This is a genomic window from Fulvivirga imtechensis AK7 (genome assembly GCF_000331535.1).
GTDB lineage: Bacteria > Bacteroidota > Bacteroidia > Cytophagales > Cyclobacteriaceae > Fulvivirga > Fulvivirga imtechensis.
The window spans coordinates 1-57,671 of record NZ_AMZN01000029.1 but is presented as its reverse complement, the minus strand read 5'-3'; the positions used below and the strand labels follow the sequence as shown (position 1 = coordinate 57,671).

General features: G+C 41.8%; 52 protein-coding genes (1 of these 52 running past the window's edge). 10 read left to right on the top strand and 42 right to left on the bottom strand.

The annotated features are described in order from the left end of the window. Together C900_RS08975 and hemN are read right to left on the bottom strand one after the other, a co-directional pair. A protein-coding gene (locus tag C900_RS08975) for a 6-pyruvoyl trahydropterin synthase family protein (RefSeq protein ID WP_009579443.1) crosses the window boundary here: on the bottom strand, positions 1 to 308 show its 5' portion. The gene continues 133 nt to the left of window position 1, outside the view; only the first 308 of its 441 coding nucleotides appear in the window; its start codon is at positions 306 to 308; its stop codon lies off the left edge, out of view. A gap of 5 nt (positions 309 to 313) precedes the next feature. Beyond that, the gene (gene hemN, locus C900_RS08970) at positions 314 to 1,678 is read right to left on the bottom strand and encodes an oxygen-independent coproporphyrinogen III oxidase (RefSeq protein WP_009579442.1); all 1,365 of its coding nucleotides are present in this window, start codon (positions 1,676 to 1,678) and stop codon (positions 314 to 316) included. Positions 1,679 to 1,799: 121 nt separating this feature from the next. On the opposite strand from hemN, the gene C900_RS08965 reads away from it, so the two are divergent. Continuing rightward, on the top strand, positions 1,800 to 2,396 hold the full coding sequence (locus C900_RS08965) for a Crp/Fnr family transcriptional regulator (protein ID WP_009579441.1): 597 nt from the start codon (positions 1,800 to 1,802) through the stop codon (positions 2,394 to 2,396). A 146-nt stretch (positions 2,397 to 2,542) separates the two neighbouring features. On the opposite strand, the gene C900_RS08960 is transcribed toward C900_RS08965, so the two are convergent. Together C900_RS08960 and C900_RS08955 are read right to left on the bottom strand one after the other, a co-directional pair. After that, a complete protein-coding gene (locus C900_RS08960; protein ID WP_009579440.1) occupies positions 2,543 to 3,256 on the bottom strand; it encodes a DNA alkylation repair protein in 714 nt (237 codons plus the stop codon). A 22-nt stretch (positions 3,257 to 3,278) separates the two neighbouring features. Then, complete coding sequence (locus tag C900_RS08955) at positions 3,279 to 3,743, bottom strand: universal stress protein (RefSeq protein WP_040496243.1); 465 nt, start codon at positions 3,741 to 3,743, stop codon at positions 3,279 to 3,281. A 148-nt stretch (positions 3,744 to 3,891) separates the two neighbouring features. Here C900_RS08955 and C900_RS08950 point away from each other — a divergent pair, with 148 nt between their 5' ends. Continuing rightward, on the top strand, positions 3,892 to 5,148 hold the full coding sequence (locus C900_RS08950) for a PAS domain-containing sensor histidine kinase (protein WP_009579438.1): 1,257 nt from the start codon (positions 3,892 to 3,894) through the stop codon (positions 5,146 to 5,148). A gap of 45 nt (positions 5,149 to 5,193) precedes the next feature. Next, positions 5,194 to 6,267 carry a response regulator gene (locus C900_RS08945; RefSeq protein WP_009579437.1) on the top strand — a complete coding sequence of 358 codons (1,074 nt, stop codon included), beginning with the start codon at positions 5,194 to 5,196 and terminating at the stop codon, positions 6,265 to 6,267. 254 nt (positions 6,268 to 6,521) lie between these two features. Here C900_RS08945 and C900_RS08940 read toward each other — a convergent pair whose 3' ends face one another. The 7 genes from C900_RS08940 to C900_RS08910 form a co-directional block, all read right to left on the bottom strand. Then, positions 6,522 to 7,808, bottom strand: coding sequence for an acetyl-CoA hydrolase/transferase family protein (locus C900_RS08940; protein WP_009579436.1), 1,287 nt, complete (start codon positions 7,806 to 7,808; stop codon positions 6,522 to 6,524). Between the two features lie 1,145 nt (positions 7,809 to 8,953). Next, positions 8,954 to 10,174, bottom strand: coding sequence for a glycosyltransferase (locus tag C900_RS08935; RefSeq protein ID WP_009579434.1), 1,221 nt, complete (start codon positions 10,172 to 10,174; stop codon positions 8,954 to 8,956). 3 nt (positions 10,175 to 10,177) lie between these two features. Further along, complete coding sequence (locus C900_RS08930; RefSeq protein ID WP_009579433.1) at positions 10,178 to 12,427, bottom strand: exopolysaccharide transport family protein; 2,250 nt, start codon at positions 12,425 to 12,427, stop codon at positions 10,178 to 10,180. 15 nt (positions 12,428 to 12,442) lie between these two features. Next, positions 12,443 to 13,723, bottom strand: coding sequence for a PD40 domain-containing protein (locus C900_RS28280; protein ID WP_157493960.1), 1,281 nt, complete (start codon positions 13,721 to 13,723; stop codon positions 12,443 to 12,445). A gap of 26 nt (positions 13,724 to 13,749) precedes the next feature. After that, positions 13,750 to 14,760, bottom strand: coding sequence for a PorP/SprF family type IX secretion system membrane protein (locus tag C900_RS08920; RefSeq protein ID WP_009579431.1), 1,011 nt, complete (start codon positions 14,758 to 14,760; stop codon positions 13,750 to 13,752). Between the two features lie 8 nt (positions 14,761 to 14,768). Further along, a complete protein-coding gene (locus tag C900_RS08915; protein WP_157493959.1) occupies positions 14,769 to 16,667 on the bottom strand; it encodes an MBG domain-containing protein in 1,899 nt (632 codons plus the stop codon). 208 nt (positions 16,668 to 16,875) lie between these two features. Continuing rightward, positions 16,876 to 21,537, bottom strand: coding sequence for an MBG domain-containing protein (locus C900_RS08910; RefSeq protein ID WP_009579429.1), 4,662 nt, complete (start codon positions 21,535 to 21,537; stop codon positions 16,876 to 16,878). Positions 21,538 to 21,815: 278 nt separating this feature from the next. On the opposite strand from C900_RS08910, the gene C900_RS08905 reads away from it, so the two are divergent. The 4 genes from C900_RS08905 (at position 21,816) to C900_RS08890 (ending at position 25,161) form a co-directional block, all read left to right on the top strand. Further along, entirely contained in the window at positions 21,816 to 23,009 is a 1,194-nt protein-coding gene (locus tag C900_RS08905) for a glycosyltransferase family 2 protein (RefSeq protein ID WP_009579428.1), read from the top strand. A 157-nt stretch (positions 23,010 to 23,166) separates the two neighbouring features. Then, positions 23,167 to 23,472 (top strand): hypothetical protein, encoded by a 306-nt coding sequence (locus tag C900_RS08900; RefSeq protein WP_040496239.1) that lies wholly within the window; start codon positions 23,167 to 23,169, stop codon positions 23,470 to 23,472. After that, positions 23,441 to 24,163, top strand: a complete 723-nt coding sequence (locus C900_RS08895) for a tetratricopeptide repeat protein (RefSeq protein WP_009579426.1) — start codon at positions 23,441 to 23,443, stop codon at positions 24,161 to 24,163. The genes C900_RS08900 and C900_RS08895 overlap by 32 nt, the downstream gene beginning before the upstream one ends. Further along, positions 24,160 to 25,161, top strand: coding sequence for a glycosyltransferase family 2 protein (locus tag C900_RS08890; RefSeq protein WP_009579425.1), 1,002 nt, complete (start codon positions 24,160 to 24,162; stop codon positions 25,159 to 25,161). Before C900_RS08895 ends, C900_RS08890 begins: the two co-directional genes overlap by 4 nt. On the opposite strand, the gene C900_RS28275 is transcribed toward C900_RS08890, so the two are convergent. Next, positions 25,158 to 25,802 (bottom strand): TetR/AcrR family transcriptional regulator, encoded by a 645-nt coding sequence (locus C900_RS28275; RefSeq protein WP_009579424.1) that lies wholly within the window; start codon positions 25,800 to 25,802, stop codon positions 25,158 to 25,160. The genes C900_RS08890 and C900_RS28275 overlap by 4 nt on opposite strands. Positions 25,803 to 25,905: 103 nt before the next feature. On the opposite strand from C900_RS28275, the gene ggt reads away from it, so the two are divergent. Beyond that, positions 25,906 to 27,603, top strand: a complete 1,698-nt coding sequence (gene ggt / locus C900_RS08880; RefSeq protein ID WP_009579422.1) for a gamma-glutamyltransferase — start codon at positions 25,906 to 25,908, stop codon at positions 27,601 to 27,603. A gap of 26 nt (positions 27,604 to 27,629) precedes the next feature. On the opposite strand, the gene C900_RS08875 is transcribed toward ggt, so the two are convergent. Both C900_RS08875 and C900_RS08870 read right to left on the bottom strand, forming a co-directional pair. Then, positions 27,630 to 28,079 carry a hypothetical protein gene (locus C900_RS08875; protein WP_040496238.1) on the bottom strand — a complete coding sequence of 150 codons (450 nt, stop codon included), beginning with the start codon at positions 28,077 to 28,079 and terminating at the stop codon, positions 27,630 to 27,632. A 90-nt stretch (positions 28,080 to 28,169) separates the two neighbouring features. Further along, positions 28,170 to 28,610, bottom strand: coding sequence for a response regulator (locus tag C900_RS08870; protein ID WP_009579420.1), 441 nt, complete (start codon positions 28,608 to 28,610; stop codon positions 28,170 to 28,172). Between the two features lie 568 nt (positions 28,611 to 29,178). On the opposite strand from C900_RS08870, the gene C900_RS08860 reads away from it, so the two are divergent. Beyond that, positions 29,179 to 29,802, top strand: coding sequence for a deoxynucleoside kinase (locus C900_RS08860; protein WP_009579419.1), 624 nt, complete (start codon positions 29,179 to 29,181; stop codon positions 29,800 to 29,802). Between the two features lie 191 nt (positions 29,803 to 29,993). Here C900_RS08860 and C900_RS08855 read toward each other — a convergent pair whose 3' ends face one another. The 5 genes from C900_RS08855 to C900_RS08835 are packed head-to-tail and all read right to left on the bottom strand — an operon-like array spanning position 29,994 to position 34,496. Continuing rightward, positions 29,994 to 30,872 carry a DUF5777 family beta-barrel protein gene (locus C900_RS08855; RefSeq protein ID WP_040496260.1) on the bottom strand — a complete coding sequence of 293 codons (879 nt, stop codon included), beginning with the start codon at positions 30,870 to 30,872 and terminating at the stop codon, positions 29,994 to 29,996. Positions 30,873 to 30,906: 34 nt separating this feature from the next. Then, the gene (locus C900_RS08850; protein ID WP_040496236.1) at positions 30,907 to 31,440 is read right to left on the bottom strand and encodes a YceI family protein; all 534 of its coding nucleotides are present in this window, start codon (positions 31,438 to 31,440) and stop codon (positions 30,907 to 30,909) included. Between the two features lie 26 nt (positions 31,441 to 31,466). Further along, positions 31,467 to 32,285 (bottom strand): hypothetical protein, encoded by an 819-nt coding sequence (locus tag C900_RS08845; protein ID WP_009579416.1) that lies wholly within the window; start codon positions 32,283 to 32,285, stop codon positions 31,467 to 31,469. 5 nt (positions 32,286 to 32,290) lie between these two features. Then, positions 32,291 to 33,937: a porin family protein gene (locus C900_RS08840; RefSeq protein ID WP_009579415.1), complete on the bottom strand. Its 1,647-nt coding sequence runs from the start codon at positions 33,935 to 33,937 to the stop codon at positions 32,291 to 32,293. After that, complete coding sequence (locus C900_RS08835) at positions 33,921 to 34,496, bottom strand: RNA polymerase sigma factor (RefSeq protein WP_009579414.1); 576 nt, start codon at positions 34,494 to 34,496, stop codon at positions 33,921 to 33,923. The genes C900_RS08840 and C900_RS08835 overlap by 17 nt, the downstream gene beginning before the upstream one ends. Positions 34,497 to 35,010: 514 nt before the next feature. Between C900_RS08835 and C900_RS08830 the strand changes: the two genes are divergently transcribed. Beyond that, the gene (locus C900_RS08830) at positions 35,011 to 37,332 is read left to right on the top strand and encodes an SBBP repeat-containing protein (protein WP_009579412.1); all 2,322 of its coding nucleotides are present in this window, start codon (positions 35,011 to 35,013) and stop codon (positions 37,330 to 37,332) included. Positions 37,333 to 37,619: 287 nt separating this feature from the next. On the opposite strand, the gene C900_RS08825 is transcribed toward C900_RS08830, so the two are convergent. The 23 genes from C900_RS08825 to C900_RS08720 all read right to left on the bottom strand — a co-directional run bounded on the left by C900_RS08825 (position 37,620) and on the right by C900_RS08720 (position 57,397). Continuing rightward, entirely contained in the window at positions 37,620 to 38,057 is a 438-nt protein-coding gene (locus tag C900_RS08825; RefSeq protein WP_009579410.1) for a class I SAM-dependent methyltransferase, read from the bottom strand. Positions 38,058 to 38,145: 88 nt separating this feature from the next. Next, the gene (locus C900_RS08820) at positions 38,146 to 38,490 is read right to left on the bottom strand and encodes a 5-carboxymethyl-2-hydroxymuconate Delta-isomerase (RefSeq protein ID WP_009579409.1); all 345 of its coding nucleotides are present in this window, start codon (positions 38,488 to 38,490) and stop codon (positions 38,146 to 38,148) included. A gap of 68 nt (positions 38,491 to 38,558) precedes the next feature. Further along, positions 38,559 to 39,077: a GNAT family N-acetyltransferase gene (locus C900_RS08815; RefSeq protein ID WP_009579408.1), complete on the bottom strand. Its 519-nt coding sequence runs from the start codon at positions 39,075 to 39,077 to the stop codon at positions 38,559 to 38,561. Between the two features lie 37 nt (positions 39,078 to 39,114). After that, positions 39,115 to 40,041 (bottom strand): alpha/beta hydrolase, encoded by a 927-nt coding sequence (locus C900_RS08810; RefSeq protein WP_009579407.1) that lies wholly within the window; start codon positions 40,039 to 40,041, stop codon positions 39,115 to 39,117. A gap of 139 nt (positions 40,042 to 40,180) precedes the next feature. Continuing rightward, the gene (locus C900_RS08805; protein ID WP_009579406.1) at positions 40,181 to 41,641 is read right to left on the bottom strand and encodes an L-lactate permease; all 1,461 of its coding nucleotides are present in this window, start codon (positions 41,639 to 41,641) and stop codon (positions 40,181 to 40,183) included. An 11-nt stretch (positions 41,642 to 41,652) separates the two neighbouring features. Then, positions 41,653 to 42,663: a 2-hydroxyacid dehydrogenase gene (locus C900_RS08800; protein ID WP_009579405.1), complete on the bottom strand. Its 1,011-nt coding sequence runs from the start codon at positions 42,661 to 42,663 to the stop codon at positions 41,653 to 41,655. A gap of 199 nt (positions 42,664 to 42,862) precedes the next feature. Further along, a complete protein-coding gene (locus tag C900_RS08795; protein WP_009579404.1) occupies positions 42,863 to 43,627 on the bottom strand; it encodes an oxygenase MpaB family protein in 765 nt (254 codons plus the stop codon). Positions 43,628 to 44,271: 644 nt separating this feature from the next. Then, positions 44,272 to 44,943, bottom strand: a complete 672-nt coding sequence (locus C900_RS08785) for a DNA alkylation repair protein (protein WP_009579403.1) — start codon at positions 44,941 to 44,943, stop codon at positions 44,272 to 44,274. A gap of 55 nt (positions 44,944 to 44,998) precedes the next feature. Next, on the bottom strand, positions 44,999 to 45,505 hold the full coding sequence (locus C900_RS08780) for a DUF4199 domain-containing protein (protein WP_040496232.1): 507 nt from the start codon (positions 45,503 to 45,505) through the stop codon (positions 44,999 to 45,001). A gap of 116 nt (positions 45,506 to 45,621) precedes the next feature. After that, on the bottom strand, positions 45,622 to 46,131 hold the full coding sequence (locus tag C900_RS30825; protein WP_009579401.1) for a response regulator transcription factor: 510 nt from the start codon (positions 46,129 to 46,131) through the stop codon (positions 45,622 to 45,624). 118 nt (positions 46,132 to 46,249) lie between these two features. Further along, positions 46,250 to 46,639 carry a VOC family protein gene (locus tag C900_RS08770; RefSeq protein ID WP_009579400.1) on the bottom strand — a complete coding sequence of 130 codons (390 nt, stop codon included), beginning with the start codon at positions 46,637 to 46,639 and terminating at the stop codon, positions 46,250 to 46,252. A 19-nt stretch (positions 46,640 to 46,658) separates the two neighbouring features. Further along, positions 46,659 to 47,219 carry a DUF7986 domain-containing protein gene (locus C900_RS08765; protein WP_157493956.1) on the bottom strand — a complete coding sequence of 187 codons (561 nt, stop codon included), beginning with the start codon at positions 47,217 to 47,219 and terminating at the stop codon, positions 46,659 to 46,661. Next, the gene (locus C900_RS29815; RefSeq protein WP_009579398.1) at positions 47,170 to 47,316 is read right to left on the bottom strand and encodes a hypothetical protein; all 147 of its coding nucleotides are present in this window, start codon (positions 47,314 to 47,316) and stop codon (positions 47,170 to 47,172) included. Before C900_RS29815 ends, C900_RS08765 begins: the two co-directional genes overlap by 50 nt. Before the next feature lie 418 nt (positions 47,317 to 47,734). Then, positions 47,735 to 48,205, bottom strand: coding sequence for a RidA family protein (locus tag C900_RS08760; protein ID WP_009579397.1), 471 nt, complete (start codon positions 48,203 to 48,205; stop codon positions 47,735 to 47,737). 107 nt (positions 48,206 to 48,312) lie between these two features. Continuing rightward, complete coding sequence (locus C900_RS08755) at positions 48,313 to 48,876, bottom strand: Crp/Fnr family transcriptional regulator (RefSeq protein WP_009579396.1); 564 nt, start codon at positions 48,874 to 48,876, stop codon at positions 48,313 to 48,315. Continuing rightward, the gene (locus C900_RS08750; protein ID WP_009579395.1) at positions 48,848 to 50,512 is read right to left on the bottom strand and encodes a SulP family inorganic anion transporter; all 1,665 of its coding nucleotides are present in this window, start codon (positions 50,510 to 50,512) and stop codon (positions 48,848 to 48,850) included. Before C900_RS08750 ends, C900_RS08755 begins: the two co-directional genes overlap by 29 nt. A gap of 677 nt (positions 50,513 to 51,189) precedes the next feature. Further along, positions 51,190 to 51,405, bottom strand: a complete 216-nt coding sequence (locus C900_RS08745; RefSeq protein ID WP_009579394.1) for a carboxymuconolactone decarboxylase family protein — start codon at positions 51,403 to 51,405, stop codon at positions 51,190 to 51,192. Positions 51,406 to 51,624: 219 nt separating this feature from the next. Further along, positions 51,625 to 54,333 carry a cation-transporting P-type ATPase gene (locus C900_RS08740; protein ID WP_009579392.1) on the bottom strand — a complete coding sequence of 903 codons (2,709 nt, stop codon included), beginning with the start codon at positions 54,331 to 54,333 and terminating at the stop codon, positions 51,625 to 51,627. Between the two features lie 153 nt (positions 54,334 to 54,486). After that, the gene (locus C900_RS08735) at positions 54,487 to 54,990 is read right to left on the bottom strand and encodes a hypothetical protein (protein ID WP_009579391.1); all 504 of its coding nucleotides are present in this window, start codon (positions 54,988 to 54,990) and stop codon (positions 54,487 to 54,489) included. A gap of 623 nt (positions 54,991 to 55,613) precedes the next feature. After that, positions 55,614 to 55,985 carry a nuclear transport factor 2-like protein gene (locus tag C900_RS08730; protein ID WP_009579389.1) on the bottom strand — a complete coding sequence of 124 codons (372 nt, stop codon included), beginning with the start codon at positions 55,983 to 55,985 and terminating at the stop codon, positions 55,614 to 55,616. 238 nt (positions 55,986 to 56,223) lie between these two features. Next, positions 56,224 to 56,499: a YdeI/OmpD-associated family protein gene (locus tag C900_RS08725; RefSeq protein ID WP_009579388.1), complete on the bottom strand. Its 276-nt coding sequence runs from the start codon at positions 56,497 to 56,499 to the stop codon at positions 56,224 to 56,226. Between the two features lie 148 nt (positions 56,500 to 56,647). Next, positions 56,648 to 56,782, bottom strand: coding sequence for a hypothetical protein (locus C900_RS30820; RefSeq protein ID WP_281168987.1), 135 nt, complete (start codon positions 56,780 to 56,782; stop codon positions 56,648 to 56,650). Between the two features lie 177 nt (positions 56,783 to 56,959). Then, on the bottom strand, positions 56,960 to 57,397 hold the full coding sequence (locus C900_RS08720) for a nuclear transport factor 2 family protein (protein WP_009579386.1): 438 nt from the start codon (positions 57,395 to 57,397) through the stop codon (positions 56,960 to 56,962). Between the last annotated feature and the right edge of the window lie 274 nt (positions 57,398 to 57,671).

The window sequence follows — 57,671 nt, the reverse complement described above, 5'->3', positions numbered from 1 at the left end:
GTAGGTTGATAGCTGGTCTTTATCACGTGACTAAAACCATGGATACCGGCCACCAGCGGGTCTGTGTCCTTTAACACCAAAGCGTGATCAAATTGATCGACAACCTGCTCCTTCACTATCATTTTCAATACTGAAAAATCCACCACCATTCCTAATTTGGGATCGCCCTCCTTTGCTCCTGGCTTGCCAATGACTGTCACAGACAGATAGTATGTATGCCCATGAATATTGGCACATTTACCATCATACCCGTGAAGTGCATGCGCCATTTCAAAATCAAACTCCTTGGTGACACGTAATACCTGCATAGAGATCAAATAGCTTTACTAAATACGGGTTCCGATGCGGCTTTGGCGCGTTTTAATCGCATATCAAATACCATTGCGATATTTCTTATAAATGCTTTGCCCATATCAGTCACTTTTAACAGACTTTTATTAAGGGTCAGCAAGCCCTCCTTTCTCATGGTATGGAGTTGAACTATAGCTTCTCCGCCTATTATCCTGATAATTTCCTCTCCTAAAAAGCACTGGCCGGTACACAACAATTCCAGGATATGCTTTTTGAGCAAAAGATCTTCCGCTGTCATTATATGACCTTTCAAAATGGCTGGCTGTCCTTCCAAAACCGCCTGTTTATACTTCTCTACCACCTTTAAATTTTGCATATAGCCATATTTCGCATCGCTGATCGATGAGGTGCCCAAGCCCAGTAACAGATCAGTATTACAGGTAGTATAACCCATGAAATTTCTGTGAAGGGTATCATTTTCAGCAGCCTGATATAGCACATCATGAGGAAGTGCAAAATGATCCATTCCAATATCTTTATATCCCATTCTCACAAATTTTTCTTTGCCCAACTCGTACAGCTTTCTTTTGTTTTCATCGCTGGGAAGATCAGCCTCAGAATACCCCCTCTGAGCAGGCTTGATCCACGGCACATGAGCATAGCTGTAGAATGCTATCCTTTCCGGCATCAGTTGTCCTACCTGGTCGATGGTATTCGAAACACTTTCGGGGGTTTGAAATGGCAGGCCATAGATCAGATCAAAGTTGACAGAAGTATAACCCACCCGTCTTGCCGCTTCCGTAGCGGTCTTTACATTTTCATAAGGCTGGATCCTGTTGATAGCCTGCTGCACTTTCAGGTCCAGGTCCTGAATACCAAAACTCACTCTGCTGAACCCCAGGTCGTACAATGTCTGCAAGTGTGCTTCCGTAGTATTATTAGGATGCCCTTCAAAACTAAATTCATGATCAGAATGTACCTTGGCCTTTTCTAATATGCCCTGTAATAACAACTGCAGGTTCTCAGGGCTAAAAAAAGTAGGTGTACCACCACCAAGATGCAATTCCCTGATCACAGGCTTGTCTTCCCAACTATCCACATACATTTGCCACTCTGCGTGAAGAGCTTCGATATACCCGGTCTCTACTTTATGATTTTTTGTGATCCTGGTATTGCAGCCACAATAAGTGCACAAGCTTTCACAGAACGGCAGGTGTATGTACAGACTAATACCTTTTTCACGGTTACTCTCAACAAAGGTTTTCTTTACGATCCGCATCCAGGCATCGGTACCAATCTTTTCCTCTTCCCACATGGGTACTGTGGGGTAGCTGGTATACCTTGGTGCAGGCACATTGTACTTTTTGATTAACTCTTGCGTGGTCATACCCTCATTCCAATTTTTCTGCTAAAGTAGTGGTTAAGCCCTGTTTTATTCATGACTTGCTTCAGGTAAAACCCTGATATAAATCAGATTTTTGTTAACCTTCCGGTATTATCTTTGACTCATGACAATAGATACATCTACGCTGCAGAAATACGGTGCCAGACAGGTTAGCTTAAAGAAAAATGAGATCCTTTTTCTGGAGGGCAGTTCGCCATTAAACTACTATCAGGTAGCGGAAGGAGTGATCAAAATGAACAATTTCAGTTCTGATGGGCAGGAGTTCATTCAGGGGATGTTCAAAGAAGGGGAAAGCTTTGGTGAGCCACCTCTCTTCGGCAATTTCCCCTACCCTGCCAATGCAGATGCAGTAATTGATTCTGTAGTATGGAAGCTGTCTAAAGATAATTTTATTGATCTGCTCAAAGAGAACTTCGAACTCCATTTGAAATTCTGCTCAATTCTAAGCAAACGGCTCCAGTTCAAAGCCATGATCGCCAAAGAGATCTCCAGCTATACCCCCGAGCACAGGATCATGACATTGATCGACTATTTCAAAGAAAAAGAAGATACCCCTGAACTGGAATATGAGGTACCCTTCACACGCCAGCAAATTGCCGACATGACCGGCCTAAGGGTGGAAACGGTTATCCGCACCGTAAAGGCGCTGGCGCGAAAAAAGGAGTTGAAAATTGTGAACAGAAAGGTTTTTAGGGATTAGATGTAAGATGTGAGAAGATCGAAGACCGATTCCCTGGTTACGCTACCCGCGCTACGGTTTTAAGATTTCAGATCTCAGATTTACTCATACGCGTAACCATGCTCCTCGACCCCTCGTGAACCTCTGCTGCGCTACGGTTTCAGATTTCAGATTGGCTTCTCCATTGCCTTCTTCCTCAGCTCTGGCGGCATTTTTTCTATGGCATACCTAAGTGCGGTTCTGGGCATGAAAGCTTTGTTTTTTATTACATAATCATACACTTCCCTTTGATGGCTTTCGCTGGCAGCTTTAAGCATCCAACCATAACCTTTTTGCACCAGGTCATCCTGATCATTCAGTAATATATCCGCAATATCGAAGATGTCTTGAAGAAACTTTCCCTTTCTGGCGGGAATGATGAGTGTTACAGCCGCGGCCCTTCTAGACCACCGGTTATCTGATCTTGCCCATTTCTTCAGATCATTCACATATTTCGGATACATGTCCACAAATGTCCCAACCGTGTGGTTACAGAGGGTGTCACATGAAGCCCAGTTGCAGACATACGTATTTACCCACTTTTCAAAAATTTTAAAATCGACCGGCTCATATGATTTCCTGAGTGCATACGACCACTGGCACGCCACGAATGATTCCTCCATATACCCTGACTGCCACAGTACTTCGCACAACTCCAGTATCTCCGCTTTTGGTTTTTCTTTTATAGATTTCAAATGTTGCTTGGCTATTTTGGTTACCACAGCAGTCTTTACACCATATAACTTCACTTCTTCTTTAAAAAACCTGAAGCCGCTTTGCCTGGTATCATCATCGCTATTTTCTTTTAATTCTTTCCTTACATTATCTATAATAAGGTTCATGCCGGTGTGGTTAATTCGATATTTATCCTACTTTCACAGTTTCCTGCTCATTCACAACCTCCGAAGGCACCAGTAGCACAGGACAATGGAACCGCCCCGGTAAATTTTCATCACTCATCTCCCATTTTTCTTTCAACTGTTGTTGAATACTTTCAGAAAGCACCACAAGATCAATGTTAAAACGTTCAACTGCAAGGGATATCCTGTCGCTGACAAAGCCAACCTCCGTTAAAAAATGGTGTTCAAAGTCCGATAATTCGGGATAACATTGCTTCAATTGTTCAAACTGCTTGTTAGCCTCCTCCTCACGCTCTCTTTTTATAGAAATTTTATTGCCATAATAACGCCCGTCTGCACCGGAAATTAATCGATATGTATATAAAATTATGAGTTCGCTCTGATGAGAGCGAACAACATCCAAAACGTAGGAAAAGGCCTTGGCTGAGGATTCGGAAAAGTCCGTAGGAAAAATTATACGCTTAAACATAGCCATGGATTTTCAATTTATCTCCTATTCTTGATGCTAAAATAGGTACTTCCATAAGTTCTCATTATGATAATCTCTCATGGGGGTTACTGATTTTTATCATATTTTTGAAAAAGGAAAAGATTTTTAATTTTATCAATAAAAAAAGTTGGGACAGGAAGAATATACCGAAACATACGAAGCCATATTCGAGGCTTGCGAGGAAGGCATATTGGTGGTGAGCAAAAAGGGGGTTATTGCCCTGGCCAATGAAGCCAGCCATCTCCTGTTCGGCTACGAGCAGGGTGAACTTATCGGCATGCAGATAGAGTCATTGGTTCCACCTGCTTTACGTCATAGCCATGTTAAAGATCGTCAGGAGTATGAAGAACATCCTTCGCCCCGACAAATGGGCAAAGGAAGGGATCTTCTGGGCCGAAGAAAAAATGGTGATGACTTTCCGGTCGAAATTAGTCTAAACAGGGCTCAAATTGATGGGGTGGATCATACCGTAGCCTTTGTAATAGACATCACCGAGCGAAAGAAAATTGAAGAAGCTTTGAAACGCAGCGAAGAACAATTGATCGTCTACGCAGCAGAACTGGAAAAAAGGGTAACACAGCGCACCCGCGAGCTAGACCAAACGATCAGTCAGTTGGAAAAAGCCAATAAAGAACTGGAGGAACAAATTACCATCAGGAAAAAGGCTGAAGAAGAAACCAAAGTGGCGCTGAGTCGCGAACGAGAACTGAATGAACTGAAATCCAGGTTTGTATCCATGGCTTCTCATGAATTCAGAACCCCTTTGAGTACCATACTGTCATCTGCCTCGCTGATAGAGCGATATACAGCCCCTGACACAGAGGATAAAAGAAAAAAGCACATTCATAAGATCAAATCTTCCATTAATAATCTCACAGGCATTTTGAATGACTTTCTTTCTCTCTCTAAATTGGAGGAAGGCAAGGTGGAGCTCATCAATGAAGATATCGAGTTGATGGATATGCTACGAGATGTGGTAGACGAGATGGATGCCATTGTAAAAGACGGACAAAAAATTCATATCGATACTGAGGAAGAGGAATATTACTTATATTCGGACAAAAAAACACTGAAAAACATACTCATCAACTTGCTGAGCAATGCGATTAAATATTCTGAACCGGGTGGCGAAGTGATCGTGAAAGTCCTGGATATGGAAGAAAAATTGTTGCTACAGGTAGTCGACCAGGGTATAGGTATTCCGGAAGAAGAACAGAAGCACATGTTTGAAAGGTTTTTCAGAGCCAGCAATGTCACGAACATTCAGGGTACCGGCCTTGGCTTAAATATTGTTAAAAAATATGTAGATATGCTAAATGGTGATATCTCTTTTGAAAGTAAATTTGGTGAAGGCACTACATTTACGATCGTACTGCCAAAATAGCTTTTACAGCGTACATAATTGAAGATTAAACCTACTTAAACCTATATGAAAAAGATACTCGTCATTGAAGACAATAAAGAAATAAGAGAAAACATTGTAGAAATATTAGAGCTTGACGGATATAAGACTGTAGAAGCAGGTAATGGAAAAGAAGGTGTGCAAAAGGCTCTGGAAGAGTTGCCAGACCTGATCATATGCGATATTATGATGCCGGAACTGGATGGCTATGGCGTGCTGCATATCCTGGTAAAAAAAGAGGCTACCGCAAATATCCCTTTTATCTTCCTCACCGCTAAGGCCGAACGCACAGATATGAGAAAAGGAATGAATCTGGGCGCTGATGACTACTTAACAAAGCCTTTTGAAGATACTGAACTACTGGATGCCATAGAAATACGGTTGAGGAAGGCCGAAGCTCTAAGAAAGGAGTACCTGTCCAATGCTGAGGGGTTAAATGAATTTATTAAAGATGCTAAGAATGTTCACGACCTCAACCACCTGCATGCTGACAAAAAGGCGAGACAGTATAAGAAAAAACACGACATATATCGTGAAGGAGAATATGCCAATTATGTTTACTTCCTGGTATCGGGAAAGGTAAAGAGTATACGTACCAATGAAGACGGAAAAGAGCTGATCACCGGTATTTATACTGCCGGTGAGTTTTTTGGATATGAAACACTGCTTGAAAATAAAGAGCATGATGACAGTGCGGAGACTATGGAAGACTCAGAGATCATCTTCATTCCCCGTGATGAGTTTTTCGATCTTGTCTATACCAACCGTGATGTTTCCAGAAAATTCATAGAGATGTTATCCAATAAAGTGACTGAAAAAGAGCAAAAGCTACTTAATCTGGCTTACAACTCGGTGAGGCAGCGGACGGCAGAAGCATTGCTGACAGTTAGCGAAAAATTTAATCCGGAAGGCACAGAAAGCTTTGAGTTAGGCATATCTCGCGATGACCTGGCCAACATGGTGGGTACGGCCACAGAATCGGTGATCCGTGTGATCTCCGACCTTAAGGACGAAGGTATCATTGAAACGAGAAGTGGTAGAATTGTTATTAAAGATAAGAATAAGCTGCTTCAAATTCAGAGATGGCATTTTGCCAAATAGAGGAAGAGGCTCTTCAAAAATTATAGCCAGTCCGGATCAACCATTCTTTATAGGTGGTCTCATCGATATGACAATCATATAGAAAATCTGAAAATCTACGGAAAAACAGAGGTCGCGGAGAAAATCTCTCCACGCCTCTCTAAACAAATCCTTTGTATACTACAGTTGCCCCTAATCGCAACATGCTGAAACCAACATGGGCATCTAATAAATCTACGAAAGTGAACTTGGCTAATTTTTAGCGCTGACCACTCTTATAAGCATTTAACATTAAACCGCTCGAATGCCTCTCTCTCCAACTGCTCCTGATGATCCGGGTGGGCTATTGATATCAATGCCTGGGCCCTCTGCTTCAGGTTTTTGCCATACAAGTCTACCACGCCATATTCTGTAGCAATATAATGCACGTGTGCTCTTGTGGTCGTTACCCCTGCCCCTTGTTTCAGGTAAGGGACAATTTTTGTCTGGCCTTTAGAAGTTACTGACGGCATAGCTATGATCGGTTTTCCTCCCCATGACAAGGAAGCGCCTCTGATAAAATCCATTTGCCCGCCAACACCGGAATATTGGTAATTTCCAATTGTATCGGCACATACCTGTCCGGTAATATCAATTTCTATAGCGCTATTGATCGCTGTCACCTTAGGGTTCTGTCTGATGATAGCCGTATCATTGGTGTATGCGGCCTCCTTCATATGCACGATGGGGTTGTCATTCATGAATTTGTAAAGTTTTTCCGAACCCATAGCAAAACAACTTACGATCTTTCCTGGCTTCACCTTCTTTTCTTCCCCGGTAATAACACCCGATTCAACTAACGGAAGAATACCATCTGAGAACATCTCCGTGTGAATACCCAATCTTCTATGATTGGAGAGATTGGCCAGCACCACATTAGGAATCGCGCCAATACCCATTTGAAGAGTTGCCCCATCTTCAATTAAAGTAGCCACATGCCTGCCGATCTGTATTTCTGTTTCATTGGGCTCAGGTAAGGCTACACTATGTATCGGCTGATCTGCCTCCACAGCATAATCGATATTCTTTATATGTATAATACCGTCACCATGAGTTCTCGGCACTTGCGGATTGATTTGCGCAATCACTATTCTGGCAGACTGAATGGCAGAAAGAGTAACGTCAATGGAAGTGCCCAGCGAACAGAAACCATGTGCATCAGGCACGGAAACCTGGATCAGGGCGACATTGATCGGCAAAATATCTTTTTTAAACAGCCAGTGTATCTCACTTAAAAAAATGGGAATATAATCGCCATTGCCACAGTTAACCGCATCCCTCACATTTCCACCCACAAAACAACTGTTTACTTTAAAGGAATTACAATATGGTTCCTTAGTATATGGAGCCGGCCCTTCGGTGTGCATATGAACAAACTCCACATCCTCCAGCTCTTTATACCGGTCGCAGAGTTTTTCGATTAATAATTTTGGCGTCATGGCGGCTCCCTGTATAAACACCCTGTTGCCTGATTGTATGTTTGCTACCGCTTCTTCCGCAGTTACAATTTTCAGATCATTCATATTGCTAATGTTATTGTTATCAATTATTTGCGCAAATCTACAGTGCCGGCATCCCTTCCCTCATGACGTTTATCAGGATATATGCTGAAAAGGATCACCTTTTACTATCCTTTGTATTATTTAAAAAAATTTAAACCTGAATTGTTACAACAAATCTCAAAACCCTCTGCTTAAGATCCATTCTGCCTTGTCTCTAACTTACTTAACTTGCTTCGGGGAAGCATAAAAAATCTTACTAAGTTTAAGTGTACAATTAAGAACTTAGGAGGACTCTCGTACCAATAAATAAGTTTTCAGCAGATTGAAAGCCAACGCTTTCTGGGAAAAGATCAAGCATCGTCTTCGCGTAGCCGCTATGCGTAGCAAGGGCTGTGGATAAATGGCTAAATTTCTAAGCTTGCGATGAAAATCATGAGCTCACCCCGTGAAAAAGGGCTAAAACATTGTGATTAGAATATGTGCGTCTCATTAACCACAGATGAAGAAGGGAGCAACAGCAATCATAAACCACCACGTCCTCCTGAAATTTTAGTAGTGCACCGGAGAAAATATTCAGGATCCCCCTGATCCATGGCAGAAGCTGACGCCCGGACACTGCCAGTAGTGAGGATATCCCGGATCTTCACTGCGTTACGTCCGGGATGACGGCATTGGAAATTGAATAGACCATTGATTATCAGTACGTAACGAAAACTTGTCATTGGTACGTGAGGAAGGATCTTCCTAAGTTCTTAATTGTACACTTAAACTTAGTAAGATTCTTCGTGCCTCCCCGAGGCACGTTCGGGCCAAGGCAGAATGACCTTAAACCCGAATTATGTAATAGAAGTCTATTCCGCGACAAAACTGACTGTAATCTAAGCATCCCGTCATTCGCCGGACAGGCATTACTCAAATTTTGCTACTCACCGTAGCGATGCTATGCCTCCGTTGCAAAATTCTGTGTGAGCACTTATCTCACAGCCATTTTTATCGCTCATCACGAAGTCTATTGCATAATACGGGTTAAAAAGCAATTTTAGGTTATTTTTGGATACGAATACTATTTAATTGGTTCTACTATATCGAACTCACGCTAGAATAGTACCGGACAGGCAGGGATAATCTTATTTTTAAAGTATTTTACTTTGAATTCTCGTTAAATATTAGCGGCTGTTCACTGAGGCTACCTTCTCCTCCATAGCGGTACTCATCACCTTGTAAATATTCTTTACATTATTTTCCCAGGTATGAGATTTGGCAAACAGGATCCTTTCTTTCGCCAGTTCAGGGGAGTCTTCCTGCAAAGCTTTTTGTACGTGCTGTGCAAACTCCTCTTTATCCCTGCTCAGATATACATGGTCTTTGAAATAATCCATAGCTTCGGTATAAGTAGCCACCACAGCCTTGCCCATGGCAAGGTACTCGTCTACCTTACGCGGATAGTTTCCAATAGTAAGATCATTTACCTCCTGAGGATTAATAGCAACATCGAATGCGGCAATATAAGCAGGCAGTTCAGGCCCTTTTTTATTACCGAGAAAGTACACATTTTCCATATTATGAAGGCGTGAACTCTTAAAATCATCATCTTCCGGGCCTACAAGCACAAGGCTTCCTTCCTTCATAGAGGTGGCCAAATGCTCCATTAGCCCAATATCCAGTCGCAGACTGGTAAGAAAACCAAGGTAGCCCACAATCGGGCCCGGTATATCCTTAATATCGTTTGGCCTTTCCGAAATAGCCGAAAGGTCGAAAAGTGAGAAATCACACCCCTGCCCTACCATATACGACTCTTGATTATATGGCTTAAGATAATTGGCCAGATAGTCTGAATTAGCAACAACAGCATCGTATTTTTTTGCAAGCTGCGGCTCCATATCGGCACCATGCCTGGCAAAATAATCCTGAGAAACCAAATTGTCACGTATGTAGTAAATGGATAATGCAGGACACAGCATCTCCACAGCATAGTAGCCTAAAAAGATAAGACTGTCATTGAAAAGAATTACATCCTTAAATGACAATGCGTCCATCGTCTCTTTTATTTCCTTGTAAAATATCCTGTTATTTCTTCTGTTAAGGTAGTTGTATAAAGGCGATCGCGGCAGCCAGTTGATGCTTTCTATCATCTTTTTAGGATATAGCGTCCAGATATTGTCGCCTACCTCTACCAAACCCTCCCGTTGACCCCTGATCACCTCCTGGCGCATTTTCACTTCATCAGCTTGTTTGTCCCGAATACTTGTAATGCGATTCAGCGGCTCGTTGACGTATAACACCCGGTTATGTTTGGCAAACTCTTCAGCAATATTCTTGCAATTGCTTCCGACATAATAATCCCACGGCTGAATACCTATTACAACTATATCTCTGCCTGATATCATTATCTATATTTTCAGGTTTTCGTTCTCCACTTTATTAAGTACGGATCCCATCAGGCGGCCGTCCAACGATTTGAGGTAGCTGATAGACTCCTTGTCCACCTGCTTAATTGTCGACTCGGCAGAAAAAATAGGAAGTACAAGATCTGCATACTCCACCAATTCTTTTGTGTCTGGAAAATCATTAAGAGACGCTCCCTCCATGAGTATATAGTCGTAGTTTTGCTCAAAAGTTTTAAGCATCTTCTTAAAGTCTCTTCCCGCCAATATCTCCATTGGAGAGTTTGTGGATGGGTTGCTACCTATAATGTCGATATTCTTGTGCCCCGTAGGGTATATGATCTTTCTGCTAAACTCCTGGTCCATATCCGGTTCCTTGGGAGGTTCCTGCCCTTCTTGAACAGGTTCGTTTGTTGCAGCATTGAGCAGGTGGTTAGTCCTTCTTTTGGTATCTCCTTCCTCCAACAGGCGATGGAAATTCGGCTTTACCAAAAGCAGCTTAGTAAGTCCGTTGTTTTTGAAGTTAGTATCGATGATCAGCACCTTCTTTTTGATCAGGCTCAGAGAATATGCCAGGCATAGAATAAAAAAGGTTTTCCCCTCTCCCGGTTTTGTGCTTGTTACAAGCACGGAGTGCCCGCCTGTGGATTCAAGTTCAAACCTTACCTTTCTCAGCAATTGTTTAAATACTATGAGGTCCGCATTTTGAGAGTATTCATTAAAAATATCGTTCAGCTTTAGGTTTTTAGTCGGGATTTTATTGATTGTTCCAGCCAGTTTGAGTTTAGTCACTTTCCTGAAATTATCACTGGTTTTGATCCTGAAATCAATAAATTCCATAAGCACTATAAACACTACACAAAGTGCAAAGCTGCTAGCGCCAGCCAGGGCCGTGATCACCAATGTATGGGAAGATTCGGGCTCCAATGCGGGTTGTCCTTCTTTGATAAGCCTTAGCGAACTACCCAGGATCAGGGACCTATTCTTGTATTCATTGTACTTATCCAAAGCCTGGTTGTACTCCTTGGAAGCCAGCTCCACTTCTTTGGTAAGGCCATCCAAGGTGGATTCTTTGGTATTGTGTCCTGCAATTTGAGAGCGTAATCGTCCAAGCGTACTGTTAATGCCTGCCAGACTGGATTGTGCAATACCCAACTGCAACTCATAGTTGTCCAGTTGTTCCTGAAGCTTGGCTTCATCAAGAAGACTGGCCTCAGTTCCTAGCCTGGTCATCTCGATCTGCAGCTCATTCCTTAGATCCGCAATACTTTTTTCAAGCTCAGGATCATTGGATCCACCGTCAATATAAAGCTGGTTCAGCTTGTTAATATTTTCTCTCAATTGCAATACCTTGGTATTATTGGCGCCACCCTTATTATTATTAGCCCTGCGGATCCTGTCCCTGGTTTGAGCTATTGAAAGCCTTAATGCACGGATATTATCCTCTTCCACACTTTTCTTTCCTTCATATTCTGCAATCTGAGTGAGTTTGATGTCGTTTTCCAGCCTTTGGTTAAGCACCTGGTTGCTGCTTTTAAACTCATTAAGTTCTGTAGTTCGTTTATCCAGTGCTTCCTTTTTCTCCTGCACCAGCTTAGCCAGCAGACTCACTGACTCATCTGATAAGGAAGATTTTAAATTACGGTTGTAGCGGATAAATTCCCCACAAAGTGTATTGACCACATAAGCCGACAACGCGGGGTCCTCAGAGACAAATTCTACTGAAATGAAGTCGGAGTTTTTAACCCTGCCAATGTCAAGTCCTTTCTCCTTCAGGGAAAATGAGTTGTAGCGATAAGCCTTCAGATACTCCAGCAGCTTGAGCTCCTTAGGATCAAATGATGACAGCAACTTCATAGACTGAAGCTTTTCCTTATAGACTTTCACCATTTCCTGTTTTTCCTCCGGCGTTGGCTTCTTCAGTTCAGAAGTGGCATAATCCACTGTTCTGAAAGGAATATCAGAGGTAAGGTCATGGATGATCAGGTTATAGGACACCAGCGTCACTACCAGCTCCGAATTCATCTGTTCGATCAGGTTATTAAAATCCTGAGTGGTCTTTCCTACGTTAAACTTCTCATCATTTAGCTTAACAGTTTCATCCGTGGTGAAACCAGTAGCCAACTGAGCACTCGACCTATATTTCTGGGGCAGGCTTGAAAGCAACATAAAAGCCGCTGCGGCCCCGATTATGGGAATGATTATGAGTAACCATAATCTCCGTTTTATCAAATTTATCAGGTAGTATATATTCATTACCGGATCAGATACTTAGTTATTAGAAACAATAATCAAAACACCATACTTTGCGTCAAATAAAGCGGTCGCTGCACCTTGTGTCATATTCTTGTTCGACTCATTAACATGGATTTTACTCTCATTAATTCCAGAAAGTTTCAAATAATTCACTATTTTATGTAACCTTTTTTCATGCAATGCAGCACTTTCCTTTTCATTTGCAAAGCTCAGCAAATTAATTTTAGCATATTGCTGATAATTCAAATCTTTTACCAGATTTGACAGTTTTGTTTTTTCCTCCTCGTTTATTTCTTCCGATTCGTACTCAAACTCTATAAAATACTCTTTTTTATTGCCTTCACCTCTTATTTCCGCCAACAGGCTCCTTGCCTCCTGGATCAGGCTTTTGGTCAGCTCCTTTTGATTATCCTTTTGTTGACCGGCTATCCTGCTCACATATATGTCTGATAAGTCATCAGACCTGTTGCTGGCCAAAACGGCAGTAGAATCATTTGCAATACTAAAATATGCATCAAATTTGCTACTATTAATGGGAGTTCCAAGGTTTCTGGGTTTCGACCATACCGTCCAACTGTCGTATAACCGTTCGGCCACAAAAATATCCGCATCGCCATAGCCCCCGTGGCCATCGCTGGCGAAATACAGTTTTTTACCGTCTGCGGAAAGATACGGAGATATTTCAAATCCGGAGGTATTGATAGTAGCTCCGAGATTGACAGGAGGTTGCCATTGTCCTCTGCTGTTTTTTAAGCTGACATAGAGGTCTTCATTACCGTAGCTTTTATCACCTTTCATAGAAATAAGCAGGACATCATAGGTTGGATTCATATAGAATCCAATAAAATCCATTTTAGCTATTCCGGGTACTTCTATGATCTCAGGGGCACCCCACTTGCCATTAAGCTTCTTTGAAAATGCCACGCCTCGCTTATTGCTGTAAGAATTGAGCATATATACTACCTTACTATCTGCCCGGAGACCTATAACCGCGTTATTATCCCTGTTATTCAGGCTATTTAACCTGTTAGTAGCCTCTTTCCACTGTCCTTTTTCGTCTCTTTCAGCCACCCAGATATCCATTCCTGCAAATTCTCCACCTATGTTCTCTTTATGGAAGGCGCGTGTAAAATACAGATGCATACCATCAGGTGAGATCAAAGGCATAATTTCTTCGGCAGAGGAATTAATAGCAGATCCAAGCTTCACCGGCTCGTCAAAAACCAACCCCTGTGCATGTATATTAGATATGATCCCGAAACAAATAAAGGCAAGAATTAAACTTCTGTTACTCATTACATTAAAAAATTTATCTTCGCTACCTACCACAGCCTGGGTTCGGTTGAGTATTTGTTAAATATGGCAATACCCAGGGTAAACTCATGGTTGCCGGTGCTAAACTCCCTCAGGTCATTAAGATAATAATCATAGGAATAATTAATATTGTATCTGCTATCAAAAGTCAAACCAAATAACAGTGAGGCCTTTACGTCATTTTGATAAACAGCGCCTAAATAAATGAGTTTATTGTATCTCAGACGGGCATTTACCTCCCATGACAAACCATATATTTCACTATGTCGCATGCGTATGCCTGGATATAGCTCCACATAAGGACTCAGCTCAAACTGCGAGCCCGCTAAAAATTCCAGAGAGAGGTCTGATGGAAGCTCTAATAATCTACCACTTCCGAAACTACTGGCCACGAGGTTGGATGAAGATAGCCCGAAAAAAAATCGTGATGTGTAGAGCACTATCCCAAAATCTCCAACAAACTGTTGTTGTTTTCCCCCGGCCTCGAGAAGTTCATCGTATACAACATCAGGATGCTCTCTTACATCAAATACCGAAAAATCAATTTCGTAATTATTATAACTGATCCGTGTACCGAATGAAAGGGATGTGAGGCCCGTTATGGGCAAATGATAAGCATAATTCGCTGATGTCTCCAATGATTTAAAAGGGCCTACTGTCTGAGACATCACCATTCCGCCAAGGCCATGCTTCCTTTTCAGGTTTTTATTCCGGGCCAGCCGACCATAGGTAGAAGGATTGCTTACTCTTAGCGCATTATTCCTAAAAACCGTAGGCGAAGTGCTTCCCAGAGACCCGTAAGCACTGATATAAAAAGAATTATTCTTTTCAGAAAAATTATTCCAACGCTGACGATAAGCAGTTTTCATGTCCAAGAAAGGTTCAAAACCTGTAAACCCTGCATTAATCGCTGGTAAGTTCAGATAATATTGTGTAAAAGTCTGCCTCTGTGCCATACCTTCAAAACAGATCAGTATAAGCAAGCACAACAAGGCAATTAATTTTATATAACCTTTCATCTTGTTCATCATCTTAGTATTGTGACTACACCCTCATACTTCCTTTTTCCATTATCAAGATCAATGGTATAAAAATATGCATCGGCAGGTAACTCTTTACCTCTGTGAGTACCATCCCAGGCACAGTCTCTATCGATACAGCTATATACCTTCTGACCGTGTTTATTGTAAACAGAGATAGCCACAATCGTATAAGCCTCCAAATTTACAAAGTTCCAGTGATCATTCACACCGTCCCCATTAGGAGTAAATGCATTTACTATATTTAACTCGGGTAGCACATAAATATTAATATCTCTGTGGGCGGGCAGGCTGGTATTGACGCTATCAGACACCGTTAATTTAAGCCTTTTTTGAGTTACCTGCGTTTCTCCCATGAAACTATTACTATAAAGTACATTTGCCAAAGCCACTTCGTAATTTGACCTGGTGTCCATACCTGATAACACCAATGTGCCTTCGCTAGCAATGAATTCAGCCGTAATTTGTTCACTGCTTCCGTTATATTCCAAACGATCCTCTCCGTCTATATAATTTTTGTCGATGACGATAGTTGCGCTATATATATGTGTATCGTCAAAATCATTGATAATTACACTTTCAGTAATAGGTCTTCCAGCATCTCCCTGATCGTAGAATAATGCATGTTTCTCAAGGTTGGTAATCACGGGCCTGTTATCTCCACCTGGCTCTCCTCCTTTTATGGTCAGCTTTCCGGAAGTTTGTCCTTTATAATTGGCCTCCCTGATCACAGCCTCTACAGTATATTCTCCAGGGTCAACCGGTGGGGCGCTTATACCATTATATGTTACTTCAACATTCAATCCGTCCGGGGTGGTTGTAACAGCCACCGCTTTAGGGTTGCCATCATAGGTAGCCGTAAGGTTGTTCAATGCAATACTGGCTGTAGCCTTGCTAATAACCATTGTTCCGGTGGCAGACCCGCTGTAATTTGGTTCAGTAATAGTTGCTTTCACCGTATAGCTGCCTGCATCTATGGGAGCTGAGGGCGAACCATTGTAAGTAACATCAACAGAAAGCCCCGGGGGGGATGTGGTAACCTTAGCAGATTGTTGACTGCCGTTATAGATGGTATTCAGAGCGCTGAGTGTAACATTGGCCGCCCCTTCTTCAATAATCAACGTACCAGTGCCGCTTCCCGTGTAATTCTTATCGTTAACCGTAGCCTTCACATTATAGCTACCAATATTTGTTGGGGGTTCTGAGGAACCGTTGTAGGTAAAAGACAGGTCTAATCCTGCCGGGGTGGTCGTAGCAGTAGCATGTTGCGGATTGCCATTGTAACTCTTTCTTATGGTCCCTACTGTTACATCAGCGGGAGCCTTATTGATCACCAGCGTACCAGTAGCCGATCCTGCATAATTGTCATCATCCACTGTGGCTTCCACATGGTAGCTACCTGCATCTGTCGGGGCTGCAGATGACTCATTGTAAGTAATTTCCACATCCAGGCCTTCTGGTGATGTAGTGACCTTCACTTCGTGGGCATCTCCGTCATACGTAGTATTGAGATCATGCAAAGTCACTGAAGCCTCATATTTGTCTATGGTGAGCGTAAATGACTGCACATCATTTTGACTGTGATTACTCACCCTCCTCACTGTTAGCTCAATAAAAAAGCTGCCTGCTTCCTCGGGTGTTCCACTAAGTTTTCCCGTGCCGTTACCAAAATCCTCAAGTTCAATACCATCGGGAAGCTCTCCATCAGTCATCACTATCTCTCTGGCAAAGAACCACCACCCATCAGTGGTGATGTTATATTCATAATGCTCTCCCAAAGCGCCTTCCTCCACGGGGATACTCGTGAATTTTGGTGATTGTGCCAGGGTACGGAATGACAAAGCCAGGCTTCCGATCATTATTCCTATATAGATTACTAGTCTCACTAGTCTCAAGTTGTTCAATTAACTGTTTGGTGAAAAATACCATGTGACTTTGTATTGATTTGAGATCAAATCACCTCAAAATCTTTAACTTACAGTGTCACATATTACTCTTCTTGAACAACTGAGATAATTAAAAGTTACAGACACAAACTAAAAAAACTTATCCGTCTTCCTCGTATCAGAGTACGCTTGCTCATCACTAAATATTCTATTTCAGGATGGTAACCGTACCCTGATACTTACGCCTGCCATTGTTAAGATCGATTGTGTAGAAGTAAGAACCTGCCGGCAAGGCTTTCCCCTCCATAGTGCCATCCCACTTGCAATCTACACTGCTACATGAAAAGACTCGGCTGCCATTATCGTTAAACACTGAGATTTTTATAGTAGTGTAATACTCCAGGTTCTTGAAATCCCAGTAATCATTAGTCCCATCATTATTTGGAGTAAAGGCGCTTACTATATCAACTTCGGGGAGCACTTCTGTTATTTCTATTTTTCGATTAAAAGCTTCACTCTTTTCTCCATCTTCATCTGTAACAACAATACTGATTGTCTTTTCCGTTTTGTCCGTTTCTCCAAGGAAGGTATTTTCATAAAGCACATTTTTGATTGCTTCCGCATAATTGATAAAATTATCTATACCAGTCAATTTCATTTCTCCGGTTTGTGCGTCAAATTTGCCTGTGATATTTGAATTAAAAGAATTATCGTACTGAAGTATATCCTCGCCTTTTATATACCCTTCTTGAAGTATGTTAATTGTGGCTTCTTTCAAGTTTTGATTATCAATGTCTCTGATCACCAAAATACGAGTAACAGGCACAGGGCCGTCCCCTTGCTTATAAAATATTGGTTCATCCTCTTTTTCCTTAAAAAATGGGGCATCATTAATAGCAATAACCACTATTGTTACCTCCGCTAGATCCGACCAGTCGTAACCATCAAAGGCTTGCCAAGTAAAATTGGCCGTTCCAGATTCATCAATAGGAGGAGTGTAAATTAGCTGTTTAATACTACCGTTATCAACCGTTATTTCATCCCCCGCCTTAATGGCCGTGCCTTGCCAAGTAAAAGTTTTGACGAAATCCGGCAATGACTGAATTCTTATTTTGGCAATATTATCATTCTCCGTATCCGAAAAAACACTATTGAAATCATCTATCAAAAATTCATATACTTCATCTTCATCAATGGATATATCAATGTTATTAATCAGTGGCGGAGTATTCACACTAATAGTAAAAGCCGTTGTCGAAAATTCTCCTGCCTGATCAGTCACCTTTACCGTTACAAGATAATTAGTTCCGGCAGCCCCTTGTGGCACTGTTCCTGATATGGCTGCCATACCATTTCCATTATCCTCCAGGGTAAGCCAGCCGGCTTCAGTGCTCATTGTTATTGTCAATACATCACCGGTATCAATATCTGTGGCCTCTACAACAGCAGAGAACTCCTCACCTACTCTGACGCGCTGGTCCGCATGGGTTTTCGTAAAAACAGGCTTATCATTGACAGGGTTAATCGTCACCTGAAAAGACCTTGAAATGCTATTGAAGCTTTCCGCACCACTGTCCTGTACAGTAACAGTAATATTGGCAACGCCATTTTGGTCGGCTTCAGGTCTAAAAGAGAGCGAACCTCCAACCTCAGGGCTGGTATAGTTCACATCTACATCGGAAATAAGATTTTCATTGTCCGACACTACGGTAACAGATAATGTTTGAGTCTCACCATTGCCCGCTGAAATACCAGTTAGCGGCACTGTTATTGTGCCGGGGTGATCTTCGTTAAAGGGGCCCTGGTCTGCAATGGGATCAAGCGTGGGTGGGTAATTTTGATATTCTACCGTGATCGTAAACTGTTGCTCGTCAGTGGCTCCCGCTGCATCTTCCACTATAAGTGTAACATTGTATTCTTCAAAATTGGTCGTACTGACAGGAGGTATTCCCGACAATAATGCCATACCATTTCCCTGATCAACAGGCTGGTCTAGCCAGGAAGGTATTGTGGTAGCGGTAATCGTATAATTGTCGTCAGGATCCTCGTCCTTTATCTGGATGTTGTATGTATATTCGATATTCTGCGTGGCCGTTGTCACAGGCTCCGAGGTAAACTCAGGCGCATCATTTATATTGATCACCGTAATGATAAAAGACTGCTCATCGAATGCTCCAAACATATCAGTAGCACGCAAAACAACGTCATGCTCACCCACATCAGCATTGGTAGGTGTGCCATAAAGAACATCATCTGTCCCATCTACTTCCCCTAATGCCAGCCAATCTGGCTTAGTTACAACAGAAATAGTCGGAGTGTCACCGGCATCCGGGTCTGTTGCGGTAACGTTGTAAGAATACAATTCATCCTCGTCCACAGATGTTACAGGTGTAGAGGTAAAGGATGGTTCAAAGTTTGTTTCTACCACTGTAATTTGAAACTCCTGTACCGCTTGTCTGCCCCCATCAGTAACAATCAGTAACACATCATGACTACCAATATCACCTGCACCGGGTGTTCCTGATAAAGTTCCCGAACCACCGCCATTGTCCTGAAAGGTTAGCCAGCCTGGCTTTACCACACTAGAATAAGTTAGCACATCACCTACATCCGGATCAGTGGCCTGGGAATTATACGCATAGTTACTACCTCTTACAGCTCCTAAAACAGGTGTACTGGTAAATACAGGGTTGTCCTGAACGGCTGCAACAGAAACTTTAAATTCATCATCCACAAAAAGGCCTCCTGTATCTGTAACCCTTACCGTGATAAAAGCTTCCCCATTTTGGTCTGGTGCAAAATCAAGGATCAACACGTCAGAGCTATTGATGTTGGTACTTGTGAATAGCGTGGGATTAGTGTTGTTCACCACTGCAAAGTTAAGGGCAGCATCACTATCCTCAGCATCGGCAAAGATTGGCCTCAGCGCTATGTTATAATTAGCAGCATCTTCGTTTACATTTACATCAGGTATCCCTGATGTAGTAGGAGGACCATTGATCACCAATACCTGGGAAGATGAACCTGAATAATTTGCGTTGCTAACTATAGCCTCTACCACGTAAGATCCCGGTGCAGAGGGTACTGTTGACGAGCCGTCATAAGTAACGGTAGTAGTCAGTCCAGAGGGAACAGTAGTAACTGTAACGGGTTTTTCGTCACCATCATAATTTTGATAGAGATTACTGATGGTAACTGTAGCCACTGCTTTATTTATGCGAAGAGAGCCACTATTAGAACCGCCATAATTCGTATCATCTACGGTAGCAACCACCGCATAGGTGCCCGCATTGGTGGGAGGTGTAGTTGAGCCATCATACGTAATATTTACAGTAAGACCAGATGGTGTGGTAGTAACAGTGACCATTTTAGGCGCTCCATCATAAGTTTGGATGGTATTTGATAACGATACCATTGCTGATGCCTTGGTGATACTGAATGTATTAGACGCTGACCCTGTATAGTTGGGATCATTTATTGTAGCTATTACTGCATAAGAACCAACATTAGTGGGTGGCGTCAATGATCCATCATAAGTAATGCTCACTCCTAATCCTGCCGGTGTGGTAGTAGTAGTAACAGGCTTCGGGTTGCCATCATATGTAGCAGTAAGACTGCCAAAAGTTACTGTTGCGCCGGCCTTGTTAATGGTAAAGGTGCCAGTGTTATTACCGCTGTAATTAACATCATTCACCGTAGCTGTTACCTCATAGCTCCCTGCATTGGTCGGAGCTGTGGCACTGCCATCATAGGTCACATCTACCGTAAGACCGGAAGGTGTGGTAGTGACCGTTGGTGACTGAGGGCTGCCATTGTAGGTAACAGTCAGGTCGTCAAGCGTTACGGTAGCGGTGGCTTTATTAATGGTGAAGGTACCGGTAGCGCTACCGGTGTAATTAGCATCATTCACCGTAGCTGTTACCTCATAGCTCCCTGCATTGGTCGGGGCTGTGGCGCTGCCATCATAGGTCACATCTACCGTAAGACCGGAAGGTGTGGTAGTGACCGTTGGTGACTGAGGGCTGCCATTGTAGTTAACAGTCAGGTCGTCAAGCGTTACGGTAGCGGTGGCTTTATTAATGGTTAATGTACCGGTAGCGCTACCGGTGTAATTAGCATCATTCACCATGGCTGTTACCTCATAGCTCCCTGCATTGGTCGGAGCTGTGGCACTGCCATCATAGGTCACATCTACCGTAAGACCGGAAGGTGTGGTAGTGACCGTTGGTGACTGAGGGCTGCCATTGTAGGTAACAGTCAGGTCGTCAAGCGTTACGGTAGCGGTGGCTTTATTAATGGTGAATGTACCGGTAGCGCTGCCGGTGTAATTAGCATCATTCACCGTAGCTACTACCTCATAGCTCCCTGCATTGGTCGGAGCTGTGGCGCTGCCATCATATGTCACATCTACCGTAAGACCGGAAGGTGTGGTAATGACTGTTGGTGTCTGAGGGCCGCCATTGTAGGTGGTTGAAAGGTCATCAAAACTTACAGTCGCTGTTGCTTTGGCAATGGAAAGCGTAAAACTTTGTGTATCGCTGCTGGCATTATCCAATTCTTCCCGCACTGTGAGAACAATGGGAAAACTTCCCGTTTCAGTTGGAGTGCCTGCCAACTGTCCTGTGCCATCTCCAAAGTCGGTCAGTGTAATACCTGCAGGAAGATCGCCCGAAGTCAGTAAGATCTCAAGATCGCCAGCGCCCGGAGAGGTTGTAATATTGTACTGGTAAGACGCACCATATTCACCATTTTCAACGGGTGTACTGGTAAATTGAGGCGACTGGGCGCGGGCATTTACCAAAATACCGCAAATGCTGATCGTGATGAAAATAACACCTATGATACTTTTAAAACGCAAACCGTTCGCCATTTATTCTAATAAATTGGGATAACAAATTTAACAGAAATATTACACTGATCTATTTTTTAATATTTTTATATATAAAAAACATTTTTCTGAAATCCCGGTTAAAAATTTTGATTTAACATTATCATCAACCTTTTTTGCTCAAATTTGCCTTTCAGGTATTTTTAGCATAACCGGTTAACTTATAAATAGTGTCTCTAAGAAAACAGCAATGTCTGCGCTACATTCGTTTTCTTAAAGCCACTTAGAGTTTCCTTACAAACACTAAATAGATCGCTTTAATGAATGAAATAATAGAGATTTGCTTCTGGACCTGTATATTCATTGTCGTTTATGCTTATGTTGGTTATGGGTTTTTACTCTTCTTTTTAGTTAAGATCAAACGTATATTTTCACGCAAACCAACCGCTACTTCTACAAAATTCTTCCCTGAGGTAACTCATATAATTGCTGCATACAATGAAGAAGACTGCATACGTCAAAAGATAGAAAACTCCCTCAGTCTCAACTATCCGGAAGACAAAATGAAGGTCTTGATCGTAACAGATGGCTCTACTGATGAAACAGCAGAAATTATCAAAAGTTATCCGCAGGTAGAACATCACCACGAAAATAAGAGGAATGGCAAGATCGCTGCGGTTAACCGTGTTATGCCTTTTGTCAAATCACCTGTCACTATTTTTTCGGATGCCAACACCACTCTTAACTCGGATGCCATTCAAAACATTGTACATCATTTCGGTGATCCTAAAGTTGGCCTGGTAGCTGGTGAGAAACGGGTGTTCTCCAATGAAAGTGATAATGCCGCGGCATCAGGTGAGGGTTTTTACTGGAAGTATGAATCAAAGCTAAAACAATGGGATTCGGAGCTGCATTCGGTAGTAGGAGCTGCCGGAGAGCTTTTCGCTGTCAGAACAGAGCTATTTGAACCTGTAGACAATCATATCATCATTGAAGACTTCTACGTATCTTTAAAAATAGCCATGGCAGGATATAAGGTAGAGTATGAACCTGACGCCTACGCCATGGAAACGGGGTCAGCATCTGTAAAAGAAGAACTAAAAAGAAAGATCCGGATCTCAGCGGGTGGCATACAAGCTATTGTGAAGTTGAGCCCACTCCTCAATATTTTTAAATATGGCACATTAAGTTTCCAGTACATATCACATCGCGTACTCCGATGGACCCTGGCTCCGCTGGCGCTTATCGTGATCTTTTTCAGTAATTTATATTTGGCCCTGTATAGTCATCAGCTTTATCAAGCCATTTTTGTCCTTCAGGCATTATTCTATATCTTCTCTGCTATCGGCTGGATGTTACAAAACAATAACCTGAAAGTGAAAGTATTTTTCATCCCCTATTATTTCACTATGATGAATTATGCCGTATTCAGAGGTTTCTTCAGGTATATAAAAGGCACCCAATCAGCCGTATGGGACAAAGCCAAGCGAGCCACCGCACAGGTGAATGTGTAGCTGATAGCTGGTCGCTGATTTCTTGTTACTGGTCTCTGAACTGTGAACCGTGAACTGAGAACTGTGAACTGTGAACTGCGAACTGTGAATCGAAAACACGAACTATTCATTTACTTTTTCAATAAAATCAAACTACTTTGCGTTTTAGTAGTTCTACTTGAAACGTGTTTTAACCATATCGCTCCTGGTCCTTAGCCTGCTATTTGCATGTGACAGTGCTAAGTACACCACTGTAAAACATGTGAAGCCTGACAACAGGAACAGGTTTTTCAACAAAAAGAAGGACAAGCATAAAAAACGGGTAAAATATGTAAAGGTAAAGATCCTGAAACAATCAAAAGAGGTGAAGCCTCCTCGAAAAAAGCCACCCAAAACAAAAAAGATCAAGGAAACGGAAGAAATTAAAGGACAGGACCTTGAAAATGTTGAAAATGAATCAGACAGCACAGGATTACTATATTAAAGGTATTGACCGCTGTAAAAACGACAATTTTGCAGAGGCCATAGAATGGTTTAGCCAGGCTCTGGCAGTTGATTCGAAACACCATGAAGCCCGCTATAACAGGGCGAAGTCCTTCTTCAAGCTGCAGCGCTTCAGTGAAGCGTTAGATGATTTCAACATACTGATCGAATTGCAACCGGACAATGCTTTCTACTATAGTGAGCGTGCAGTGGCATTACATCTTTCCGGAGACAATGGCCTCTCTTTACAAGACCTGAACAAGGCCGTAGAGCTGGAGCCTCACAAACCATTCCGGTATTCAAGCAGAGCCTTCATCAAAGAACGGATGGGCGATCTTAAAGGGGCCATTGCCGATTATGAAAAAACGATCGCCCTTGACCCTGAAGACGCCATCGCCTTCAACAACAAAGGCCTTATCGAGGAAAAACTGGGATATATTGAGCAATCTAATAAAAGCTTTGAACGAGCCGATCGGCTTGATCCGAAGTATGATCCTGAAAAAACAAAAAAAGCACCGGCTTCGGATCTCCCAAAAATAGAGCTTCACAAAAAGAAGGAGCAAAAACTGCAACGGGAAGAAAAGCTTACCATGAAAGGTTACTTACGACTGGTAAAGAGCCTACTGACCACCCGGTCCGAGCGAAAGGCGTTTAAAGAGTTTCTGAAGGGATTTTTGAAGCGCAAATCTTGAAAGTTTCGGTAGTTTTGCCAGTATTCAATGCAGAAAGCACCATTGAACGGGCTATCCGCAGTATTTTACAGCAAACCTTTGCAGATTTCGAACTGATAGTTGTTGATGATGGTTCAACAGACAACACTACACGGACAGTGCAGCGAATGACAAGCATGGACGACAGGCTCAGGTTATTTCATCTTTCCCGGTCAGGCATTGCGCGGGCGCTTAATTTTGGCATAAAAATGAGTTCAGGAAAATACATTGCCCGTATGGATGCTGACGATTTTTCGCTAAGTACGCGGTTAAAGCAACAGGTCGAATACCTGGATACACATACTGATACCGGCCTTGTTTCGTCACTGGTACGATACAAAGGGGACACAGTGGCCCGGGAAGGTTATGCCACTTACGTCAACTGGATCAACACCATTATCACCTCTGGAGAAATTCAGCATAAAAGATTTGCAGAATCCCCTTTCTCCCACCCTTCTGTAATGTTTCGCAGGCATTTGGTACATCGGTTCGGGGGCTACCAGGAAGGTAAGCTGCCTGAAGACTACGAATTGTGGTTACGCTGGCTGCATCATGGTGTGGCAATGGCCAAAGTAAATGATTATCTTTTAGAGTGGCACGACTACCCTGAAAGACTATCGCGCAATCACAGTCACTATGCCTATGAGAGATTTTTTCTTGTGAAGTCCAGGTACCTAAAACTATATTTGAAGCAGCAATTTGGTAAACTGCTACCACCTCTCTGGGTTTGGGGAGCAGGCAGGGTTGTCAACAACAGAGTCAGGTACTTAAAGCAGTTGGGGCTCACCATCGACAAATTTATAGACGTGAAGTTAAGAAATGATAAAGGCGAGCGTTTTATCCATTATACCCGGCTTCCTGCTCCGGGCAATTTATTTATTTTGTGCTATGTGAGCGACCGCCGGGGAAAAGCGGATATCCTTCAATACCTGGGGCAGAAAGGTTATAATGAGGGTGTGGACTTCCTGATGATGGCTTAGTGTAATCCTTTTAGCAGGTTATCAATATTTCTCCTAAAAAAGGCCCTTATCGGACTAATCTGCTCCAAATGCGATGTTACCACCGAACCATAGAGTACTGTCAGAAACAAATTGGCAAGTTCTTTGGTATCACTCGAAAGCGTTATTTGCTTATTGAAAATAGCTTCAAGAAGAAATTTCTCCATCATTTGATGAATGGACATGATCTGTATCTTATTCAGATACTCCTCTTTTGGGTAAAGAAGCTGTCTTTCAACAAGCTTTAAGGGAAATGGAGATGGTGGCCTGCTCAAGCTTGTAAAATAGCTGATCAAATTAAGTATAAGCCCCGGGTTTCGTTCAAAAGTATCAGACACCCGATCAAAAAGATATTTGACCCCCTCTATGCCTTCTTTTGGATGGTGATAAAGCTCTATGGCTCTATCGAGGCACCAGACTCGCAGATAATATAACAGGATGTCATCTTTTTGCGGGAAATATTTAAAAAAAGTAACCTTCGAGATCTTTACTTTCTCGCAGATATCATCGACATAAAGATCAGTAAATGACTTTTTACCAAGTAGCTGTGTAGCAGCATGAAGGATGTTCAGCTTGATCTTCGCAGACTTCTTTTCTCGTACCCCGACTTCTAGAGTTTCCATAATTCAGCAAACAATATACTATTATTTCGGTAATTAATACCGCAGTTTGTTTGTAAAATCTTACAGCAAACAAGTATATTAGAAATTGTTTAAAGATTTATATATGAACGCAAGAATATTAGCTATTATTTTCCTGATAACCAGTGTCTTTGCCTGCCAACCGGATGAACCATCATCAAAGCAACCGGTTATGGGTTTGATCACTGATAGCGCTATGGTGGTATCAGCTCATCCGCTGGCTTCTCAGGTAGGTGTCGATATACTTGCAAAAGGTGGTAATGCGGTTGACGCAGCAGTGGCCGTGCAATTTGCCCTGGCTGTAGTATTTCCGGCAGCGGGGAATATTGGTGGCGGAGGATTTATGCTATATCGTAGCCACGATGGTAAAACTGATGCTCTGGATTATAGAGAGACAGCTCCTTTGGCATCCCGTGAGACTATGTACCTCGATGAAAACGGTGAAGTAATAGAAGATCTCAGCCGCATGGGCCATCTTGCTGCGGGAGTGCCTGGCTCCGTAGCCGGTATGGTGGAAGCTCACAAAAAATATGGCCGTTTGTCCTGGAGTGAACTGGTACAACCGGCTATTGACCTGGCGAAAAATGGCTTTCCCTTAACACAAAAAGAGGCGAAAGGGTTGAATGGCAATAGGGAGCAGTTTCAGCAATACAATACGGTGACACCCCACTTTGCTACCCGGCAATGGGCTGAGGGGGACACACTACAACTCCCTCACCTGGCTGAAACGCTCATGCGCATCCGGGATCATAAGAGGGCTGGGTTCTATGAGGGAAGAACTGCAGACCTTATTGTGGCTGAGATGAAACGTGGGAATGGCATTATAACCCTGGAGGATCTTAATAACTATCATGCTATTTGGAGAAAACCGGTAGAAGGCGTCTACAAAGAATATAAAATAATTTCTATGCCTCCTCCTTCAAGTGGCGGTATTGCGCTCATACAATTACTCAAAATGATAGAGCCTCACCCTCTTGCAGATTATGGGTTTCATTCTCCCCAGGCTATACACTATATGGTAGAGGCAGAAAGAAGAGTTTATGCCGACAGGGCAACACACCTGGGTGACCCGGATTTTTACCTCGTACCCACGGCACATCTTCTTGATACCACATATCTCAAAGAACAAATGCTTACCGTAAGCCCCACAAATGCCACTCCGAGTGATTCTATCAATGCCGGTGACTTCTCACTTTATGAGTCGGAAGAGACAACACACTTCTCAATTATTGACACAAAAGGCAATGCGGTGGCCGTTACAACAACGTTAAATGGCAGTTATGGTTCTTATGTGGTGGTAGATAGCGCAGGGTTCATTCTGAACAACGAAATGGATGACTTCAGTGTGAAACCCGGGGTACCAAACATGTACGGTCTGGTAGGAGGCAAAGCCAATGCTATTTTACCTTTAAAGAGAATGCTCAGCTCAATGACCCCGACAATATTAGAGAAAAACAAAAAACTGTATATGGTAGTTGGCACACCGGGGGGCTCTACTATCATCACATCTGTTTTCCAGGCAATACTGAACGTCACTGAATTTAATATGACCATGCAGGAGGCGGTAAATGCAGGAAGGTTTCATCACCAGTGGAAGCCGGATGTTATATTGATAGAAAGGAATGCACTGGATAAGGATACCCGAGAAACGCTTGAGGAAATGGGACACCGGATAGAGGAACGGGGAACTATTGGTCGCGTGGATGCTATTTTGGTACGGCCCAACAGGGAGCTGGAGGGAGGCGCTGATCCCAGAGGTGATGATGCTGCACGAGGTTTTTGAGCGCCAACTTCCCTGGGATCAAATATTTACCCACCATGTAGTAAGTTATTTATGTTCTCACTTTCCACTATACTGGAAGTAAGAGAAAACACCTCTCTTTTGAGCGTTCTGTGCGCTTTAATGAAGTCTGCAAAATCATCTTCCAGTTCTGCATGCTCATTTCTAAATATTATCTCATCATAGCTAAACGGGTTTTCCATCAGATCTTTAAGATGCCTCATGTGTTTTAAAACGCAATGGATCAAATCATTTTTAAATTCCTGAAGCACTGAAAGCTTCAGCTTCACCTTTTCGACACGTCTTATATTATCATTTTCCGTAAGCCACATACTATACCTGTTTAAAAGATTTGAAAGGAAATTCAATTCGTCCGAATAAAAATCCATATCAGATTTCCAATGGCCGGATAAAACATACAACTCTTCCCAACCTGCCTGCTTCAGGTAGTCGCTTTTGGGTCTTATTCTCATTTCCATGGCTATGGCGCTTAATTTGTTTAATTCAAAAGTAAAGACTAGCGCAAGAGGCTAAAATGACTTTTATCAGAAGATATGCTGATTTACGACCTATACCTTTTGGTGATGATTGAAAACAATCCATTTCATACCTAAATCAGCGACAGTTTCCGCGAAACTTCTAAAATCAACAGGTTTTACAATGTACCTGTCAGCCCCGAGTTCATTACACCTTTTAATTTTTGGGTCGGAAGATGAAGATGTAAGCACTATCACCGGTATTCCGGCCGTTTTTGTATTCGATCTCAATTTTTGAAGCACTTCCAGTCCTGAGACTTTGGGCATATTCAGGTCAAGCAACACTACCCTTGGGGTGCCTTCTTCTGCCCGGCCCGGAACACCTGCAGCGCCAAAGAAAAATGTAAGGGCCTCTTCACCGTCATTCAAATGTATCACTTTGTTGGCCAGGTTTTTTCGCTTCAGCGCCCTTATAGCCAACGCTGCATCATCGGGATTATCTTCTATCAAAACTATCTCTATTTCCTGCTCCATGAGAGAACAATTTATTAACCGGCTAGGAATGGCTCCTTTTGGTTTAACAATGGCAATGAGATTAAGTTAATAGCTTTCTGAAATATATTATTCGACCTCTCGCACCTGTTCCCGGACCCCGTTCCGGGACCCTTCAGAAAAGCACTTCTTGAGAAGTAGTCCAACAAACCCGAGACAATGGAATGGCGCAAAAAAATCCTGGCCCTTCGGATTTTCATAGCTTTTGGTGAAGCTTACTTCGGTTATCGCCTTTTGCCAGGGGGCTCTGGAACAGGTCCGGGACTGGTAGGTTTTTGGGAGTTTTTATTCTGGAAATTATCCCCGACATCTTTACGGCATTGGCGATTGTGCTGCACCTCAGAACCAAAACTTAATATAGCCTTAATAATTAATTTCTATTTACCAGTGGAGGCCCCAGTACTTTTGAAGCAGTAAAATTTTCTTCATAAGTGGGGTTTCACTAAAAGGGTAAAACCCGGGCCGGCTGGTTACCGGCCTTTTTTCTTTTTTATTTTTTTACTTAAGATTCTAAGTAATAGATTTGCCTGCAAAAAATTAATCTCTCGATATGCACATCGCTATCTGCGGCAACATTGGTTCCGGAAAAACAACTCTCGCTAAAATGCTCTCCAGACACTATGGCTGGCATGCTGAACTGGAATCCGTTGAAGATAATCCATACCTGGCAGATTTTTATGAAGATATGGAACGCTGGTCATTTCATCTCCAGGTATTCTTTTTGAACAGTAGATTTACTCAAGTAAAGAAAATAAGAGAAAGCTGGCAGTCTACCGTTCAGGACCGCACTATTTACGAAGATGCCTATATTTTTGCCTCTAATTTATATAAATCCGGATTCATCAACGACAGGGATTATGGCAGCTATCTCACGCTCTTTGAGTCGATGATGCAACATGTGGAGCCACCTGACCTATTGATCTATTTAAAGGCTGATATTCCGAAGCTTGTTAGTCAAATTGAAAAAAGGGGGCGCGACTATGAAAATGCAATCAGGCTCGACTATCTAAAAAACCTGAATGAACATTATAAAAACTGGATCCAAGGCTACGACCTGGGCAAGCTTTTGGTGATAGATGTTAATAACCTCGATTTCGTGGCCAGGAGAGAAGACTTCGCGCACATCGTCAGCAAAATTGATGTGGAGCTACATGGTTTATTCAGCACCAAATAGAGTGGATCTGTAATCGGTGATCGGTGAACTTTCATCGGATGAGTGTCTTCTCAAAGCAAGTCTCATCCGATGAATATATGGAAGACTGAAGTCCGAAGAGGACCGAAGCCGGTGATTAGTGATTTCACTACCAACTACCGGTACCGGTTTCTTCGTCTCAATACTCAAGTCTCACATCTCAATACTCCACTTTACCAGTCCCCTTCCTTCTTTCCTCCGAGAGAAAAGGTTCTTGAAATGTTAAAGCCAAAATGAATATCGCCATCAAAGAAGTCGTCCCGGTTTTCCGTGATGAATGATCGCTCTACCGTCATAACGGAATTGGTGAAGTGCAACTGGAACACATGCCCTCCCGTTTCAATGTCAAACCCAATGGCGACAGAATTCTTGTACGGAGAATCTGTGGGAGGATCTAATCTATAATAGTATTCTGCATTCAATGCGAGCCTTTTGGTAAGCTTTATCCTTCCTCCTACTCCTATAGCCACCTGGTTATTCTCATCAAAGCTTTCCACCCTGTTTTTATGAACGAACACGGGCATCACCTGAAGAGAAAAATTGTTGCTGAACTTTTTAGCTATCAAAAGCTGATGGGTATTGGCCAAACGATCCGTCAATTCATACGTTGGATCATCCTCTTCTTTTGGAGTTGTTTTCAATGCTATACTATTAAACAGTACAACAGAGAATGGGAAACCCTTTTCGGATTGTTGCACTATTCTGTATTTCAAAAAACCATCAAATGTTTTGTCATAAGAGCTTCGTCCCACGCCAACATTGAGGTTTTCGCTTATACCATACTCCAGTCCCAGCCGAATGTTGGCCTGGTCCAGGCCAAAAAGGTTGTGAGCCCCGGAATTGATACGGCCGAAGCGGTGGCTGATCAAAAACTCCAGTTCATTTTTGCTTTTAGTCTCAACAGAATGCCCCAGAATGATACGGGTACCTTTAAAAGTAGCTGAGGCATAACCTTTATCGTCAGGTTCATCCACAAGGTTCATCAGATCATCTTGTGAATATGCAGGCGCCATACACAAAATGACAGCCATTAGAGAGATTATTTTTTTCAATTTCTTAGATTTTGTCATGGTTAAAAAATACTGGCTATATAGGTTGGTAAATAAAATTCATGGTCACTTCCACCTCTTCGGCAATATTCTGCCAAAGGACCTGAGGTATTTTTACATTGTAGTCTTCTAATCTTACTTTAAAAACGCTCTTCAGGTATATCTGTCCATCTTTCAGTTCCATAGTGCCATCCACGTTGACAGGTTTAGTCACGCCATGAATGGTCATGTCTCCTTGTGCTGATACCTTCTGAGTGCCGGCCTTATTTTCAAAACCTGTAACTGTTCCCTTAAAAATCGCCTTGGGATACTGGTCAGACTCCATGTAATTTTCATTGAAATGCTCTTGCATCAGCGATTTCCTAAACTCAAATGACTTAATGGGCACCGAAAACACAATATTGCCATTGCTTTCGTCAAATACGCTGGAGGCTTTGGCGTTGTCAGCGGCAATATTTTCAAGGGTTGCTTCCGAGAAGAACCTCACTTTACCTTCCACTGACTTATACTTTTGCGCCTGAACCTCAAAAAAAAGGCACAAAAAAAGGATTACTATAACTAGTCTCATCATTGTTTTTTATATGTTAAGGTCAATAATTAATTATCAAGAGCGCCATCATCCACCCAACAGGCAATGAGGGCTTTTTCTTCTTCAGTGATTGAACCTGTTAGTGGCATGGTTCCGTCTTGGGTAAGTTCTTTTATTCTGGCTGCTTTATTCTGGACATTGGAGAAGACCGTCCAGTTTCTATCAGAGCCGTTATCACCATTATGACATCCGCTGATGGCACAGTTGGTCATAATAATTTCTTTTACCTGCTGTTCATAGCTAGTTCCGTTTAGCACCTTCTTTTGTGAGGATACTTCACAGTCTGTATCGTCTTTAATGGTAACAGTATATATACCAGCAGTCAGGCCACTGAAAGTGCTGGATGCCTGGAAACTACCTTCATTTAACTTGTATAATATTATACCATCTCCTGCAGCCGTTACAGAAAGCTGGCCATTGGAGTCCTCACAACCTGCTACCGTGACAGATACCGAGGAAATAGCCAATGTGGCACCCTCTACACCCACTGGCACTTCCGTGGATACTTCACAACCATTATCATCCTTCGCAGTAATAGTAAAGTTACCGGCTGAAAGATTACTGAAGGTTCCTGAAGATTGGAAGGCGCCGTTATCAATACTAAAGGTGATCTCTCCTTCACCACCCTCGGCAGACACACTGACACTTGCATCGCTGGAAGCACAGCCTGATGCTGCTTCAATATTATCTACATTGATCAGCAGGCCTGATTTTGAACAATCCACCACAGGTTTGGGATCATCTTTTTCATTGGTGCAATTGCTCAGCAGTGGTATAACCAAAATTAACAGAAAACAATATTGTAAAAGGTTTACTTTCTTCTTCATGATTATTATTTAGGTATAAATTGATATTTCAGATTTAAAAATGCACCCGTACTCACCAAATCGACTTTCCCCTCTCCCACTCCCGACATAGGGGCTTTGAGGAAGGGCTCCAGTTGTAAAAATATGTGCCGGCCTATTCTGCGCTCATAACCCACCGACAAGTTTAAAATGCTAAACCAGTGGCTATTTTCGTTCTTGATCTCCTCTGACCACGACCAGGGCCCTGAGCCACCGGTCTTCGTGTAATTATAATTTTCCCTGAGCATCACGTAGCTGGAAGCGCCTGCTGTAAAGTATAAACTATGATTATCGGCCTGTTGAGCGTAATAGTGGATATTCAAAGGAATATCGATTACGCGACAATCTGCATCCAGTCTGTCTGTGGGCCCGGAGGAATAGCTTCCACCACCTTCTTCGTTAAAGTATATTTTTTTGGAATAGATGGCTCCGGCTGAAATACTCCATCGCTTTCCTATGGGGTACTCACCCAGCAGACCGAAATTACTTCCCGGCTTATCTGGTTTGAAGTAGCCGATAGAACTGAAATCCGGGGAATATGTCAGCTTTAATGCAAACCCACGTTTTTCCTGCTGCTCCTTCTCTTGTTCCTCTGCCGGCACCGGTAGTATCTCCCCTTCACCAAGGTGATAATCCCATGGCAAATATCCCATCCGCAATACTGTATCAGGTTCGTCTGCAACATCTCTTTGAAGGTAAAAAGCCTTATTAACTGATTTTCGGTTGATTTCTGTCACCACACGCTCTTCCCTCACCTCAGATATGCTCTGCTTTTGATCCACCACAGAATTCTCATTCCGATCGGACTGAAGAATAATGGCCTTCTCCATTTCGCCAGAGACCGCTTTCTCCTCGTCAGATACAGCCCTTCTCGCTGCTTCCCATTTGGAGATGACGTCTTCATCTTCCATGTTCGATACAATAAGTTCTGATAACTTCTTCCCCGGCAAACCGGCATCTTTCTCTCCCTGAGAGTCTACTATTTTCTCGTCATTTTCCTGCCGGGTAGCCATAGCCTCATCTTCCAAAGACCCATCCAAAGTCATTTCCTCCCGCTGGCTTATCGAGGTGCGGTTATGCCGCTCTTTCCTGCTTTGCGTTGATACAATCGCACCGCCCTCATTATCAGCATCATGTAAGGCCACCTGGTCATTTTGGATGGCACCTGTCTGGGCTTCTGTATGGCTATTGGTGTCAAAATCCCTGGTTTTTATATCTTTATCGTCAACTGCGCTTTGATCCGGTTCCTCCGGTGAAAGTGAATTTGACGAATTATCGATTCCATTAATGCTGTTTCGATCCAATGCGCTTGTCTGATCAGACACTTCCAGGTCCCCGGCCGCCTTTGATGGTTCTAAAGATTGTGCCGCACTGTCGTCTTTAATTGAAATAGGAGCTACATTTCTATCCACCTCATCATTCCTGAGCGTATACCATCCAACCATCACAGAACCGAGGATGAAAAGGCCAATGACTACCCCAAGAACCTTGAAATATCCCATGCCTCCATCAGGCTCATCTCCGTCCAGCCTGCGATCAATATCTTTCCAGGCCTCCTCATCAAAGGTGGTGCTATATTTTTCAGCGGCTTCCCGAAATATCTTGTCAATATCTTTATCAGATATGCTGCTCATATAGTTCTTTATTCGTCTTCACGAGCATCTTGCGTAGATTAGCACGTGCTTTTGATAAATTAGATTTTGAAGTACCCACGGATATCCCCAGCTCCGAAGCTATATCTTCATGGCTATAACCATCTATTGCGTACAGTGAGAAAACTGTTCTGTACATCGGTGATAGCTTCTGAACAAGTCCCAATAATTCATTATATGACATCTCACTAATGACATTACCATCAGCAGGGTCATCACAACCTTCGAGGTCAGAATGATAGTAATGCTTTTTATTGGCCCTGAAATGATCTATAGCGGTATTGATCAATATTCTTCTCATCCACCCCTTAAATGATTTGCTACTGTCATACATCTTTATTTTAGCAAAAACCTTCATAAATCCATCATTCAAAATTTCCTTTGCCTCCTCTTCACTTTGTGCATACCGGATACAGATGCTCATAGCATATACATAGTAATGCTTATAAAGCAATCTCTGGCTTTCACGATCATTGTTCCTGCAGCCTTGTATCAGGATCATCACATTATCCGGGTTTACCTTATTATTTAAATTTTCCACTACACGAGAAAGGTTGCGAATAGGTTGCCTCCCTATTTCAATTTAAATGTTTAAACTCATTTTTCCGCTTTATTTCACTGATTTGACCTACATCAAGAGCGACAAAACCAACTGCAAAAAGAAATATTTTCTTCATGAAGAATTTAATAAAAGCAACTATTCAATGTAGACAACCCTAACTGAATTGGTGTACAATAGGTGAACAATAGTAGAAATATGCTTTTAAACAGCGAATTAGTGTCCTCTAAGAAAACGCCAATGTCTGCGTTACGCCCGCTCCAGAAATGCTCATCCCGACAACTGTAACAACTGTACGGCGCTCCGTTTTTTGGTACTTCGTCCCGCCCTTTGGCGGGAACGTTTTCTTAAAGCCACTTAGAGTTTTCTTATAGACAGGAATTAGTGAACAAATGTATTCTTGTGATCAGAAAAAAGCATTTGATTATTTCCTATAAAATAAAAATAAACTTATATTGGACCTCAAAAAACAAACTCCAATAAAAAATTTCATTTCATGAAGCAAATTTTCCTACACCTGTTTTTTCTATCTTTATTTATCTCAGCCATAAATAACTGTTACGCACAAAAAGTTCTTTTTGCAACAAAAGCAGGGAGTAATAGCTCCGGGAGCACAGGTGACGAAGCAAATAGCATTGCCGTTGATGAAGAAGGAAATGTTTATCTCACCGGTACCATTTTGGCTGGTTCCTCCGGGGCTGTTTTCGGTGAGGGGGAGGCAAATGAAACTACCCTTTTCATTAATGGTTCTTTTGTTGCTAAATATGACAATGTTGGAAAACTGATATGGGTTCAACAAGCAGGCGCTTCAAATAATAGTATCACTAGTTATGCTATCGATGTAGACGATAATCAAAACGTTTATATTTCAGGCTCCTTCTTTCAAGAAGCCACGTTCGGTTTGGGGCAGGTCAATGAAACCACATTATCCGGAGCATCCGGGGAAATATTTATTGCCAAGTATGATAAGGATGGAAATCTAAACTGGGCGAAAGGTATTGGAGGTGAAAATGATGACAATCCGGGTGGGCAAGGATTAGTGGTGGATAAAAATGGCTATGTGTATGTTACCGGTGCATTTTGGGGGACTGTTATATTTGGAAAAGGAGAAGCAAATGAAACAATCCTTGAAGGCCAAAATACCGACATTTTCATCTCAAAATATGCCCCGGACGGAACTCTTTTGTGGGTAAAAAGTGCAGGGGGAGCAAATTTTGACTCTGGTAAAAACATTGATATAGATAATAACGGATACGTTTATGTAACTGGAAATTATTTTGATGAGGCAACTTTTGGAGGAGGGTTGTCCAATGAAACGGTTTTAAATGACGGAAATGAATCCTCCTTTATCGCGAAATATGATAATGATGGTATTTTTATATGGGCAATTGAACCATTCTCTTCAGGGGTTGGTGATGTCAGTGGCGATATAAAAGTCGATGAAAGCGGTGATGTCATTTTTACAGGAAGTTTTTTTGGTTCAATAACATTAGGTTCAGGCTCTGACAATGAAACCCAGCTCACCGGCACAGGATTAGACGAGATAATTCTCGCCAAGTACAATTCCTCCGGAGAATTTATTTGGGCAAAAACAGGTATCAGTTCCAGTGATGACAGAGGAATTGGGTTAGACATTGACAGCCTCTCAAACATATTTGTCACCGGATATTTTGGAGATGAGATTCAATTTGGTGCTAACGAGAGAAACGATTCAACTATTGCAAACTTGGGCTCTGGTGATATTTTCCTGGCTAAATTTTCGACAGACGGTGAGTTTATTTGGGTTACATCAGCTGGCAGTACAGACTGGGAACAGGGTTCAGACGTAGCATTGGACAAGTTCGGTAATGCCCACTTAGCAGGTTTTTATAGGGGTGATATTGTTTTTGGTGATAATGAAGCAAATGAAACTACGCTTCCATCAAATGGATTCAACGAGATTTACTTATCAAAATTTGAGAAATCTTTCAATACTGAGCCTGAATTTGAAATTGTAGGAAGCAGAGTTTTTCAAGAAGATTTTTCGGGAACCCAAGTATTAGAAATGTCTCAACTAAATACTCCATCTGAAGAGACGGGTCAAGCTGTATCTTATACTATATCTCCAGATAATTCTGATCTTTTTGAGTTTACATTTGACCAATCCACCGGTAGGCTTGAAATAACATCATTGCAAGACAAATTCGGTGAACAGAGTTTTACAATTACAGCAGATGATGGAGCCAAAGAAAATTATTCTTATACAGAAGTGCTGATTATTACCATTGATCCGGTAAATGATGCCCCATATATTACGGGTCTCGCAAGAGAACTGACTACACAAACAAACACTTCACTGGAAATTTCTTTGGCAGACTTACTTGTCACAGATGTTGATAATAACTTTCCGGAAGACTTTACTTTGAAAGTCATGGAAGGAGAGAACTTCACGGTGTCTCAAAATGAAATAAATCCAGAAATTGATTTTATTGGAAGTCTTAGTGTACCGGTAACGGTCAATGATGGGGAGTTAGAGAGTGACAATTTTATCGTCAATATTGAAGTAACAGAAGTAGTTGGAACCAATATCGAGTTTACATCAAAAGACTTTGCGGTTTACCCAAATCCTGTCATTGAAAGTGTAACAATTGTTTTAAGGAACAACGCTGAACCTTACGGAGTCAGAATTTTCACACCTCAGGGAATATTGTTGCACTCATCAAATCACAGAGGTGAAAAAGAGAAATCCATTAATCTACATTTTTTACGAGATGGTATCTATATACTACAAGTAACCAAAAAGAACAAGGTTGAGACTGTCAAGCTACAGAAAAAATAATGCTTCAGAGCAAATACTTTGCTCAACATTGAAGCTGTAAAAAAATCCCCCGAAGACCTGGCTCCGGGGGATTTTCTGTTGTCTATAGTTGGCTTTAATTGTTGCCAAGGTAGCAGGATAATATATGTAAATGAACTACACATCGATCAGTTTCCAAAATAAGCAGATAATATACAGATTGCAGGGATAATTGGTTTGCCGGCAAAGAATAAACGACAGACTATTGAGCAGGACTCCGCTTTTGAGAAGACTTCATCCCCATTTTTTTTTTAAAGTCACTAAATCTTTCATCGAAAATCATCAAACGGAAGTTCTTTTAGTGGGTCCCCGCCATCAATGTAAAGTTTTCCATTTTCAGTTAAAGCTTTGGCAATTCGAGGAAGGGCCAATGCTCCTACTTTCGGATGCCGGCCATCCAATGCGCCCACTCGGACGGCAAATGCAATATCATAAGGCTTTTCCCCGGCCTCCAACTCAAAATCCTCAATAGCAACCTGTCGAAAAGACAAACACCCGGATTTTATTTCTGCTTCAGAGTTCTTTACAGCCTGCTGGATTGCCTTTGCGGAACGGTCAATCGCCAGAATATAACCATCTCCTATCCTGTTAGCAATTTCACGAGCGGCAACACCGGGTCCACAGCCAATTTCCAATACACGGATACTTTTGTAAAGTGGAAGTGCATTTACAATTTCCTCCAGGCGGGGAGAAAGTTTCTTACTCATAGAAAAATGTCATTTTACTTCGAAGTATTAGGTTCATGCCAGCCATTTTCACACCTTTCCAACTCCATCATTAATGCAAGAGACAGTTTTAAACCATAGATTTGTTGCAATAAGTGGCTTTTTCAAAGTCCCTGATGTTGATTGAAATAATGGGAACATCGGGAAACATAGATTTTAGAGCCGCGGTTATCCTTTTAGAAAGGTCACTCTTTTGGTCCACAGTTCGCCCTTCCATGATGTTGGCAAAGACATGTATAAAATCATTTTTCGTATTTCCGACATTGTAATGTTGAAAGGGATTGATCCTCACTTTTATGTCTCCGTTTGCAAAAAGCCCGGTTGATTCCGCTGCTTTATATACTTTCTGCATAATTTCCTCGGGTAACTTCAACCGGGTGATGTTCTCCGAGCAGTCAATTACAAAATGTGGCATATCGTGTATTACGTTACCGACCCGATTGTGTTACGGTTCCTGCTCAAATGTCGTTATCATTCATTCAATCATAGATTAAATTCTAATAGTGTCAATGCCAAATTACGATTATGAACGGGTAATTCAGGAGTATCCGGGGTAATGAAATTTTCAACAAAATTAAAACCAAAGTTCTTGTAGTAGTCTATAATTGTAGGGTTGGCGGTCCATGTGTCCATCCGGATACTGCTAAGTCCGTGCTTTTTGCAGTGGCTGATTGCCCATTCCAGAATCTTTCCAAACAACTTCTGCCCTTTAAATTCCGGGTTTACCACAATTCGATGCAAGTATATAGATTCTCCTTTGTCTCGTTCACGCCAAATAATTTTATCGACATAGCAAACACTGAATACAATGGCCGGCTTAGCATTTATCATCACCTTATACTGATTTTTATTCTCGATATCCTTGACGATTGCATTGCGATCGTAGTTTTTCCACACCGGGTAACCTCTTTTCTCCTGGTAAATAATAGATTGTTCGAATAAATCAAAGATGAGGTCCAGATCAGCTTTTCCTGTATTTCTCACTTCATATTGGCAAGCCATTTGTGTTTCTTTGCACTGGATTAGTTCTTATGTCGCTTTACTCCCTTAAATTCTTACTTACCCACAGCACGAGCTCCACCTCATCTACAATAGACCATGAATGTGGATGTCGGAATCCGGCACTTCTGAAACCCGGCTGCTTCGCAGGCACAAATTCCGCCTTCTCATTGCCCGCCAGCAAAAGTCTGTTGATCAGCTCGGAGGCTGCCAGCGCATTGGAGTCAAACAAGCTTCTCCTCCTGTTTTGCAACAGCCAAATAACATCTATATCATGGTATACACGTACGCTAACATCTTTAAGGAACCTTTCATTGCCTGGTTCGTCAAGGTCTGCATTGAAGGGGGTCAACTTGTCGTAAGTTGCCTTATTTTTGACCGGATGTCCTATTTCCCTCAACATTATTTCTGAAACAAAGTTGGCTTCACCTACCCCTGCTTCAGAATAATTTTTCTTGATCTCCCTTTGGAAATAATCCCAAATATTAAACAAATCTACAGGTGAGTCAACGCTAAACACTCCTTTTGGTTGAATTGATGCCTCCTGTGGACGCTCATAGCAATATTCAGCGTATCGCAGGCTGATAGTTCCACCAGCCGAGAAGCCTCCAATTACAAACTGGTCCCTACTCAAGTTGTACCTTTCTTTTACGTGCTCCAATGTTGCATTCAGTTTGGTCATCACTTCTTCATCAGCATACAACTTTCGTCCACCCGCCACAGCAATGGTCAAAATGCCGTGCAGATAGGCAACGTTGTGAATTTTAGTCTCAGGAAAGATACTTTCTGCTGTTTGACCAAATCCGGGCAACAGTACGAGAACTCCTGAAATTTCTGTAGATTCAGGTGCTATGGCCAGGTAATAGCCATCACCGGGTTCATTATTAAAGACTACTTTTTCATAATTCTGGCCGAACGATACCCCAACACAAAACACCAGACATATCACTGAAAGAAAGTTTTTCATATTTTTTTTAAAAGGTCTATGATATATATTTCTTCAAATATGATTGATCTTAAAAAATATACAAAATAAATTAGGTATTCCTATGCCCAAAACCAGCAACCATTGTGATTCACTATCTCCAACTAATAGTTTTTGATATCTAAAATTTAAGACCAAAAAACATGATCAAATATCCCACCAATGATACTACCAATGACGCACCTAAAACCGGCATCATATTCTTCTTGAGAATAGCGCTATAATTCTTAACGTCAGCCACAGCAGCAGCGGCAATTATATTAAAAAGACAAATGGCATTGCCCAGCGATGCTCCGGCCAGTTGAAGTGCCAGAATAAGCTCTTCCGGGTAAAGTAGATGCTGGGCAGTATTGAGTTGTACTGGTCCGAAAATCACATTAGAAACAGTTGTGCTACCGGTAATAAACGCTCCTAAAACGCCTATAAAAGGACTTAATACAGGATAAGCAGCACCTGACTCACCAAAAATGGCGCCTAGGGCTTCTACCATTGAAGGCATGGTAGTTCCGCTCGACAACATAAGGCGGGTAATGGCAAGTGAAGGGAACAAGACAAGAAAAACAGCCATTGTTTTTGTAAGTACCGGCTTTATCTCAAACGAGAGGTCCTTGGCTAAAAAAGCGGCAGAAATCGCTGCAACGATAAAAGGAACCAGAGGAGATCGCAGTGGCTGTAGAGAAGCGCTCACACCGGTACTCAGGATTTCATTAAACGATAACCGGAAAGCCAGCAAGGAGGATAGTGGAGAAATTATTTTAGGGATTAAAAGTAACCCTACCAAAAGAACATAAGGGATCCAGGGCTTCCATTTTAATTTTTTATTGGTAAAGAAAAAGAGGTAAGAGATTATAGCCATAAACACTGCCGCCACCACTCCGGTAAGCTCCAGTAAAAAGTAGCTGAAAGTTACAAACAGCCCCATAATACTCAGGTATACCATCCAACTGTAGTCCCTGACACCTGTGTTTTCTTTTTTCAGAAAACGGTGAACCGACAGCAATACAATAACACCTGCTGCGGCCATGGTTATAGCAGCGTAAAGGTATATTTTAGGGATCATGGCCGAGGGAAGCCCGAGTGGTGCTTCCAGCCCTACTGATACGGGAGTGCCAATGGCACCTGATAAAGCGAAGATACCATCTATGAGCAATACAGATGCAACAGACATGGTTGCGGAAAAGCCCATGGAGATGAGCAAAAGCGGCACAATGGCCCCAGGAGTGCCAAAACCCGCCACACTTTCAAAAAAGGCTGTCAGAAAAAAAGCCAGAAAGTAAAACTGAAAATTTCTATCTGAGTGAACCCCTTGTAATGATAGCTTTATGCCATTGATATACCCCTTTTGATCCATCGTGTGATAAAGAAATATCGCTCCAAAGACAATCATCAGTATGCTTATAGTATCAATAAAGGCAGCAATAAATGAGGCAGGAAAAGCCAGCCAGTTGCTGTCCCATATAAAAAACAAAACTGAAGTAACTGCAAGACCGGTATACACCCCTGGTTTGACCCCTTTCCACAGACTTATCAGCAGAAGCATGACAACGGGTAAAACAGCCAGCGCACTATAGGTGAGGCTCATTCTGTTGACGTTTAAGCGTGTACTTTTTCAGACTTCACCTCATTATCAAGTGCTTTAGCTTCCAGAAATTGATTGATATTGGAGACTGTAGTTTCCGCAATGTTTTTCATCGCATTTTCCGTAAAAAATGCCTGGTGTGAAGTGATCAACACATTTGGAAAAGTGATCAGCCGCATAATCAGGTCATCGTGAATGATCTGATCACTCAAATCTTTAAAAAAGAGGTTTTCTTCCTGTTCGTAGACATCCATACCAAGATAGCCTATCTTTCCGGACTTTAGCCCTGTAATTAATGCTTTTGTATCAATAAGTCCGCCTCTGCTCGTGTTAATCAGCATGACCCCTTCCTTCATCAGGTGGATAGCATCTTTATTGATCAGGTGATGGGTTTGGGGTGTCAGGGGACATTGCAGGGAAATGATATCTGATTGCCTGAACAATTCTTCGAGAGAATGATATGTAACACCCATCTTCCGCACTTCTTCATCAGGATATGGATCATTTCCTATAACATTGCAACCCAACCCAAGCATGATCTTGCAAAAGATACTACCAATTTTCCCTGTTCCGATCACCCCTACCGTCTTTCCATGTAAATCAAACCCTATCAGTCCGTTAAGGGAAAAGTTATTTTCCCGCACCCTGTTAAAAGCCCTGTGGGTTTTTCTGTTCAGTGTCATGATCATGGCCAGCGCATGTTCTGCTACGGCATAAGGAGAATATGCCGGCACCCTTACCACTTTTATGCCATGATCAGCAACAGCTTCCAGGTCTACATGGTTAAACCCAGCGCTCCTCAGAACGATCAACCTCACGCCATTTGCAGCCAGCTTCTCAACGATATGACGAGTGGCTCTGTCATTCACAAAAATACAAACTGCTTCAAAGCCTCTGGCAAAATCAGCAGTCTCTTCGGAAAGGGAGTCTTCGAAATAATGAAATTCCACGTTATGGCCCTGAGCGGCTTTCTGAAGGAAATTTTTATCGTAGGGTTTGGTACTGTATACTGCTACTTTATACATAACGCTTGTATTTAGGTTTGTTGTTGAAGTTTCTTATACAAAAGCAAACATCGCAACAGAAATGGAATGCTTCCTTTGTCTTTAAAATTAAACAACAATTCAAAATAATGGATGTTAATTTTTAATTTGTAAGTCCTACTGTTCAGACATTAACTGCGCGGATTGATCCGACTTTTATTGTCTAAAGATTGTGCCACTGTTAGTTTGGTGCGGTATCCAGCGCCTTGATCTCGCTTTTATATTTTGATGGAAGAATGAGGGCCTTCATCAGCCAATCAACCCTAATGCTTGTGGCCAGCTTGTACGCTGCGATCAGGGGATTCAGAAGGGAAACTCTGCGCAGGCCAAGCAACTCACGGACCTTCTGCGGCACAACCAACGCTTGTGTTTCAATTAAAAGCCTGTAGCGCATTAGGCCGAGGTGTTTTCGATACTGAGTAAACAAGTCGTCTGTAAAATGTGTGCGCTGTAGGTGATGTTGCAGATGTTCCTGCCGCATTTCTACCCATGCTTCAAAGGTTTCAGGCAGCTCCTTTACTCCCATTCGGCTTCCTAACCTATAAAACACCTGAAACACCTCTTTCTTTTCTCCGGCAGTCAGCTTACGCTCCAGCACCTCAAACGACCTGATGGAATAGTCGATCAGCATAAAAAGTACATCGCGATAGGCCCAGTCAGGAATTTTTGCTCCTCGTTTCGCCTCCACACCAGCATGTATCTTCGTCATGGCATCAATGGCACGTATAGCAGCATGCTTTTCAGAAAAGACAATAGCCCGGGCGTACGAGACGGTAGAGAAGAGCCGCCCGAGAGGATCGACAGGAAGGCGACCGGTGAAATATAACCAATCTACCGCCTTATTGAGTGCAAATTCAGCGGCGGCACCGGCAAATATGGTAAGAATGGTATCACCCTTTCCCCATATTTGGCGCACCACTGAATTTTTATCTACGAAATATTCCATTAGTTTTTTTAGACTTGAGCATTGAGATATGAGTATTGAGACGCTCTCATTAAAACTCATAAACACCCAATTTAATTCCAACTGCCACCCAGTCCTAAAACGCTGCCAAGCCAGAATCCGATGACGAAACAATTACTCTAAACATGACAGCCAATATTTTTCACCCACCTGTTTTTAAAATCCTGTTGAGTGACAAAATAATTAGTGCCTCTATGAAAACGCCAATGTACGCGTTACGCTCGTTCCAAAAATGCTCACGTACCTCGGTACGCGTCAACTCAGCTCCATTTGTGTAGTTATCGCAGCGACACACTTCGGGAAAACGAAGAATGACATTTTTTTTACAATTTGGATACTAAGGATAAAAAAAGGGCAATAGGAAAAACAATACACCCGATATGGAAAATTATTTGGCCACCGACTATAAGTGCCATCAGACAGTATTTTGGTCGACTTACATATATGCCATCCAAAAAAGGCCTATCAAGCCTGGCAAAGCCGTACTTACTTACTTATATACCCAAATAATCCAACATCGGACTCCTCCGGCTTTGCCAAATCTGCAATTCGCTGCCTTTTTAGAGATGTTAGCAAGTCATGGTCAACAGATACTCATCATGAATTAGCGTACCATGGGCAACTTTTTATGTCAGCTTTTGTCTTTTGACTATTTCATTAATCCATATGGGGGCAAAGGGCGAAGTACATCCTTTAGAAACAGGATAATCACGATATATGCCAAGCTTTTCATCAATTTCAATAGCTCTTTTTCTGTGTTTCGGATGATCAATTCCTATCTGCGCCAATGCTGAATTCATTGTCCATTGTACCTCGGGTGCTACCTTTGCCATCTCCGACTCCAGCCTCTCTAAGATCTTGTTGAGATCCAACCCCTCAGCATCTCTCGCCACTCTGCCTGCAGTTAGGCTCCACCCTGCCCGGGCAGCCCAAATATTATCAGAATTTAGCCATTTTTCACGAAGAAAATCCCTTTCAGCATGTTCTTTTATAATGTATGCATTGAACCAATCTGCCACCTGTACAAACCTAATTGACTTTACCATTTCGTTCAGTTCATCAGCAGTAAGTGATTTTGGCTTCATTATCAAAATGGAGAGCAACCTAGCATCAATATTTCCGGTCTTCCACAGCTCTAAAGCCAGTTCGTGGTTGGTACGCACTTCCTTTGCCATTTTACGAAGGTCTCCTAATTTAACACCGAATTGGTTCTCTCCCGCTCCATTTTTGACATTGTGAGCATACATCTTTTCATGGCTAAGGGATTTAAGCCTTATGAGTATTTCCTGAAGTGTCATTGCATTTTTTTTGTGTTATCAACTTTACAACAAGCCAACCTTGCCATGCTGCACTTCATGCTTCTTTCCTTTTCAAAATTATTGAGCTCACCAGTGCAACGATTACCCCTACTGGCAAGACCTCCGCGTAGGTAATGAGGATAACGAAAAACGGGCTTTCATACATCTTACCGAAATTTTCCATTTCCTCCGTTTTGGTTGCTATCTCAGCCTCTGAAGTACATTGATGCAAAACATGAGCGGTGTACTTTTCGATAAAATCAGGCACGAACAGGTAATAGTAAAAGAGCCATACCACTACGTAGACCGTAGAAGCCACCAAAGCTATAAAGAATCCCGTTTTAAAGGCTTTCCTAAATGAGATGGTGCCACCGAGATCTTTGTTGCGGTAGTTCCTGATACCAACAAAGATCAGAGAGAAAATGACCACCATAACGACATAGCCTAGCAGATCGTTACTCTTAAACTCCGGATTGTTGTACAGCATGTTGACCATTATGATCATGTTAGTACACAAGACAGCGCCCATCACTAATCCAAAAATCAATGCGTTTCTTTTCATTTCTAATTCCGTTTGGTTATGGATACAAAATTATTACGACAGCATAATGGACACTTAATACTTTAGTACCAATTCTTCGCTTTCAAGACAAAATTCATACTAAAGTAGGAGATTGGCTATTCAACAATTCTCAGTCTTTTTGCTTTCTCTATTGCCTGGGCCCGGCTTTTTACATTCATTTTCACATAAAGGTTTGAAACATGTGTTTTGACAGTGCTTATTGAAAGAAACAGGCTTTCTGCAATATCTGCATTGCTGTATCCTCTTGCGACAAGCTGTAATACTTCGTGCTCGCGGTTGGTAAGATCAAGTTTTTCCAGTTCTATTTGGTTGATGACGAAATTCTCCGGCTGCGGTATAAAAACCTCTTTTTCTACTACGACTTTCTCAACTTTCGGTTTGGTCAGTTGTGTCGCTACCCAAACCCCCAGGATGGTAAAGAAGATTGCGATGAGTCCAATGTAGATGTCGAGAGAGTTGTCAACGATCAGAAACTTCCACTGTAACCATTTCAGTACAAAAACCAAAACAGCCAGGACTGATCCGTACAGAATAATGCGCCTGGCTTTGAGAAATATTTTGATTAGAAAGGTCATAGCTCTTGCATACTCTTTGGTTTCTCCCATTGATTTCTGAAATGAATTCAATCGACAGCAGTAAAATAGTAAAATCTGCTTAAGCTAACAAAGGTTGCAAATGGATGCAGGAGGCTAAAAGCAAGAACCCCTGAAAGTGAATCTGCACCTAACCTTCGTATTTATGAAATTCGGTAACTGTCAAGTAGTATCCGTCAGGATCTCTAAGCGAAAACTCTTTTCTTCTAGAATTAGGATTCAGGTGGATATCCTCCTCAACTGAATAACCAAGTTTTTCGACATTTTTCCGTATCGTATCCATATATTCAGTCCTGAAGTAAAGGATCAGACCATTTCCGGGCGTAATATCAGAATTGATCATCGTGGGATGCTCGTGTGCGCCCCATTGGTGAAGGCAGATCAAAACTTCACTATTTTCATCTACCAGTATATCAAACTCTCTTCCCCCATGCATACTTTTACATCCAAATACTGCCTGGTACCATTTGGAACTGGTTTCAACATCTTTTACAGCTATTATCGGATCTGTTTTTGTCATTTTGACGCTTCTATCCGCTTTATAATATTGTATTTGAATTGAGGTCTAGCATCACAGTATCAACTCCATATTGTTTGCTTCTTTTATGAAATAAGAGGAACAAGTCAGTTGAGTTTATTTTGCCATTCCTTTTCACTTTTGCAAATGAAACTTCTCTAAGCATCTTCTTTTTTGTAAAAGGGTCGAATCCAAATGACACACCTGAAGTCATGTAAACATCTCGTACCGGTAACGCCCTCGAATATATCGCCATTCCAATTTTTGCTGTTTGAGAAAGACCTAAATCCATTAATTTTAGTGCTGGTTGATGTGGGTTAATCAAATCTTTCAGCATCACAGTAAAATTATTTGTGTCTACTTCTATAATCTCGAAATATGACGTTTTATTATTCACCATACCTTCCAGCACTTCTTCCTCAATGTCATCTAATTGAACGTTGCTTTCATAGAATTCGTCAACTAACCTGGTATTAAGTTTATTTCTCTCATAAATAAGGAAATCCATTAAAACATCACTTTCCTCACTCGCATCAAATATCATAGCTCGCCCATCCCAAAAAGCCAAGCTGTTTCCCTGCATAGATGATATCGCTTTGCTTATCTTTTTTAAAATCGAGAATTTTAGAAGCCAGGATCTTCCTTGTTTCTCTTATGTTTTTGTAATCTTTTAAATTCATATTTTTTTATCTTGTAATAATCTCTTCAACATAAAAACCAGAGCTTGGACTAAAACGTGCTTACGATAAATTACGGCATTTATTGTAATGCGGAAATAACCGGCCGAAGCCCTGCCACCTATTTCGGCTTCTGACTATTTGGCGTTTTGTTCTTCAATTTAGCTTTATTTAACTATAAAAAAGCTAGACTGAAGCAGAATTTCACTCGCTATTTTGGGCCATACGCTGTACTCATTTGAAGAAAAAAATACATCCCTGGAGAACTAGTATCAAAGATGTATCATGGCCTGTAAATTATCCCACACAAACTCAGTTTTTTTTGGAAAGCCAGGTTCAAAGAGATTCCAAAATTTGCAAGCTGTTAATTCTCAAAGCCTTTTTGTCAAGGTTTATTCGGTCCTGTAATTTTTTGATTACTCTATTTAACCACCGTAGCTTCCAATTCTACTTTCAGTGTTTCATATAGACCCTTTACCTCGATGAGCGAGCTCGCTTGTTTAATATTATTCTTCTCTATCCATTCCTGGAAGATACCGAAGCTGTTGAGCAGCTCTTCCGATGAAGTGGTATAGACATTTAATCTAACAATATTTTCGCATTTATAGCCGGCCTCATAAATTACCTTTTCAAGGTTTTTAATAGCTTGTTGAAGTTGAGTTTTCATATCGGCAGTGCTGGAATTTCCTTCATTATCAATTGCTGTTTGACCAGACACATATAGGGTGCCCTCTACATGTTTTACTTCGACAGCCTGAACATAGCTGCGTGCATCCTGCCATTTCCAAGGGTTAATTACTTTCTTTTCCATTTGATTTACGTTTTTGTTTTGTGCTTTAGCACATGTGATTGCCAATAAGATCATACCTATGGCTAAAGTTTGCTTTTTCATTTTGTATTACTTTTTATAGGTAGTACAAAGCTGGAAATCAGGCAGGAAATTGACCAGTGACATTAATCACTATTTCAGGACATGTTGCATAAAAGTTGATCTGTATTTTAATCATGTAGCCTGCTCAGTGTCTCCCGGGAAACACCCAGGTAGGCGGCCAGTTGTGTCTTGGATACCCGTTGCAACAACGCTGGATATTGTTGCAGGAGCTGCTCATATCGCTCCCTGGCATTAGTTGTTAGTAATGATAAAATACGCTGTTGCGACCCGATAAAACCCAAATGTGCTTTTTGAAGGAAGAAACTTTCCATCTTTGGCATGTCCCGGCATAAATTCTGATAGTCATTAAGCGACAGGCAAAAAACAGTGGTTTCTTCAAGACATTTTAAGGACATTGCAGCCTTCGTTTGGGTAAAATAGGCATAGAAGTCACTTTCCCACCAGTCTTCCATTGCAAAAGACACGATATGCTCCTTTGCCGAATCATCGACATATGTCAATTTTAAAAGTCCGGATATAATGTAATAAGCATGCTTAACTTTTTCTCCTTGTTCAAAAATAAAATGGTTCCTTTTAAAATCTGCAACAGTGAAGTGAGATATTACCAGCTCAAACTCCTTATCCGTCAGAGGTACTATTTTTTCAATATGGCTTCTCAGTAATTCCTGCATTTACCCTATCGATAGCGATATTTATATCCTTGACCACAAATTCTTTATTAATAAACTCGTATAAATTGAATTTCTCAAGATCGTGCTTTAACGCATCACTCGCACCGGAAATAACAACTTCGGTTCCATGCGCATGAAATGTTTTAATGATTTCCTTCAAGCTTTGAAATCCTGTGGCATCTATCAGGGGCACATACCGCATTCTTATAATCACCGCTTTGGGTTTGATATGTAATTGTGTTATTGTTTCCTGGAACTGCCTTGCCGCCCCAAAGAAGAGTGGTCCGTTTATTTCATAGAGTACCACATTTTTTGGTATTTCCAGTCCTTCATTTTCAAAAAGTTGTTCACCGCTCACACTGTCTGCTGTGAAGTTTTGGATATGTACAGACTCACTCATTCTTTTCATAAATAGAAAGCTTGCCAGCACAATACCGATCTCAATGGCAATAATTAGGTCAAAGATAACAGTGAGAAAAAAAGTGGTCAATAAAATGATGACATCCATTCTATTTCCTTTGAGGATCGACAGGAATTGTCTCCATTCGCTCATATGATATGCTACTACGATCAGAATGCCTGCCAGGCAGGAGAGTGGAATTAATTTAGCATAAGGAGCAAAAAGTAACATGATAGCCAGCAAAACGACCCCATGAATAATACCGGCAATTGGGGTTCTCCCTCCGTTTTTCACGTTAGTGGCGGTTCTGGCAATGGCCCCTGTAGCAGGTATTCCGCCAAATAGGGCCGAAAAGATATTGGCCGAACCTTGTGCTACCAATTCCATATTAGAGCGGTGTTTGCCGCCTATCATGGAGTCGGAAACAACGGCAGAAAGTAGTGACTCTATGCTGCCCAACAAGGCAATGGCAAATGCCGGTTGGATCAACGATTGTATAGTACTAAAATCTATCGCTGGAATTGCCGGTATGCTCAATTTGTTAGGAATTTCACCGAAGTTACTTTCAATGGTGTCTACGGGTATATTGAAGAGCTGAACGGCTACGGTGGACAAAATGATGGCAACTATGGAGCCGGGTATCTTTTTTACCAATTTTTGGAAGTGCAGGGTCAGTAAAACAGTACTAACAGCAATGGCAATGGCATACCCATTGATATTGTTAAAATGATCAAAATAAACGCTCCATTTTTCCAAAAAATCAGAAGGAATGTTCTTTATACCTAACCCAAAAAAATCATTTATCTGGGAAGATAAAATGATAAGCGCAATGGCACTCGTGAAGCCTACGATCAACGAATACGGTATAAATTTTAAAAGATTGCCCAGCTTTGCAAGTCCTAGTCCGATAATGATAAAACCAGCCATAAAAGTAGCTATGGTTAAACCATTTAAGCCAAATTCCTGCACAATGCCATATACGATAACAATAAATGCACCCGTTGGCCCTCCTATCTGAACCCTGCTGCCTCCGAATGCAGAAATAATTATTCCGGCAATAATGGCTGTTATCAACCCCTTTTCGGGGGACACCCCGGATGCAATGGCGAAGGCAATAGCCAGTGGCAAAGCCACAATTCCAACGATCAATCCGGAGATAATATCTTTTGATAGTGTTTCTCTGGTGATCCCTTCTTTTAGAAGTGAAAACAATTTCGGAGTAAATTCTACTTTCATTCTTAAAATACAGTGCTTTCTGAGTGAATTATTGTCTCATCGGCAACCTCAGTCTTTGTAATAACCGAAGCAGGTAGCAAAGGTAGCTTTGGTAAAAGTAAATAGAAGTGGCGATCTTAACAATGGTGTGTTTAGCTGATTTCGCTTGGCTAAAGTCGGTAACTTTCATTTGCTTAATCCTATTTCCTCAAAGGCAAACGTGATCTGCATCCTTTATTCTCCCGGATCGTCCTCATGACCACTGATCATAGCATCCCGGCGATGTAATGTTAGTAGCACCGGGTTCCTTAATTCTATTAAGTTAAGGATGTCATTCCGAGAACAACAACTTTTAGTTGATCTTGAGGATAATGACATTATGCCATCATTAACATAGAAGAGGAGCAAGAGAGATCACAAACCACCACGTCATCCTGGAATGACGGTAGTGGAGAAATTAAATAACTCATTGATTATCAGCATGTAATGAAAACTTATCATTGGTACGGATGTCATCCCGACTTGAGAGGGATCTATGCACATGCCACTGCTACAAAGGACCTCTCCCTCTGGAGGAAAGTCTTGTTGGTCTATAGTTTCACAGCACTAATAATTATCATAACTTTCCAAAACCAAAGGCAAATACTTTGATGCTGCTTTCATTCCAATAACTGATAAACCTAATAAAACAGTGGTTTTTACCTCTTCTCTTGAGGCTCCAGCATTTTTGCCATCGGAACATGCATTTTAACTGCCCTTTCATCATCAGCAATCATCTTCATTCCAATATAGATCAATTGCTTAGTCTTATTATCAAGCCCTTTGTCTCCAATCAAAGATTGAATGAAATTAGCATAGGATTTTTGAATTTCAGGGGCCTCTTGAACAAATGTTTGTAACGGATTATCGTTCATAATATTTAATGTTGATTTTTGGTTTCAATTAGTCAAAATGCACTCCACGTTGACAATGGATTATGATAACCGAGTGCCTGCCCTTTCTACACCATATTTATCCACCACAGCCGAAGCTCAACGATTAATAAATTTACAATTCCTGGTGCATTTTCAAAGACATGTTTTGTCCTTGCCTATTGCCGAATTTATGGATAGTTCTTTATACCTGAAATAAAATCAAAACTCTTCTGTCCCGGTTAATTTTCTCCTGACCGTTTTTTCAATAAATACAATTGTAAAAAGACAGAGACCTGCTGCAAGTATCAATAACCAGGATGAAAAATCGATGGGCTCCGAGTGAAACAAGATGTTCATAAACGGTGCATGTATAAATATAAGTTGAAGAAGCAGCATGGTAAAGGTGCCGTAGTAGACCCACTTATTGGAAAACCACCCTATGTCTTTTACCGACCTTCTCAGTGAGCGGCAATTAAAGAGATAAAATGCTTCTAAAACAATAAAAACAGTAGTAGCTACGGTCTGAGCTTTCTGCAATGTAGCTCCTCTCGATAGTTCATAACGAAACAAAACAAATGAAGCCACCATGATCAAAGTACCCACAAGGAGGGTTCTCATGATCAAAGGAAAGGTGAGAATAGGCTTATTTGCCGGTGTAGGTGGCCGGTTCATGATCCCTGGCTCTTTAGGTTCAAAAGTAAGCATCAGACCAAGCAAGATCGCTGTTGTCATATTGATCCACAAGATCTGAACAGGAGCAAGTGGCAATTGAGTGGCAAAAGCAATACTTGCCAGGATCACAAGTCCTTCTCCCAGATTGGTAGGGAGTGTCCATACAATAAATTTTGTAAGGTTGTCCAATACACCCCTGCCCTCCTCTACTGCTGCTTCAATAGATGCAAAGTTATCATCAGTAAGAACCATATCTGCGGCATCTTTTGCCACTTCTGTTCCGGCAATACCCATTGCAACCCCTATATTAGCCTGCTTCAAAGCCGGTCCATCGTTTACTCCGTCTCCCGTCATGGCAACTATATTATCCATCGCCTGAAGCGCCTTAACCAGCCTGAGTTTCTGATCGGGGCTGACCCTGGCGAATACCGACACCTCTTCGGCTACCTCCTGCAGCGCTGCATCGGATAATTTTTGCAGCTCCAGTCCGGTTATCGCTGTCAGCTTGTCGTTTTCGGTTTTTCCTTTGATACCTAATTGAGCGGCTATGGTGGCAGCCGTTAAAGCATGGTCTCCGGTGATCATTTTCACCTTGATGCCGGCTTCCTGGCATAATGCAACTGCCTTTATAGCTTCCTCCCTCGGTGGATCTATCATTCCCGCCAGACCGGTAAAGATCAGGCCCTCTGCTACATCCTGGTGGTCTACATTGGTTTTCGACTTGTCAAAGTTTTTAAAAGCAAATGCCAGTACCCTTAGACCTTCTGCGGCCATTTTCTCTGCATTCTTCTGAATAAAGTCTTTATCTATGGATACCACCTTTCCTGTTTTATCCATCATATGTGTGCATGACCTAAGCACAGCTTCCACGGACCCTTTGAGGAACAATATATTTTCCTCATGTTTATGCAGAGTAGCCATATACTGATATTCAGACTGGAAAGGAATTTCGTCTATGCGGGGATAGTAATGATCAACATAATGATCCATTATACCTGCCTTTTCAGCCGCACTTATCAGCGCTGCTTCCGTAGGGTCCCCTTCGGCTATCCACCTGCCTTCATCCTCTTTTATCCGACTGTCGTTGCATAAAACGCTCCCTCTTAAAGTGTGATGGAGAGCCGGGCTATCATTTAAATCAACCTCTTCCCCTTCAAAAAGTATTTTACCTTCGGGTTTATAACCTATCCCCGTCACATCAAAAAAGTCTTCCCCTCCCATTATCTTTTGTACGGTCATCTGATTTTCAGTAAGCGTCCCGGTTTTGTCCGAACATATGACATTAGTGCTTCCGAGGGTTTCAACAGCTACGAGCTTTCGTATAATGGCCCTTCTTTTGGCCATTTTAGAAACACCAATGGCGAGCATAATAGTGACTGCTGCCGGCAGGCCTTCCGGTATCGCCCCTACCACCAGGGCTACCGATACCATAAAAGCGTTTTCAAGGCTTTCTCCTCTTAACCAGGCCACTAATAAGATCAGTATAGAAAAACTGAGAATAACCCAGAGCAACGTATGACTGAACTTTCTTATTTTTATGGTTAAAGGCGTGTCCAGTTCCTCCGCAGTAGCAATAGATTGATTGATCTTACCCACCTCAGTACGGTCTCCTGTGCTTACCACAATTCCTTTTGCCGTGCCATAGGTAACTACTGTGGTTGCAAAGCCAAGATTTGTACGGTCCCCAAGTATAGCATCAGTATTGACCACTTCTGTACCTTTTTCCGCAGACACCGATTCTCCGGTAAGGGCTGATTCATCAATCTGAAGGTCCTTAACCGACACTAATCGCACATCTGCCGGCATTTTGTCGCCCGGTTGTACGGTTATAATATCTCCCGGAACGAGGTGAACGCTTTTAATAACCGTTGCTTTTCCATCTCTGATTACCGTAGCACTGGTAGTCATGCTCCTGGACAACGCATCTATGGCTTTCAGCGCCTTTGTTTCCTGTATATATCCGATGATGGAGTTAATAAGTACCACGGCAAAAATAACTATGGCATCCAGGTATTCTCCTAACAATACGGTAACAAGAGTAGCACCAAGGAGAATATAAATCAGCGGCTGATTAAACTGGAGAAGAAAACGCACTAAGCTGCTCTGAGCCTTTTTTGGTGTAATTTTGTTTTCTCCATATCTTTTTAAACGCTCATCAATTTCCCCTCCGGACAACCCTTTAAGAACATTGGTTTCAAGTTCTTTTGTTACCTGATCCGGTGTAAGGGTATGCCATTTGATGTTCCCGTTTTCCATGGCTATATTCTTTCATAGTTCTTTTACTAAAATAGACAAAATACAGCTTTTGTTCGAATTAATACCATCTATCACATCTCACCCAGGTTATACATGACCTCTTTTTAGTAGCTTGACAGTAATAGAAGCCACTTAGCGTTTGTCTCATATTTGCTAATTTGATTTAAAATTTACTATCCTTAAAAATAATGGGATCAGGCCCATTGAAACGGCTATAAAAATGCCCACTCTTATGTAATTTAAAGTCTTCCAGACATTGGCTCGCTTGTGCAGGTCCGCTGCCGAACCTATTCCTTCGGCAATTTTTTGAAACTCAATGATATTTGGCGCAAAATATGAGAGTGTCCAAACTCTGACTGCGAAATGAATAGCAAATAGTACCAATAATCCATTTCTAATTGGGATGAGCTTCCAACAAAAGATGATGGCTAATATAAAAGTCAATTCGTGCAGGGAATGAACGACAATCCAAAAGGTCTTTAACCCAGCTCCATTTTTGTTAGCTAATAGTGTGAAAGTAGCAGGTGGATTGGCTGTCCATTTTGGGACCATTACAACAGTTTCAAAAATTTGAGCTCCGTTCATTAAAAAATAGGTCAGACTCGTGATGAACATCCACAATTCTGCCCGTGACAAATAACTTTCAGTAATATTCATTAGTCTATTGATTTTATGGGGGTTGTCGGACGGATACAATTGATTTAGTGATTAAAAAAGCAAGATCAACCTGATTCGTGTCTCTAAGAAAACGTCAATGTCTGCGTTACGCATGTCCCAAAAATGCTCTCAAAAGGCCACTTAGAGTTTTGTTTCAAACATTAATTCGTGTTTGTAATAAAACTCACAACTTATCGTCATTGCGAACGAAGTGCGCCAATCCGCTCTTTCCTGGCGTGCATTAAGAGAGGATCGCTTCGACTTCTCCCCGTGGCCAGCCCGAGGCAGGCGCGATGACGGTCAGAGTTTTCTTATGGACACTAATTCAATGAAATATCTTACGAAATAAGTATCTTAGTTTCAAAGATAAATAGATACGATGATTAAGAAAAATTTGTTTGAAATTCTCCTTTGCGAATATTGTAATGATGTTGATGGTTCTACATCAGACACTCCTGGCAGTGAGTTATTGTCTTGGGTAGGAATCGCAGTGTTTAGTGAAGGAGCCCATATGGTAAAATAGGTGGAGTAGCTGAGCGAAACAATATAATTCACTCATAGCCCACCCACGGCAGGGTTTGGTCCACTACCTCTGGCAATTCTTGTTTCGGTCTTACTGCAATTCAATTATTGAATGAAGTGATTGATTTTACTTTTACATCCTTTGCTCCACTAAATTCATAAAAATCCGAGAAGGCATATTTCTTTCCATTCTGCATTATCATGGTCCCGCTTGCTGCTCCTTCCTTTCCGTGGGTCAAAATTCGCTCAATCACTAATTCTGCCACCTCTCCGGATCTTATTTGCTTCAATTCATGATCAAACTTTTCATTTCCCTCAATTACTTTATCCCCGACTACATTCCAAGCGATTTCTGCCGTTACACTGTAGACCAAAAAGTCCACATCCCGCTGTGCAAAAGCGATGCTCAACTGTTTTATAAATTCTCTTTTCGGGGCATTTCCACAGTCAGGACTTACAGTTATCTTTGTCATTTTTTGAGTTGAGTTTTATAAAGCGTATCTAAGATAGGCCTCGCTCATCTTCCCGCTGTTGGTGTGTTTTACCAACAACTAAAAACGCTAATAACTCATTGGTGAAAACACCCACAAGTGCCTACTTTCGGTCAGATCAAGCGCAGGCAGTCCATTTCCCCGTTTGTTTTGCAATGTCAATGAGTTGCAGTCCCTGCTCCGTCATGCGCCCCTTCTTTCATCATTCTTTCTGCTCGTTCTATGTTATTTTTGCTCCAGTTGCTGCGCTTCGGATTACGTTTTGAGAAAGCAAGGTAGTGCTTTCATCGTCTCTCCTTTTACAGAGACAGTCAATCCAGCCGAAGCAAAAGGCTTCTTCAGTGGCTTCAATGAGGCTAAGCGATAGGGTGGCGCTATGCTTGCGAAACAAAATGAGCCACACCGATTTTTCATTTTGGCTGTTAGCTGCCAGCCAGTCTCTCCACTGCCGCCTGGTTTTGGCATAAAAAGCCATTTTTCCATCTTTCATTTCCATAAATACTACAGTTTACTTCTTATGCGAAAAAATTTCCAGGTAATGCTTATTGGTCATGATACCAAAAATATTCCCAAAGGGGTCCACTACAGATGCAGTTACGAAAGCCCCCATTCCCTCCACTATGGTCAGTCAACTCCTGTTCCCATTACAGTATCAAATCATATCTTGTGCTGTAAGCTTCGTCACCATAGGGTGCCGTCCAGCCGCCATATTGGAAACCGCCCGATGTATCTTCCTGAGGACTACCAGGGGCTTGCATTACCCCATCTAAAGTAATCATTGATAAGACAATTATTTTTCTCATAGCTGTTGCCGGTTGGTTACATTACAAATGTCGGCAACAAAAGGGGTAACCATTGCAGTGTAAATGCGGCAATTTTGGGGGTGAATATGAAAAACCTGCCACAAATACGACATGATCATCAAGAATTTGCAGCGAACATCAATGAATGAATGGCTATAGCAATTGGCGCAGAAAATAGACCTTTGAAATCTTACCACCTTCAATCACATAAATAGCGACTGCATGCGCCACAATTCCGTTGGGCAGTCCTGTTATTTCCTCATGATCAATAACCTGACTTCCATATACCATTCTATTAATTACCTTTGCTTTACGTTCAGTCAGCCGTTTAAAGCTTCCTTCATATGATGCCCGCAGCTTATCCTTTCCTTTGTACTTTAGATCATTGGGAAAAGTATAAACCTCCACATCCTCGCTGTAAGGCGTAATAAAAGTCTCAATATCCCGTTGGTTATAGCCTTTCAGTTGCAAGTCAACCAGTTCAACTGCCTTTTTTTCACGGTCAGAAATATCCTTAAGAATCTCTTCCTTCGTTTGAGCAGCAAGTTCGCCAAATAGCAAAACGATCAAAAGGGTATACAGCATTCTCATATCACAGGTATTTGATTATTTATTTTTAGAACCATGCTAATAACAGAAATTATGTTATTTATCATAACTAAATATGAATATTTTTCACAATACATGCAAGGTTGTAATCTATAAATAAGAAACTACAGTTGATAAGAACGAGCTGAATGGCTGTTGGCGATCAGTGGTGTTCAGTTCCACCAAAAAGACCCGGCTGAGATTACCCAGGAAGACATCATCAGCTACCTCAATTTTATTAAGAAACAGTTTGGATCGGGGTATGACAAATGCCGAA

What these genes read in the sequence shown, in the direction of transcription:
- ggt (WP_009579422.1), top strand. Translation starts at nt 25,906, where the DNA reads ATGAACGCAAGAATATTAGCTATTATTTTCCTGATAACCAGTGTCTTT.
- C900_RS08730 (WP_009579389.1), bottom strand. Translation starts at nt 55,985, where the DNA reads ATGACAAAGATAACTGTAAGTCCTGACTGTGGAAATGCCCCGAAAAGA.
- C900_RS08935 (WP_009579434.1), bottom strand. Translation starts at nt 10,174, where the DNA reads ATGATATCAGGCAGAGATATAGTTGTAATAGGTATTCAGCCGTGGGAT.
- C900_RS08770 (WP_009579400.1), bottom strand. Translation starts at nt 46,639, where the DNA reads ATGACAAAAACAGATCCGATAATAGCTGTAAAAGATGTTGAAACCAGT.
- C900_RS08965 (WP_009579441.1), top strand. Translation starts at nt 1,800, where the DNA reads ATGACAATAGATACATCTACGCTGCAGAAATACGGTGCCAGACAGGTT.
- C900_RS08850 (WP_040496236.1), bottom strand. Translation starts at nt 31,440, where the DNA reads ATGATGAGACTAGTTATAGTAATCCTTTTTTTGTGCCTTTTTTTTGAG.
- C900_RS08765 (WP_157493956.1), bottom strand. Translation starts at nt 47,219, where the DNA reads ATGCAGGGAAACAGCTTGGCTTTTTGGGATGGGCGAGCTATGATATTT.
- C900_RS08930 (WP_009579433.1), bottom strand. Translation starts at nt 12,427, where the DNA reads ATGAATATATACTACCTGATAAATTTGATAAAACGGAGATTATGGTTA.
- C900_RS08955 (WP_040496243.1), bottom strand. Translation starts at nt 3,743, where the DNA reads ATGTTTAAGCGTATAATTTTTCCTACGGACTTTTCCGAATCCTCAGCC.
- C900_RS08845 (WP_009579416.1), bottom strand. Translation starts at nt 32,285, where the DNA reads ATGAAGAAGAAAGTAAACCTTTTACAATATTGTTTTCTGTTAATTTTG.
- C900_RS29815 (WP_009579398.1), bottom strand. Translation starts at nt 47,316, where the DNA reads ATGAATTTAAAAGATTACAAAAACATAAGAGAAACAAGGAAGATCCTG.
- C900_RS08750 (WP_009579395.1), bottom strand. Translation starts at nt 50,512, where the DNA reads ATGAAAGTAGAATTTACTCCGAAATTGTTTTCACTTCTAAAAGAAGGG.
- C900_RS08815 (WP_009579408.1), bottom strand. Translation starts at nt 39,077, where the DNA reads ATGGCTTGCCAATATGAAGTGAGAAATACAGGAAAAGCTGATCTGGAC.
- C900_RS08820 (WP_009579409.1), bottom strand. Translation starts at nt 38,490, where the DNA reads ATGCCACATTTTGTAATTGACTGCTCGGAGAACATCACCCGGTTGAAG.
- C900_RS08875 (WP_040496238.1), bottom strand. Translation starts at nt 28,079, where the DNA reads ATGGAAATGAGAATAAGACCCAAAAGCGACTACCTGAAGCAGGCAGGT.
- C900_RS28275 (WP_009579424.1), bottom strand. Translation starts at nt 25,802, where the DNA reads ATGGAAACTCTAGAAGTCGGGGTACGAGAAAAGAAGTCTGCGAAGATC.
- C900_RS08910 (WP_009579429.1), bottom strand. Translation starts at nt 21,537, where the DNA reads ATGGCGAACGGTTTGCGTTTTAAAAGTATCATAGGTGTTATTTTCATC.
- C900_RS08895 (WP_009579426.1), top strand. Translation starts at nt 23,441, where the DNA reads ATGAATCAGACAGCACAGGATTACTATATTAAAGGTATTGACCGCTGT.
- C900_RS08825 (WP_009579410.1), bottom strand. Translation starts at nt 38,057, where the DNA reads ATGAGTAAGAAACTTTCTCCCCGCCTGGAGGAAATTGTAAATGCACTT.
- C900_RS08760 (WP_009579397.1), bottom strand. Translation starts at nt 48,205, where the DNA reads ATGAAAAAGCAAACTTTAGCCATAGGTATGATCTTATTGGCAATCACA.
- C900_RS08805 (WP_009579406.1), bottom strand. Translation starts at nt 41,641, where the DNA reads ATGAGCCTCACCTATAGTGCGCTGGCTGTTTTACCCGTTGTCATGCTT.
- C900_RS08945 (WP_009579437.1), top strand. Translation starts at nt 5,194, where the DNA reads ATGAAAAAGATACTCGTCATTGAAGACAATAAAGAAATAAGAGAAAAC.
- C900_RS08800 (WP_009579405.1), bottom strand. Translation starts at nt 42,663, where the DNA reads ATGTATAAAGTAGCAGTATACAGTACCAAACCCTACGATAAAAATTTC.
- C900_RS08960 (WP_009579440.1), bottom strand. Translation starts at nt 3,256, where the DNA reads ATGAACCTTATTATAGATAATGTAAGGAAAGAATTAAAAGAAAATAGC.
- C900_RS28280 (WP_157493960.1), bottom strand. Translation starts at nt 13,723, where the DNA reads ATGAGTAACAGAAGTTTAATTCTTGCCTTTATTTGTTTCGGGATCATA.
- C900_RS08920 (WP_009579431.1), bottom strand. Translation starts at nt 14,760, where the DNA reads ATGAAAGGTTATATAAAATTAATTGCCTTGTTGTGCTTGCTTATACTG.
- C900_RS08725 (WP_009579388.1), bottom strand. Translation starts at nt 56,499, where the DNA reads ATGGAAATGAAAGATGGAAAAATGGCTTTTTATGCCAAAACCAGGCGG.
- C900_RS08940 (WP_009579436.1), bottom strand. Translation starts at nt 7,808, where the DNA reads ATGAATGATCTGAAAATTGTAACTGCGGAAGAAGCGGTAGCAAACATA.
- C900_RS08905 (WP_009579428.1), top strand. Translation starts at nt 21,816, where the DNA reads ATGAATGAAATAATAGAGATTTGCTTCTGGACCTGTATATTCATTGTC.
- C900_RS08840 (WP_009579415.1), bottom strand. Translation starts at nt 33,937, where the DNA reads ATGAGCAGCATATCTGATAAAGATATTGACAAGATATTTCGGGAAGCC.
- C900_RS08785 (WP_009579403.1), bottom strand. Translation starts at nt 44,943, where the DNA reads ATGACACTTCAGGAAATACTCATAAGGCTTAAATCCCTTAGCCATGAA.
- C900_RS08795 (WP_009579404.1), bottom strand. Translation starts at nt 43,627, where the DNA reads ATGGAATATTTCGTAGATAAAAATTCAGTGGTGCGCCAAATATGGGGA.
- C900_RS30825 (WP_009579401.1), bottom strand. Translation starts at nt 46,131, where the DNA reads ATGGGAGAAACCAAAGAGTATGCAAGAGCTATGACCTTTCTAATCAAA.
- C900_RS08860 (WP_009579419.1), top strand. Translation starts at nt 29,179, where the DNA reads ATGCACATCGCTATCTGCGGCAACATTGGTTCCGGAAAAACAACTCTC.
- C900_RS08745 (WP_009579394.1), bottom strand. Translation starts at nt 51,405, where the DNA reads ATGAACGATAATCCGTTACAAACATTTGTTCAAGAGGCCCCTGAAATT.
- C900_RS08810 (WP_009579407.1), bottom strand. Translation starts at nt 40,041, where the DNA reads ATGAAAAACTTTCTTTCAGTGATATGTCTGGTGTTTTGTGTTGGGGTA.
- C900_RS08830 (WP_009579412.1), top strand. Translation starts at nt 35,011, where the DNA reads ATGAAGCAAATTTTCCTACACCTGTTTTTTCTATCTTTATTTATCTCA.
- hemN (WP_009579442.1), bottom strand. Translation starts at nt 1,678, where the DNA reads ATGACCACGCAAGAGTTAATCAAAAAGTACAATGTGCCTGCACCAAGG.
- C900_RS08735 (WP_009579391.1), bottom strand. Translation starts at nt 54,990, where the DNA reads ATGAATATTACTGAAAGTTATTTGTCACGGGCAGAATTGTGGATGTTC.
- C900_RS08740 (WP_009579392.1), bottom strand. Translation starts at nt 54,333, where the DNA reads ATGGAAAACGGGAACATCAAATGGCATACCCTTACACCGGATCAGGTA.
- C900_RS08720 (WP_009579386.1), bottom strand. Translation starts at nt 57,397, where the DNA reads ATGAGAATGCTGTATACCCTTTTGATCGTTTTGCTATTTGGCGAACTT.
- C900_RS08755 (WP_009579396.1), bottom strand. Translation starts at nt 48,876, where the DNA reads ATGCAGGAATTACTGAGAAGCCATATTGAAAAAATAGTACCTCTGACG.
- C900_RS30820 (WP_281168987.1), bottom strand. Translation starts at nt 56,782, where the DNA reads ATGATTACTTTAGATGGGGTAATGCAAGCCCCTGGTAGTCCTCAGGAA.
- C900_RS08780 (WP_040496232.1), bottom strand. Translation starts at nt 45,505, where the DNA reads ATGAAAAGAAACGCATTGATTTTTGGATTAGTGATGGGCGCTGTCTTG.
- C900_RS08870 (WP_009579420.1), bottom strand. Translation starts at nt 28,610, where the DNA reads ATGGAGCAGGAAATAGAGATAGTTTTGATAGAAGATAATCCCGATGAT.